Genomic DNA, 57,671 nt, shown 5'->3' with positions numbered 1-57,671 from the left:
AGGAAGCGCGGGTGAAGGAGAAACAGGAAATTGAGCGAATTTTAATAGAGCTGACAACAAAAGTGGCAGAGCATGCCGATGTGCTTTTGGCCAATGTCGATTGCCTAGCGGAGCTTGATTTCATTTTTGCTAAAGCAAAGTATGCAAAAAAAATAAGCGCAGCAAAACCGAAAATGAACCATGAAGGGTATATTCGTTTATTAAAAGCGCGCCATCCGCTCATTGACCCGAATATCGTTGTCCCAAACGATATCGAGCTTGGCAAGGAGTATACAACAATTGTCATTACAGGACCAAATACAGGAGGAAAGACGGTCACATTAAAAACGATCGGTTTATTAACTTTGATGGCGCAGGCCGGTCTTTTTGTCCCTGCTCTTGATGGCTCCGAACTGGCTGTATTTCGCTCTGTTTACGCTGATATTGGTGATGAGCAATCCATTGAGCAGAGCTTAAGTACTTTTTCCTCGCATATGGTCAACATTGTAGAGATTTTGCGGGAGGTGGACCACGAGAGCCTTGTTTTATTTGATGAGCTTGGAGCGGGAACAGATCCTCAAGAAGGAGCGGCATTGGCGATTGCTATTTTGGATGAGGTGTATGAGCGTGGAGCACGAGTGGTAGCGACCACTCATTACCCGGAATTAAAAGCTTACGGCTATAATCGCAGCGGTGTCATGAATGCGAGCGTGGAATTCGACATTGATACGCTAAGTCCAACGTACAAGCTGTTAATCGGTGTGCCGGGACGAAGCAACGCATTTGAAATATCGAAGCGGCTTGGATTAGCGGAAGCGATTATTGATCGCGCTAAGTCACAGATCAGCGTGGAAAGCAATAAAATTGAGAATATGATTGCCTCGCTTGAGCAAAGCAAAAAGCAGGCAGAGGAAGAATTACAAAAAGCGGAAGCCGTGCGTAAGGAAGCTGAACAGCTTCGCAGCGAATGGGAGAAAAAATGGGAAGACTTAAACGAACAACGCGATGAATGGATGGATGAAGCGAAACGAAAAGCAGCAGAAATTATTAGAGCTTCACAGCGGGAAGCGGATGAAGTGATCCGGGAATTGCGGCATATGCAAAAGGAAAAGCTGGCACAAATTAAGGATCATGAATTAATTGCAGCAAAAAAACGATTAGAAGAGGCGATGCCGGCAATGGATGGACGCAAAAAGATAGCGATTAAACGGACAACTCGCCAATTCCAGCCAGGAGATGAGGTCAAAGCGATCCATTTAAATCAAAAAGGATATTTGCTCGAAAAAGTTTCTGACGATGAATGGCAAGTGCAGCTTGGTATTTTAAAAATGAAGCTGAAGGAAAAAGATCTCGAATATATCGGGAATGCCAAACAAGCTGAAACGAAGCCGATAGCAACAGTAAAAGGAAAGGAGTACCATGTTGGTTTAGAGCTTGATCTGCGCGGCGAACGATATGAGGATGCGATTGTTCGCGTTGAAAAATACATTGATGATGCTCTGCTGGCTGGATACCCACGTGTATCGATTATTCACGGAAAAGGAACAGGTGCGCTGCGCAAAGGAGTACAAGAGTTTTTGAAAAAGCATCGTTCTGTGAAAAGCATTCGCTTCGGAGAAGCCACGGAGGGCGGTACAGGCGTCACCATTGTCGAATTGAAATAGTGAGGGGAGAAGTCCATGAACTCCTTTTGGGAAAATGAAATCGTGAAGATTGCTGCAAATTTTAGTGTGGCTGTTTTATGTATGGTAGTTTTTTTAGCCATATTTGAATTAGTGACAAAATATAAAAATTGGGACGAAATAAAAAATGGGAATGTGGCCGTGGCTATGGCGACAGGCGGAAAAATTTTTGGCATCGCTAACATTTTCCGATATGCCATCAACCATCACGAATCCCTTTTATCGGTGATTGGCTGGGGTGTTTACGGATTTATTTTGCTGCTAGTGGCTTACTTTATTTATGAATTTTTAACGCCGAAATTTAACATTGATGAAGAAATTTCTAAAGATAATCGGGCAGTTGGACTGATTTCGATGATCATTTCCATTGGCTTATCATTTGTGATTGGGGAAAGCATTCGCTAGAACGGGGAGTTAATCAGATGGAAACATTGGCAAAGGTATTGTTTGTATTATGTGGCGTATTTCTTGTGATCGGTGTTATATATTGGCTCTTTTTTATATGAGAAGCGTCTACATCAAGTAGGCGCTTTATTTTTTCTAATGAACGACTTGTGATGTCAGATACGAAATTGGCTTGTCGCCTGCTTATACAGCGATAAAGGCTGACGCAGCACATGATCAGCTAGCACTGCGGGGGTCCTCCATTATGTTGAGATGAAGACGATTCTGTAACACAGGCTATTTTTTTAATGTAATTTTTTAAAAAATGTAATAAAATGAAAATAAATCGTCAGAATTATCAAAAATGGAGGAGATACGATGGAAAAACCTTGGCTTGCCCACTATCCCCCGCAAATCCCGCATCATCTGGATTATCCGCAGAAAACGTTGACTGATTATTTGCGAGAAACAGCAGCTCAGTTTGGACAAAAAGAGGCAATTGATTTTTTAGGAAAACGATTAACGTTTCACGATATTTATGAGCAGTCACTGAAGCTGGCGCGCTACCTCCTTGAGATTGGCTTGGCAAAAGGAGACAGGGTGGCGATCATGTTGCCTAATTGTCCGCAGGCCGTAATTAGTTATTATGGAGTTTTATTGGCTGGTGGAATTGTCGTTCAAACGAATCCTCTTTATATGGAAAGAGAACTGGAATATCAGCTTAAAGATAGTGAAGCAAGCATCATCATCACATTGGACATTTTATATCCGAAAGTAATGAAGGTGAAGGGAGCGACGCCATTAAAGCATGTGATTGTCACAAGGCTTCAGGAATATTTGCCGCTTGTCAAAAAAATCCTCTATCCATTCGTTCAAAAAAAGCAAAAGCAGCCCCTTGTCCGCATTGAAGAGCGAGACCACCAACATCTATGGGAAACGATCATGGCGACGTTCCAAAAGGAAGAAATTCATATGGAGATTGATCCGATGGAGGATGTAGCCTTGCTGCAATATACAGGCGGCACCACAGGGTTTCCTAAAGCAGCGATGCTGACCCATCACAACTTAATCGCTAACACAATTATGTGCGTTCACTGGATGTATCGCTGTCCGAAAGGAGAAGAAACCATTTTAGGAGTGTTGCCGTTTTTTCACGTGTATGGAATGACAACCATTATGAATTTATCGATTATGCAAGCTTATAAGATGATTTTGCTGCCGAAATTCGATATTAAGACGACATTAAAAACGATTGAAAAGAAAAGACCGACGTTGTTCCCAGGGGCCCCAACGATGTATATTGCCTTATTAAATGACCCCGATTTATCAAAATATGATTTATCATCCATTAAAGCGTGCATTAGCGGATCGGCTTCTCTTCCAGTGGAAGTGCAAGAAAAGTTTGAAGCGCTTACAGGTGGGAAAGTGATTGAAGGATATGGCTTAACGGAAGCTTCGCCAGTTACTCATGCCAACTTTTTATGGGATGGGGAGCGAGTGAAAGGAAGCATCGGTGTCCCGTGGCCTGATACAGAAGCAAAAATCATTTCTTTAGAAACGGGCGAGGAAGCGGATATGAACGAGATTGGCGAGCTTGTGGTCCGCGGGCCACAAGTGATGAAAGGCTATTGGAACCAGCCGTTTGAAACAGAGAGCGCACTGCGCGATGGGTGGCTTTATACAGGTGACATTGGCTACATGAATGAAAAAGGATATTTCTTCATTGTGGATCGCAAGAAAGATATGATTATTGCGAGTGGATATAATATTTATCCGCGAGAAGTAGAAGAAGTTTTGTATGAGCATCCGAAGGTTCGCGAAGCGGTTGTGGTCGGAGTTCCGCATGAATATCGCGGAGAAACCGTTAAAGCGTTTGTTGTTTTGAAAGAAGGGATGAATTGCACGGAGGAAGAATTGAATGAATTTATGAGAAGCAAGCTAGCATCCTATAAAGTACCGCGCATTTATGAATTTCGCAAAGAACTGCCAAAGACGGCGGTCGGAAAGATTTTACGCCGCGCATTAATTGAAGAAGAAACAAAAAAAGGAGAGGCAAAGCTTGGATAATTTTTTTTCTTGACAAATAGATGAGATAATTTTTAAAATTAAAACATGAATGATTATTCATTCATGTTTGAAGAAGGGGAATGACGATTGAAACGTAACAGTCCAAAATTTATGCAAATTATTGAAGCGGCAGTCATTGTAATTGCCGAAAACGGCTATCACCATGCACAAGTCTCGAAAATCGCTAAGCAAGCAGGTGTAGCCGATGGAACCATCTATCTCTACTTTAAAAATAAAGAAGATATTCTTGTGTCACTTTTTCAAGAAAAAATGGGTTCGTTTATTGAAAAAATTCAAAAAGAAATTGAAGGAATTTCGAGTGCTTCAGAGAAGTTATATATGTTAGTTAAAAAACATTTTGAGCTTCTGTCAGCTGATCATCACTTGGCGATTGTAACCCAGCTTGAATTGCGTCAATCAAGCAAAGAATTGCGCACTCGTATTAATGAAGTGCTGAAAGGTTATTTGCGGGTAGTGGAACAAATCATTAATGAAGGAATAGAGTCTGGCGAGTTTCGCAGTGACTTGGATGTCCGCTTAGCAAGGCAGATGATTTTTGGAACAATTGACGAAACGGTGACAACGTGGGTGATGAATGAACAGAAGTATGACTTGGCCGCTTTGGCCAAACCGGTTCATGAGCTGCTAATAAGAGGCTGTTCAGCCTCTTGATTTTTGTAAAGGGGAGAGGAAAATATGGAGTTTTTGAAGGTCAATACGGAGGAATTAGTTGCAACTATCACTTTTTCTCGTCCTCCTGCGAACGCATTGTCGTCCGCCGTTTTGAAAGAGCTTTCAAAACTGCTGGATCAGTTGAAGGACGATGAACGCGTTCGTGTGATTTTACTTCACGGAGAAGGTAGATTTTTTTCAGCTGGTGCTGATATTAAAGAATTTACAACCATTGGTGCAAGGGAGCAGGCAACGGAGTTGGCGCGTGCCGGACAGCAGGTAATGGAGAAGCTTGAACAGTTTCCAAAGCCAGTTATTGCCGCTATTCATGGTGCTGCTCTTGGTGGCGGATTGGAACTGGCGATGGGTTGCCATATTCGTATTGTGGCTGAAAATGCAAAGCTTGGATTGCCAGAGCTCCAGCTTGGTCTTATTCCGGGATTTGCAGGAACACAGCGCTTAACACGCTATGTAGGGATTGGAAAGGCGGCTGAAATGATGTGGACGGCTGAACCGATCACGGGAGTGGAAGCTGTTCAGTGGGGATTAGCGAATAAAGCTGTACCAGAAGAACAGCTGTTGCAGGAAGCGTCGGCATTAGCCAATAAAATCGCACAAAAGAGCCCTGTATCGATAAGCGCGACGCTTGAACTGCTTAATGCGGCAAAATCGCAGCCTTTTCATGAAGCAGTACAGCTTGAAGCGGAGTTGTTCGGCAAGGTATTTGTATCCGAAGATGGAAAAGAAGGTGTGCAAGCGTTCATTGAAAAGCGCCCGCCGCAATTCCAAGGAAAGTGAAAACGCTCTTTATTGCCTTTAATTTACAGAATATTTAAAAGTGAACAAATGTTTGATAAACACACAGGGAGGGCTTTCCATGAATATTTTTGTTTTAATGAAACGCACATTTGATACAGAAGAAAAAATTGTCATTCAAAATGGCCAAGTCAATGAAGATGGAGCAGAATTCATCATCAATCCATATGATGAGTATGCGATTGAGGAAGCGATCCAAGTGCGCGATAAGTTCGGAGGAGAGATTACTGTCGTGGCGGTCGGCAATGAAGAAGCTGAAAAAGAATTGCGAACCGCTCTTGCTATGGGATGCGATAAAGCGGTCTTGATCAATACAGAAGACGATGTTGAAGAAAGCGATCAATATACAACCGCGAAAATTATTGCGGAATTTTTAAAAGATAAGCAGCCGGATTTGATTCTCGCGGGCAATGTTGCCATTGACGGAGGATCAGGGCAAGTAGGTCCACGCGTAGCAGAAATGCTTGGCATTCCTTATGTAACCACCATTACAAAGCTTGAGATCGACGGTGGAAAAGCGACGGTTGTCCGCGATGTAGAAGGCGATGAGGAAGTCATCGAAGCCTCGCTTCCGTTATTAGTGACAGCACAACAAGGGCTTAACGAGCCTCGCTATCCTTCGTTGCCGGGAATCATGAAAGCGAAAAAGAAACCGCTTGATGAATTAGAATTAGATGATCTTGATCTCGAAGAAGAGGATGTAGAGCCAAAAACAAAAACAGTGGAAATTTTCTTGCCGCCGAAAAAAGAAGCGGGGAAAATTCTTCAAGGAGAATTAGAGGAGCAAGTGAAGGAGCTTGTAACGCTTTTGCGCACAGAAGCGAAAGTAATTTAACCGCTTTCCAAAAGAAGTCTCCATCTTCAAGGAACGTGAAGGGCGACAGGCCAGCGAGTAGGTGGGGAGATGAATTTCGATTGGCAATCGCCAACGGATAGGATGCTCTATCGTTCGAACGGACTCCTTCGGAACGAAGGGAAGCGAAAGGGTTCTTGTGTGTGGCTTACCGTTCAGCGAACACGCACAAGTCGCTTGAAGCCCCCTCCTCTAAGCGAAGCGTAGGTGGTGGGGAGATCACTTTGAACAAAACCGAATGGCATAGCAAAACAGCCTATTTTTCACATACGGGGGGATCCAATATGACTCGAAAAGTATTAGCATTAGCGGAAATTCGTGACGGATCATTAAGAAATGTATCATTTGAGGCCATTGCGGCAGCTAAAACGATTGCCCAAGGCGGAGAGGTTGTCGCTGTATTAGCAGGAGAAAGCGTCCAAGCTTATGCCAATGAACTGATTGCTTACGGCGCCGATCGTGTGGTTGTCGTGGAAAGCGATCAATTAAAAACGTACACACCAGATGGATATGGTCAAGCACTAATGGCAGCGATTGATGCCGAAAAGCCAGAGGGAATTGTATTTGGGCACACTGCTCTTGGAAAGGACTTATCGCCAAAATTAGCAACTAAGCTGAATGCTGGATTAATTTCAGATGTTGTTGCTATTGAAGAAAAAGATGGAGAACTCCTATTTACGCGTCCTATCTACTCTGGAAAAGCCTTTGAAAAGAAGACAGTGACAGATGGCCACATCTTTGTGACGATTCGTCCAAACAATATTTCAGCCCTTTCTCGCGACGATGCTCGCTCTGGCAATGTAGAGAGCCTGTCTGTTGACATTAAAGACTTGCGAACAATTGTGAAAGAGGTTGTGCGCAAAACAGCGAAAGGCGTTGACTTATCAGAAGCGAAGGTCATTGTGGCTGGCGGACGCGGAGTGAAAAGTGCGGAAGGATTTAAGCCGCTTCAAGAATTAGCTGATGTTCTTGGAGGAGCTGTGGGAGCCTCGCGGGGAGCATGCGATGCCGGATATTGCGATTATTCCTTACAAATCGGGCAGACCGGTAAAGTAGTCACTCCAGATTTATATATTGCTTGCGGAATTTCAGGGGCGATTCAGCACTTAGCTGGCATGTCCAATTCAAAAGTGATTGTTGCGATTAACAAAGATCCAGAAGCCAATATCTTTAAGGTAGCCGATTATGGAATCGTAGGGGATTTATTTGAAGTGGTGCCGTTGCTGACAGAGGAATTCAAAAAGCTAAAAGTTCACTCCTAAGTTTTAAGAAAACGGGCAAAGTTCTATCGGCTTTGCTCGTTTTTTTGTTATAATTATTGGCTGAAAGCAAATATTAGAACTGAAGCAAAAAGTTAGCACCTTCTGTTATAAAGTGATATACTTCTTACAGATGTGTAGCTGAAAAGCGATTGGATGAGAAAAAACGCCGAGTTTCGTCGCGCAACATTCACATTTATTATGAAAGTAGGAGGAATGAAATAATGGCGATTGTCAATGCGACTGATCAAACATTTACAACTGAAACAAGCACAGGGGTTACATTAGTGGACTTCTGGGCTCCATGGTGCGGACCTTGCCGCATGATTGCGCCAGTATTAGAAGAATTAGCTGAAGACTTGGGCGATAAAGTAAAAATTGTTAAAGTAAATGTTGATGAAAATCAAGAAACTGCATCTAAATATGGTGTAATGAGCATCCCGACTTTGTTGGTATTCAAGGATGGCGATGTTGTCGATAAAACAGTTGGTTTCCAACCGAAGGAAGCGCTTGCCCAACTATTAGAAAAGCATCTGTAATAGCAAACATGCTTTAAAAAGAGACTCGCTTGGCTGAGTCTCTTTTTTGACTATATAGATGCCATGGACAGGTTAATGTTCGGGTCATGCGTGGCGAAAAGGACTATTTGCTGTAAGTTTGAGCTTCCGGCTGTGAAGTTTGAGCTTCCGGCTGTGAAGGTTGACACATACCGTTCCATTCATCATATGTATACAGCACAGGGACCATAAGTGAATCAATGAAATTTCACATCACAAGTATCTACATAAAAATGTAAAAAAAGGATTGACGAGAGAATATGTTATCGCTTATAATCTTAACCAACAAATCCGATGTATTAACTAGGAATAGAGAGTGGCTGATCGGATAGACCGAAGGCTTTTGATGTAGATCATCAAAAGCTTTTTTAGTAAAAAAAATCATAGTTAATTCATCGGGATAATATGAATTAAAAGGAGGTGCGATGTATATTCAAGACTGCATGCCTGACTTTTTATTATATCATTACATAAAAGAAGGAAGTGAGGCTGGTGAGCATTCAAGTCTGGATAACAGATAAATCCTTTCAAAATGGAGTAGCCACAGTACCTGTGCTGCAAAATATTCAGTTAGATATTGAAGAAGGAGAATTTGTTACGATCATTGGTCCAAGCGGTTGCGGGAAAAGCACGCTCTTAAAGATCATAGCGGGTCTTGATGAAGATTACAAAGGAACAGTTAAGTTCAATGATCAAGAGACGGAGAGAGGATTTATCTTTCAAGAACATCGCCTATTCCCTTGGTTTACAGTAGAGGAAAATATAGCACTGAATTTACCATTAAAAGATCGTCAGATTCGCCAAAAGATAGATGAATTAGTGGACATTGTAAGATTAAAAGGATTCGAAAAAGCTTATCCAAAGGAATTGTCTGGGGGAATGGCACAAAGAGTTGCCATTGCCAGAGCGCTGTTGCGCGAGCCTAAAGTTTTATTGCTGGATGAACCTTTTAGCGCTCTTGATGCGTTTACGCGGAAGCATTTGCAGGATGTCCTCTTTGAAATATGGAAAAGCAAGCAAATTACGATGATTTTAGTCACTCATGACTTAGATGAAGCCGTTTACCTTGGGACGAAATTAGTTATTATGAATGCAAAGCCAGGGAGGATCAGTAAAACGATTCCTGTCCATTTGCCATTTCCGCGCCAGCGAGCGCATGCTTCTTTTCAGGAGATGAGACAAAAGGTTTTAGAAGAATTCGAAAAAAACGAAGCCTCTCTTTTTATAAAAAGCTAGAGATGTTAACGGGAGAAGGAGCTGATGCGATATGAAAAAAATCCATCTTTTTCTAGTACTATTAGCATTCATGATTGCAAGTACAGGATGCTCAAAGCAAGAGGTTAAGAGCGCTGGGGAATCTAAAACGAAAACGATTCGCATCGGCATTCAGCAAAGTTTAGGACCGCTATTGCTAGCAAAGGAAAAGGGATGGTTTGAAAAAGAATTTGCCAAAGACGGTGTGAAGGTGCAATGGATTGAATTCCAAAGCGGCCCCCCTCATTTTGAAGCGATGGCATCCAATAATCTCGACTTTGGAGCTGTTGGAAATTCTCCAGTTATTTCTGCTCAAGCAGCTGGAATTGATTTTAAGGAAATTAGTAAAGGATCAAATGGAGAAAAGGGAGATGCGATCCTTGTTCCCAAGGACAGCAGCATTCATGATTTAAAAGATTTAAAAGGGAAAAAAATCGCAGTGGCTAAAGGAAGTAGCGGTTTCAATTTTTTATATAAAGCGCTTGAATATGCAGGCTTAAAGGCATCTGACATTGAAATGATTCAGCTGCAGCCAGATGAAGCACAGGCCGCTTTTGAAACAAAAAAGGTAGATGCTTGGGCTATTTGGGAACCATTTATTTCATATGAAGTGATTAAAAAACAAGCAAGAGTGATTGCAGATGGCGAAGATTTGCATGCATACTCTCCGGGTTTTGTTATAGCGCGTACGAAGTTTATTGAAAAAAATCCGGATTTAACAGTCAAATTTTTAAAAGTATATGAGCAAGTCCGCCGCTGGCAAAACGAACATTTTGAGGAAGCTGTTGATCTTTATGCCAAAGCTAAGAAATTGGATAAACAAGTCGTAATACGAGCATTGCAGAACAATCCGCCACTCAACGAACCGATTACGGAGGATATTATTCAGGCACAGCAACAAACTGCAGATTTTCAATATGAACAAAAGGTTATCAAAACAAAAATTGATGTAAGCAAGGTTGTTGATAATCGCTATATTAACAAGGCATTACAAGAATTAAAGAAAGAAGGTGAGAAACAGAATGAATAAAACGACGATTGTGGCCAATCCTCCGTTGAAGAGGAGAGCTTGGAGCAAAATCCCGTTTCAAAAGGTAGAAGCGCGAAAATGGATATCACCGCTCCTCATCCCGCTAGCCATTCTCATTATTTGGCAGCTGTTCGGACAATTTGGAGAGGTTTCTAAAACGGTCTTGCCAACCCCGTTCGATATCGCAACAGCAACCTACAAGCTCATCCTCTCTGGGGAGCTAGTCATGCACTTGAAAATTAGCACCATTCGCGCACTATCCGGGTTTTTAATTGGAGCAGCCGCAGGCCTAATCGCGGGAATTGCTGTTGGCTTTTCAACAAGAACAGAAGAGGTGCTTGATCCAACGCTGCAAATGCTGCGTACGATTCCGCATTTGGCGGTAGCTCCCTTGTTTATTTTATGGTTGGGGTTTGGTGAAGCCTCCAAGGTCCTGCTTATTGCTAAAGGAGCATTTTTCCCTATTTATGTAAATACTTTTCTCGGCATAAGGGGAGTCGATGCCAAATTGTTTGATGTGGCGCGTATTTTTCACTTTAATACGTGGCAAAAAATTAAGCTGCTTATTTTTCCTTCTGCTCTTCCTAATGTTTTGCTAGGCATTCGCTTATCTTTAGGGGCAGCATGGCTTAGCCTTGTGGTTGCAGAGCTGATGGGGTCAACGGAAGGAATTGGCTATATGATGATGGATGCAAGACAATTTAGCAATACAGATATTGTATTTGTAGGGATTATCTTATTCGCACTCGCTGGAAAAGTAACCGATTCGTTTGTACGACTGTTGGAAAAATGGCTGCTTCGTTGGCAGGATACGTATAAAGGAACGATGTAAAACGAACAAGGAGGAAGATCAAATGGCAAACATTATTTTAATTTCAGGAAGTCCATCCAAGCAATCAAAAACGGCCAAAGTGGCGAATTATTTGCAAAAACAACTCCAAGAACGCAATCACGATGCTCAATGCATTCACGTTCGCGATTTGCCGGCAGAGGATTTATTACACGCTAAATTTACTAGTGAAGCGATAAGACATACACATGAACTAATTGAAAGAGCTGACGCCATCATTGTCTTAAGCCCTGTCTACAAAGGGAGCTATACAGGAATTTTAAAAGCGTTTCTCGACTTATTACCAGAGAAGGCTTTTGCAAACAAAATCATTGCCCCGGTGGTTACGGGAGGAACAATCGCTCATTTGTTATCGATTGAATATTCCTTAAAGCCGATTTTCTCTATTTTAGGGGCGCGGGAGATTTTGCATGGAGTCTTTATATTAGATCAGGCGATTGAGAAGGATGAAAGAGGAGAAATCACCTTTCAAGGAGACGCAAAGCAGCGGCTAGAGGATCTGATTCACTCAATCTCCATAGAAAAAGCATCGGTTTAACTTTTAAATGGGAAAAGGGGGAAAAAGAATGGAACTATTATGGTTTATTCCTTCTCATGGGGATGGTCGCTATCTTGGAACGACTAAAGGTGGGCGTGAAGCAGAATATACGTACTTTCGGCAAATTGCTCAAGCAGCGGATCGCCTTGGTTATAAGGGGGTATTGATTCCGACGGGAAAGTCATGCGAAGATCCATGGCTGCTTGCAGCAGCATTGGCAGCGGAAACTCGGCAGCTTCGATTTCTTGTAGCCGTTCGGCCAGGCTTGATGACACCTACTCTTGCTGCAAGAATGGCCTCCACGCTTGATCGTTTGTCTGAAGGGCGCTTGCTAATTAATGTGGTAGCTGGAGGAGATCCGGTAGAGCTTGCAGGGGATGGAGTATTTTTAAGCCATGATGAGCGATATGAGGCGACAGATGAATTTTTAACGATTTGGCGCCAGCTGTTAAGCGGAGAAGAGGTAACATTTTCAGGGAATCATTTGAAGGTAGAGGGGGCAAAACTGCTATTTCCGCCTGTAAATAAACCTCATCCGCCGATTTATTTCGGAGGTTCATCATCAGCCGGCCAGCATGTAGCTGCCAAGCATAGTAATGTCTATTTGACATGGGGGGAGCCGCCGAAACAAGTGGAACAGAAAATTGCGAGTGTGAAAAAATTAGCGGAACAGCACGGAAGAAATATCGAATTTGGCATTCGCCTTCATGTCATTGTGCGTGAAACGGAAAAAGAGGCGTGGGAAGCAGCGGATCGCTTGATTCAATATGTAGATGAAAAAACCATTCAAGAAGCACAGCGGGTATTTTCTCGCTATGATTCGATCGGTCAGCAAAGAATGAAGCAGCTGCATAACGGCCGGAGAGAGTCGTTGGAAATTAGCCCGAATTTATGGGCCGGAATTGGTCTTGTAAGAGGCGGGGCGGGAACAGCTTTAGTAGGGGATCCGCAAACGGTAGCCAATCGTTTATTAGAATACCATCAATTAGGGATTAAACATTTCATTCTATCAGGTTATCCTCATCTTGAGGAGGCCTATCGCGTAGCGGAATTACTATTTCCTCTTTTACCACTCCATCACAGTAAACAAAAACAAGCAGTCGTTCAAGGAGAAGTGATTGGAAACGAATTTTTCCCATCCTTTATTAAAGTTTAAATAGGAAAAGGAGCCTGCTTTTTATCAACAGGCTCTTTTCTGTTTGGATAAAATCAATCTAAGAGATGTGATGGTGATTATTGACATTGATTATTATTCTCTCTATAATCGATTTGCAATGAAGCTTCATTTTTGAATCACAATCTGTTTGGAGATAAGGACGCTTTTGCTGTTAGAAACGGAATATCGTGTCTTTGCTTTCTTGTTGTGGTACGATGAATGGGGAAAAGTGTAGTGGGGTGAAGTCATTGAATGTTTTAGTAACAGGAGGAGCTGGCTTTATTGGCAGTCACCTCGTAAAAAAACTCCTTTCTCTCGGACATCGTGTTGCGGTGATTGATAATTTCCATCCTTATTATTCTCCAGAACGAAAGCGGAGGCAATTTCAGGTTTTGACAAGCGGATACGATGTGCATCTATATGACGTAGATTTGCTTGACGAGAAACGGACTGAATCCATTTTTAAGCAATATCAACCCGATTGTGTTTATCATTTAGCGGCTTTGCCTGGCGTTCCAAAGTCTTTGCTACAGCCGCTTGATTATGTTGATTATGATATTAAAGGGACGATTAATGTTTTGACTGCTTCAGGACGCTCAGGGGCCAAGCATGTTTTGTTCGCTTCTTCTTCCTCAGTATACGGTAATCAAGAGAGAGTACCACTCAAGGAAGAGATGGCGACAGGAAACGTTATTTCTCCCTATGCTGCTGCAAAATATGGCGCAGAATCATTTTGTCATGCTTATGCTCATTTATTTGGCTATCGGCTTACCATTTTTCGTTATTTTACAGTCTATGGTCCTTGGGGACGACCGGATATGGCGATCAGCCGATTTATTCATCTGCTTTCTCGCGGGGAAGAAATTGTGGTGTATGGAACGAGGACGGCGCGCGATTATACTTTTATTGATGACATTGTCGACGGGATGGTTTTAGCTTTGCGGCGCAGCGGACCAAACGATGTGTTTAATTTAGGTTCGGGACGGCCGGTTACAATGGAGCAATTGTTAAAGAAGCTGCGGATTTATTTTCCAAAAATGAGAGTAAACTATGCATCAGAACGAATGGGGGATGTGAAAGAAACATGGGCCGATATTACAAAAGCGCAGCAGGCTTTCGATTATCGACCAACGGTTCCATTTGAAAAAGGATTGGAAAAAACGATTGAGTGGGCGAGAGAATATGAGGCGTAAATACAAGATATATGGGTCATACGAACGATAGGATTTATACTTATGTTTGTGATTATAAGAATGGCGCTATGATATGTTTACTATTTCCGAAGGCGATGAACCAGATGCATTTGTTGATGGAAGGGGAGGGGACTCAAATGAAAAAAGCCTCGAAGTTTGAAAAAATTGCAGCCCGTTGTTGGAATTTATTAAATGAAGGAAAGCCATTTACCCCTATTTTTGTCATTGGTACAATGCTGCTTTATCATAGTATTGATATCGGACAAGGGGAGCATATAAAGCCGCTTTTGCTTGGTTTGCTGCTTGTGCTTCCGCTTTTTGTGATGTATTACCGATATGATTATCCGTTATTTTTGCGGAATTATTTATGGATTCCATACATCGTGTTTTTGCTTGTGTGGCCATTTACCGATGTGAAGCTATTATTGTTAGCTGTCGGGCTCTACTTCTTTTTTACCGTCTTTTTTTGGGGAACGCTCTATTATCATTTGCGAATTGGTACAACCTGGTGGAATTTTACTCGATTTTGGAAGCTTGTATTAAAAAATAGTGATTCGACGAGCGGTAATGCCCAAGAACAGCTTCCGAAATTTTTATTGCTATTGTCCCTTTGGCAATACAGCTATGAGCAGATCAGCATGGATTGGAAAATGATTTCATATGAAGTTCTCGGGCTTTATTACGCTTTTGTTTTTTTATTTTCTTTTATTCTCCATAAATATTTATTTGATTGGAAGCCGAAAGTAATTCCTACCTACACGAATAATGTAGAAGAACCGAAGCGTGCACTCAATGAAAAAGTAATTGTGATCGTCATTGACGGAATGCGGAAAGACCGCTTTGAGCAAGCTGAAGCGCCATTTTTAAAAGCATTGCGCAAGAACGGAACGGAGTTTAAGCAAATGGAGACTGTTTATCCAGCTCGTACGGTCGTTTGTTTTACTTCCATGTTTACGGGCACATATCCATTTGAGCATGGCATTCAATCAAATATGGTATGGAAGCTGGGCATAAAAGTAGAAAGCATTTTTGATTCGCTTAGAAAAGTTGGCAAAAAAGGCAGATTGTTAGGAATTGCCCATCTTGTTGATTCGTTTGGCGCCGATGTTGAAACGGTAACCGCGGTGATGAAGAATGATGTTGCGGATCGAAACATTATAGAACGCGCCAAGTTCATCATGAAGGAGCAAGACCCTGATTTATTAATTATTCAGTTGATTGCAACAGATCAAACAGGGCACAGCCGCGGTGTATTTTACGATGAATATGCTCAAAAAATCGCCGAGGCCGATGCTCTGATTCAAGAATATGTCGAATGGCTCGAAAAAGAGGGAAAATTACAAAACGCCACATTCATTATTTGCTCTGACCACGGTCAATCAGACGGAATTGGGGGACATGGTCATCTTGATGAAGGTGAACGATATGTTCCTTTTTTTATGTATGGACCAACTATAGAAAGCGGAAAACAAGTAGAAGAAAAGCATAGTCTTGTGTCGCTTGCCCCAACGATCGCTTATTTATTGGGAGCACCCTATCCGAGCCATAGCCGTGGACCTGTTCTGATTGAAGCGATACGAAAGAAGGGAAATCATGAAAAAGCAGAAAGTAATCGTATTTCTACCGGCGCATAATGAGGAAGCTGCTATTGCTGAGGTGATACAAAAAGTACCACGTCATTTCCATCCGCTTGTAGAAGTGAGCATATTAGTGATTGATGATGGGTCAACCGATCAAACAGTAGCGGTGGCTAAAGAAGCAGGAGCGGACTATATATACAAAATGGGGCGCAATTGCGGGCTTGGCGCGGCCGTCAGAAAAGGATTGCAAGAATGCCTGCGCCTTGGTGCTGATATTAGCGTAATGATTGATGCGGATAACGAGTATCCAGCGGAGCAAATTCCGGAATTACTGGCTCCTATTTTTAAAGGGGAGGCAGATTATACGATGGGATCGCGTTTTCTTGGTGAAATTCGCGGAATGAAATGGCATCGCCGCATCGGCAATTATTTTTTCACATGTCTGCAATCTTTGCTCCTACGAACATGGATTTATGACGGCCAGTCGGGTATGCGCGCTTTTTCACGTCAAGCAATGGAGCATGCGCATATTATTCATGACTATAATTATGCCCAAGTATTGACCCTTCATTTAGTTCGCAAAGGGTTTCGGATGAAAGAAGTGCCCATCCGTTATAAAGCAAGGACAACGGGCCGTTCGTTTATTAAGTTTTGGGCCTATATGTCAGCGGTTTTTCCGGCAATATGGAAAGAAATGAAGCGCCCTGTAAAAAAAGTCGACATCGACTTTACAGCCCATCGATTGCCCGATATGGTTAAAAAGCAATGCTCCTAGCGGGACAGAGCGCGGAATGGATAAACGCGCTTTTCTAAGAAAGGGAGGCTTCGCTCTTTTCAGTAATAAGATAGATTTCTCTCAATCGCAGCTCCGTATGACAAACGCGGCATGGTCGGCTGCCGAAAAGCGGGTGATGGGCTCTGTCGTCTATCTAAAATGCAGCTGAAAGATTGAACGAGCTCCATGGTAGGAAGGCAGGTCCACAGGCTTGCCTTTTTGTCACGCATTCGCGTGATGAAGATTGGAACAGCAAGACCTATTCGTGGGTTGGCCAAGCATTGTTGTTCGGATGCCCGACGGTGGAAAAAGCTCTAAGCTTTATATCGAGGTAAACCTATCAATATCAAGTTGCATGAATGCATACAGTGCATGATTGACAGGAATCGTGATAATCATTATCATTGAATATGTGGGAGGAGATCATTGGATGAAGGCGATGCGCTTATTTTTTTGTTTGTTATTGATATTCATTCTCAATTACATTCCGAACCATGTTTTGGCTTATTCATACGGTGATCCAAATCAAGAAAAAATAGCAGAGGCTTATAAACAAATGGCTGAAAAGCTGAATCAGGAGCCGCCAAACTTTTCTGAAGCCAAAACGATTTTTGAAACGGTGAAGGAAGAAATTGAGATGCATATGGGGGAGGAGCCAGTGGAAACGGTGCTGGCTGATATTAAGAAAAAAGATAAAGAAGCGACTATAAAAGATATGAAGAAAGTTCTTGTTTTAAATATTGCCCGCCGTCTTGAAAATATTGAGGAGAATTTTGACCAGTACGAAACAAGTAAACGATTATTAGCGAAAGCGTTTGCTACATATGAAGCCCTTTCTCCCGCTGTTCAATCGCAAGACGCTGAGCTTGATCAACGGTTGCGGGACGAGTTTAATAAAGCGCTGCAATCATTAGGAAATCCGGGATTGTTTGGCGTCGGTCAAAAACAATCGAATGTTGAGCAATTTAAAAAAAGCGAACAAACGATTTTGAGCTCGCTGCAAAAGCAGTTTGCATTGAAAAGCTTAAAAGTTGGGCATTTTTCAGAGAACGCCACTGAAAAAAAGGAAACGGCATCAAGTCAAAACGAATGGACAGATTTATCGAAGGTAAAAAACTGGCTTCCGCTTCTTGTATTAGTGGCGGCTATTGTTGCGGTTGTCATCTATGCCGTGCGCCGGAAACGAAACTGACCGTTTAGAAAGGAGAGCTGCTGATGGAGGTTCAAGCGCTGTTAATTACGTTTCGTGAAGTATTAGAGGCCCTGCTTATCGTCGGAATTATTACCTCTTATTTAAAGAGAGTGAATCATACGAAATATACGAAATATGTATGGCTGGGGGCCGGCTTGGCGGTGCTGGCAAGCGCTGGAGTGGCTCTTCTTTTTCAGGTCGTTTTTACCGGGTTTGCGGCAATGGGCAGCGAAATGTATTTAAAAGTTTCGATTATGCTTGTTTCGACCATCTTATTGACACAAATGGTGTTTTGGATGGCTGAGCATAGCCGCGACATGAAAAGAAATATGGAAGGAAAGATGGATCGCTTTATTACTACAGGAAATGTCATTGGGATGGTGATCCATTCGTTTTTAGTGGTGCTCCGTGAGGGGGTTGAAACGGTCTTTTTCTTTGCAGCCATCACAGGAGGAAATATCAGTGCCGCTATGCAAGGCTGGGGAGCCATTACTGGTGTGCTGCTTGCTGCGCTAGTAAGCTATTTCTTCTTTAAAGGAACGATGCGCATTCCGCTCAAAACCTTTTTTAAAGTCACAGGAGCTTTTATTCTATTGATTGCAGCCGGTCTGCTCGTTCAAGCGATTTCAATGCTGCAAGATTTAAATATTATTGGTAGCGTGATGCCTCATGTATATGATTTAACATGGCTGCTGCCTGAACATCCTATTGATTATGAGCACTATATTCGTGATCACGGGGTGCATCCGCTGCTTTCAGGGAACATCGGCGTCTTTTTAAAAGCGTTATTTGGCTATTCAGCGATGCCTTCTCTTGAAGAAATCGTTGCTTATATTGGTTATTTTGTCGTCATTTCTTTGCTCATTAATAGTCGACACGCAAAAAAGGGGGAACCAACAAGCGCTGATTCGCAAACGCTTGAACCCAAAACGAAGCAAATTATGTAAAAAGTACAGGACATAAAGGTCTTGTACTTTTTCATTTGTGAAGGTGAATGAGATGAAAAAATATTTTCTGGGAAATCATCGATATATGTCATATTTTGGTTTTTTAGCACTGGTTTTGCTGTTTGGAATTGAAATCTACTATGCAAGTCCATATGCTGCATCGTGGGACCAAGTGGATTTTGCCTTTGCTTTAGACCGCTATGATTTATTAGCGATGCAACCTCATTTTCCTGGCTATCCTTATTTTGTTTTGGGAGGAATGCTCGTTCATTCGTTTGTCGCTAATCCGGCAAAAGCTTTATCCGTTTTTAATGTGATGATGCTCGCGTCAGCTTCAGTGCCTATTTTTTTGCTGGCAACACAATATAGTTCAAAAGAAAAAGCATGGATTGTTACAGTGCTAGTGCAATCAGCTAGCTATGTCGTATTGATTTGTCTTCAGCCGATGTCGGACGGAGCGGCATTAGCGGTTTTATGGTGGTATCTATGGGCGATTGAGCGGGCCAAAACTAGGCTTTCTTGGCACGCTCAACTATTGTCTTTGTTTGTATTTAGTTTGCTGTTAGGCATCCGGCTTTCATACGCTCCTTTTGCCCTTGCTTTCGCTTTTGTATGGTATGAAGATTGGCGAAAATATCGAAGAATCTCCCGTTTATTGCTCTTTATTTGTTTTGCCGCCATTTTTCAATCCATTTGGATCATAGGGGTTGCTATGACAGAAGGAGGCTTGATGAGCTTTATTAAACTGGCTTTTTCGTTTACGAATGGGCATTTTCAGGAATGGGGAGGAACGGCCGCAACGGATCAGCAGTCGCTTTGGGAGCGAACAAGCTATTTTTTATTTCATAATATGGTTTGGATTGGTCTCTCTAGTCGTACTTTCGTCTTGTTGACAATATATATCGCGTTATTCGTTTGGGCGTTTTACTCTGTCCGACGCTTCTCTTTTCCGCGCTGGCTGCTTATTTGCATTTTTATGTATGGGATTTGGGCTTTGTTTGCTCAAAATATTGAGAAGCCGCGCCATGCTCTTCCCATTGTTCACTTTTTACTTTTTTATGGATGGCTTCGTTTTTTGGACAGAGGGATGCCGGCGTATAAGAAGCTGTTTGCTCTCGCTGTTCTTGTGATCCAGCTTGTTGTTGGCACATGGAACTTGCGTGAGCAAGCCTTACACTTGCCAGCCACCTATCAATTAGCATATGATTTACAACAGAGGAAGGAACGGTTTGTTTTGTACACATGGGAAGAAGCGAGGGTGCTCGAATACCTTCGTGTTACCTTTCCGTATGAACAAGCCTTGCATTTTTCATTTTTTTTACAACATCAAACGAACTATCCACATGCTAAAATTTATATAACGGATCATGTAGTGAAGGGATTCCAGTCACAAGGTGTATCGCTGACCGGACATTTGCGGAAAATCAAAACGTATGATTCAAGTAAGCTGGCGGATCCGGTATACGGCAAAATTACACTTTATGAATGGAAAGACTAAGCATTGGAGTGATTATGATGCATGATCACTTAAAAGAGAAGCTATCGGTTTTGCCAGAGCAGCCCGGCTGCTATTTAATGAAAGATAAAAATGGCACAGTGATTTATGTAGGAAAAGCGAAAGTATTAAAAAACCGTGTTCGTTCTTATTTTACTGGAACGCATGATGGAAAGACGCTGCGCCTTGTGAATGAAATAGCGGATTTTGAATATATTGTGACCTCATCAAATATTGAAGCGCTTATTTTAGAAATGAATTTAATCAAAAAATACGATCCAAAATATAATGTCATGCTCAAAGATGATAAAAGCTATCCATTTATTAAAATTACAGCTGAGGAGCATCCACGTCTCATTATTACAAGAAAGGTAAAAAAAGATCGCGGCAAATATTTTGGACCGTATCCGAACGTGCAGGCTGCAAATGAGACTAAAAAATTGCTCGATCGCATGTATCCGCTTCGCAAGTGCGCGTCCCTGCCGAACCGCGCCTGTCTTTATTATCATATGGGACAATGTCTCGCTCCGTGTATCTATTCGGTTTCGGAACAACAAAATAAAGAAATAGTGGAACAGATTGTCCGTTTTTTAAACGGGGGACACCAAGACATAAAAAAAGAATTGGTTGAAAAAATGAACAAAGCAGCAGAAGCCCTTGAATTTGAACGAGCTAAAGAATACCGTGATCAAATTGCGCATATTGAAGCGATGATGGAAAAACAGAAAATGACGATGAAGGATTTTGTTAACAGAGATGTGTTCGGCTACTCCTATGACAAAGGATGGATGTGCGTCCAAGTCTTTTTTATTCGTCAAGGAAAGCTAATCGAGCGGGATGTTTCGATCTTTCCGCTGCATCAAGATCCCGATGAAGAGCTGCTCACATTTTTAGGACAATTTTACTCCAAGGAGAATCATTTTAAGCCAAAAGAAGTAATCCTGCCGCTTGAGGTTGACGGAAGCTTGGCTGAGCAGTTGCTCCAGGTGCCTGTTATTCAGCCGAAAAGAGGAAAGAAAAAAGAGCTGGTCGATCTTGCGAGTAAAAATGCAGCGATCGCTTTAAAAGAGAAGTTTTATCTTATTGAACGCGATGAAGAACGAACGGTTAAAGCGGTTGAAAACTTAGGAGTTGCGTTGAACATTCCAACACCGCATCGAATCGAAGCGTTTGATAATTCTAATATCCATGGGGCTGATCCGGTTTCGGCGATGGTGGTGTTTATCGACGGCAAGCCTGAGAAAAAAGAATATCGCAAATATAAAATTAAAACTGTGAAGGGGCCAGATGATTATGAATCAATGCGCGAGGTTGTACGGCGGCGATATAGCCGTGCTTTAAAGGAACGCCTTCCTCTTCCGGATTTGATTTTAATTGATGGAGGAAAGGGACATCTGGCGGCTGTTCGCGATGTGTTAGAAAATGAGTTGGGCTTGGAAATTCCGCTTGCCGGTCTTGTAAAAGACGACAAGCATCGCACATCGGAATTAATCATGGGAGATCCACCACAAATCGTGCCATTGTCGCGAAACAGCCAAGAATTTTATTTGCTGCAGCGCATTCAGGATGAAGTCCATCGTTTTGCTATTACGTTTCATCGCCAGACGCGAGGAAAATCGTTATTTCAGTCCGCGCTTGACCACATTCCGGGAGTTGGAGAAAAGCGAAAAAAAGCGCTTCTTAAGCATTTTGGCTCTTTAAAAAATATAAAAGAAGCGACGATTGAGGAGCTGCAAAAAGCGGCGATTCCTCGCGCAGTTGCTGAAAAAATTTATGAAAAGCTGCGAGAATAGTATTGTCAATTGGAGAAAAAGCTGATACAATCACCTTAATTGCATATTTATACACTTCTAAGCACAGAAGTGAAGATAGAGGCGCGAACTTCAAGAGTAGGCATTTGGAGGAAAATGGGTTCCAAAGAAAAATGCCGAAAGGGGAGGCTCGCCGAAGTGGGGGAAGTCTCATTGCTTTTCCTGCTGGTCCTGCGTTTAAGAAATGTAGGACTGTCAAGATGACCCATCTTGGAGAGCTATCTCACTGTGTGGAGCGAATTCGTTTCTTTTCTTATTTCGTTATGCACAGCAATGAGAAGCCTCTCATTGCTGTTTTTTATTTGTTTCTATACCGGTATGGATGCTGAAATCAACATTTTAAGAACAAGGGATGAGAAAAATGGGAATGATTGTGCAAAAATTTGGCGGAACGTCTGTAGGATCTATTGAACGTATTCAGCATGTCGCTGATCGAGTAATGAGCGAGGTGCAAAAAGGACATCAAGTGGTCGTTGTCGTTTCAGCGATGGGAAAGACGACGAATCAGCTTGTGGATTTAGCCAAACAGCTAACGTCCCAACCTAGCAAGCGGGAGCTGGATATGCTTCTTTCGACAGGGGAGCAAGTGAGTATTGCCCTATTAGCGATGGCTTTGCAAGAAAAGGGGTATGCAGCTGTTTCTTTAACGGGCTGGCAAGCTGGAATCAAGACAGAGACTGTTCATGGCAATGCCCGCATTATAGATATCGACACAACGAGAATTCATCAATATTTGCAAGCAGGACAAATCGTCATTGTGGCTGGTTTTCAAGGAGTGACGGAAAAGGGAGATATCACGACTCTTGGTCGCGGCGGTTCTGACACGACAGCTGTAGCTTTAGCGGCCGCTCTACAAGCGGATAAGTGCGATATTTATACAGATGTGACAGGAGTGTTTACTACCGATCCGCGCTATGTAAAAGCAGCGAAAAAGCTAGAGGAAATTTCCTATGATGAGATGCTAGAGCTGGCCAATCTTGGAGCAGGAGTGCTTCATCCGCGGGCTGTAGAGTTTGCTAAAAATTATCAAGTATTGCTGGAAGTTCGTTCGAGTATGGAGGAAGAGAGCGGAACAACGGTAAAGGAGGATGTTTCAATGGAACAGCATTTAATTGTCAGAGGGATTGCTTTTGAAGATCAAGTAACAAAAGTGACGGTCCAAGGGCTCCCGCACGAGTTGCCTATGTTGCCAACCGTTTTTACAGCGTTAGCGAATCGCGGGATTAATGTCGATATTATTATTCAAAATACAACCAATAGCGGAGCAGCAGCTGTGTCGTTTTCCATTCGCACAGAGGATTTGCCTGAGACTTTGCAAGTGTTGGAATCATTCAAGGGAGCAAAGATAGAATATGAAAGCCAACTGGCCAAAGTATCGATTGTCGGCTCAGGAATGATCTCTAATCCAGGTGTAGCTGCACAAATGTTTCAAGTGTTAGCGGATAAAGGGATTGAAATAAAAATGGTCAGCACGTCCGAAATCAAAATTTCAACCGTCGTGTCTCAAGAAAATATGGTTGCAGCAGTAGAAGCGTTGCATACGGCGTTTCAATTGGATGAAAAAGCCGCCGTGCGTTCATAACCAGACAAGACCGTACTGCTGGAAATCATGGCAAGCGTTTTGAGAGCGAAGGTGCATTCAATCGTGCTGTGCCGACTGTTTTGACTAAAAAAGCAAGCAAATGCTTGCTTGCCTCAAGTGGTAGACAAAGTCAAAATCGACTTTGTCTACCACCATTTTATACGATTCTTCTATCATAGTGGTAGTTCTACATCAAACTGGCTTGAAGGCGCTTGGCAGACAAGAAACGCCAGCCGAGTGAAGACGCGAAGCGAACCCAAACGTTCATGAGCGACGAATGAGGCCCGTGACGCAGGATGAAGCGTTTGTTAACAGTCTAAGGCAAGCAAATACGTATACTTGCCTTTGTTCTTGTCGTGCATCGATAGGCTAATACAATTGAAAAGGTGCAGAAAATCTGTCTATTCAGCAATTTCGTGTTTACGGTCCCATTTCACAGTAAAAGTCACTTTTTGATCACGCTTTTTTTGCTGCTCATATGCTTCCGAGACGAAGCGTTTTTGCTGTTCAATCTGCTGTGCGAGAAAGCCGGCCTCAAGCTGAAATGAACAGTGAGCATTCATGGCGATCCGAGCGGATACCGCGGGCCCTGTCAGCTCGATTTCTAATTCATCTTGGCGTTCTTTGATGACAGCGAGCGTACCCCATCCTGCTTTTTCAAAAAATAAAATGATGTCATCGAATGTTTCTAAGGGGTAGCAGCGCGCTAAATGCTTTCCCGCCCAATATAAAATGCTGTCGGTTTCTTTGCCAAGCAAATCGGGAAGAAGGACTTCTCGAATTAGATGATATCCAAATAAAGGAATTTCAACGTGCTGTAATGCTTCATAGTGTTCCTGAAATGAATGTGTTTTCACATAATTCCCCTCTTTCTATCAAACATTATAGCCGAACAATGAGAAGAAATCAGTATTTTTCTTTCGATTTTTGCACAAATATTGTTTTAATTTTCAAACGATTGAACATTTTATGAACTCGTTTTCTTGACGCTACTACATTGTGGGAGTACAATGGATGTGACGCGTGATTAATGGAAATGGAAGCATTTACAGTTCTATTAATCATTTAGTTAGTGTGGATGGGGAGTGCATAAATCTTTTATTATCACTATTTAAAAAGGGGGTATACTATATGGCAGGAAATCGAGAATTTTTTTACCGCCGACTCCATTCATTACTAGGGGTTATTCCGGTTGGAATTTTCCTAGTCCAGCATTTAGTAGTGAACCACTTTGCGACTAAAGGTCCAGAATCATTTAACCGGGCAGCATCATTTATGGAACATTTACCGTTCCGCTATTTTTTAGAAATATTTATCATTTTTTTGCCTTTGCTGTTTCATGCTATTTATGGACTTTATATCGCTTTTACCGCTCAAAACAATGTGGGCAGATTTGGATATTTCCGAAATTGGATGTTCATGCTTCAACGGCTGACAGGAATCATTACGCTCATTTTTGTCACGTGGCACGTATGGCAAACACGTGTACAAGCTGCTTTTGGAGCTGATGTGAACTACGACATGATGGCCAACATTGTTGACAATCCTTTTATGCTTGCTTTTTATATTGTCGGTATTTTGTCAACGGTGTTCCATTTTTCGAATGGGCTATGGTCTTTCTGTGTAAGCTGGGGATTAACAGTTACTCCTCGTTCACAGCAAATTTTTACTTACGTGACGATGATCATCTTTGTAGCGCTTTCAATCGTTGGCATTCGTGCCATTTTAGCATTCGCTTAATCCACGACTAGCAATTTTTTAGGGAGTGAGTAACGATGAAAAAAGGAAAAATCATAGTAGTTGGCGGCGGTTTAGCCGGACTAATGGCCACCATTAAAATCGCAGAAGCGGGTGTGCCAGTGGAATTGTTTTCGCTTGTGCCAGTAAAGCGGTCTCACTCTGTTTGTGCTCAAGGTGGGATTAACGGTGCGGTGAATACAAAGGGTGAAGGAGATTCCCCGTGGGAACACTTCGACGATACGGTATATGGTGGTGACTTTTTGGCAAACCAACCACCAGTCAAAGCAATGTGTGAAGCAGCACCAGGCATTATTTATTTATTAGATCGTATGGGTGTTATGTTTAACCGTACACCTGAGGGATTGCTAGATTTCCGGCGCTTTGGTGGAACGCAGCATCACCGTACTGCATTTGCGGGGGCGACAACGGGTCAGCAGCTGCTTTATGCGCTTGATGAGCAAGTGCGCCGCCATGAAGTCGCTGGCTTGGTTACGAAGTATGAAGGCTGGGAGTTCCTTGGTGCGGTACTAGATGATGAGCAAATTTGCCGTGGGATTGTTGCGCAAAACTTAACGACGATGGAAATCCAATCATTTGCTGCTGATGCTGTGATTATGGCAACGGGTGGCCCAGGCATCATTTTCGGAAAATCCACCAACTCGATTATTAATACAGGTTCAGCTGCATCGATTGTTTACCAGCAAGGTGCCTATTATGCGAATGGAGAATTTATTCAAATCCATCCAACGGCGATCCCGGGTGATGATAAATTACGGCTTATGAGTGAATCGGCGCGCGGTGAAGGCGGTCGAGTCTGGACATATAAAGATGGTAAACCATGGTATTTCTTAGAGGAAAAATATCCAGCATACGGAAATCTAGTTCCGCGTGATATTGCGACTCGTGAAATATTCCATGTTTGTGTTGATTTGAAGCTTGGCATCAACGGCGAAAATATGGTGTACCTCGATCTTTCTCATAAAGATCCTAAGGAGCTCGATATTAAATTAGGTGGCATTATTGAGATTTATGAGAAATTCATGGGAGAAGATCCGCGTAAGGTGCCGATGAAAATCTTCCCAGCTGTGCACTACTCCATGGGGGGATTATGGGTTGACTATGATCAAATGACGAATATTAAAGGATTGTTTGCTGCTGGAGAGTGCGACTATTCTATGCATGGCGCCAACCGCTTGGGAGCTAACTCGCTCTTATCGGCGATTTATGGCGGAATGGTTGCAGGTCCGAAGGCCGTTGAATATATTAAGGGATTGGACAAGTCATCTGATGCGCTTCCTTCTTCTTTATATGAGCGATATGTAAAACAAGAAGAAGAACGTTGGAACAATATTTTATCGATGAATGGAACAGAAAATGCTTATGTGCTTCATAAAGAGCTTGGCGAATGGATGACCGATAATGTGACGATTGTTCGGTATAACGATAAACTTTTAAGAACGGATGAAAAAATTCAAGAGCTTATGGAGCGTTATAAAAATATTAATATTAGCGATACAGCTAAATGGAGTAATCAGGCGGCTTCATTTACTCGCCAGCTTCATAACATGCTTCAATTAGCGCGTGTGATTACACTTGGTGCATACAATCGAAACGAAAGCCGCGGCGCTCATTACAAACCGGAGTTTCCAGAGCGCAATGATGAAGAGTGGCTAAAAACAACAATGGCTCGCTTTACTCCAGATGGTCCAGCGTTCCATTATGAAGATGTGGATACATCACTAATTAAGCCTCGTAAACGTGACTATTCGAAAAAGAAAGAGGATGTGAAATCATGAGCGAGAAAAAAACGATTCGTCTCATTGTAACGCGACAAGATCGTCCGGATTCTGCGCCATACGAAGAGGAATTTGAGATTCCATACCGTCCCAATATGAACGTTATTTCCGCTCTCATGGAAATTCGCCGCAATCCGGTAAATGCTAAGGGAGAAAAAACAACTCCAGTCACATGGGATATGAACTGTTTAGAAGAAGTGTGCGGAGCTTGCTCCATGGTCATTAACGGAAAGCCGCGCCAATCCTGTACAGCTCTTATCGATAAGCTGGAGCAGCCAATCCGTTTAGAACCGATGCGTACATTCCCGGTTGTGCGCGACTTGCAAGTCGATCGCAGCCGGATGTTTGATTCCTTGAAAAAGGTAAAAGCATGGATTCCGATTGATGGAACCTATGATTTAGGTGCTGGTCCGCGCATGCCAGAACGAAAACGTCAATGGGCATATGAGCTTTCTAAATGCATGACTTGCGGCGTGTGCTTGGAAGCTTGCCCGAATGTGAACAGCAAATCAAACTTTATCGGTCCTGCACCCCTTTCACAAGTGCGTTTATTTAACGCTCATCCAACTGGTGCCATGCATAAAGAGGAACGTCTTAAAGCCATTATGGGGGATGGAGGGCTAGCGAACTGCGGTAACTCGCAAAACTGCGTGCAGTCTTGCCCGAAAGGCATTCCGCTCACCACCTCCATTGCAGCGTTAAACCGCGCTACAACTGTTCAAGCGTTTCGCAGCTTTTTCGGAAGCGACGAAGTGTAATAAAAATCCTCTTCATGGAGTTTTCCATGAAGAGGATTTTTTTTGAGAAAAAAGAGATTAAAAGAAAAAGCTGATTCTATAAACGGTTTGAAGATACTTGTCAATTGCTTAGGTTACGTCAACATATGGCCAAGTACCGAATAATAGGACACATCTATTTGTTAATAAGCGGTATTGTTCGCTTGCTCAATCATCGAAATCAGCTCAGCACTCGCTCATTTAGAGGGATGTTGACGCATCAAATGATGTCCATACAGGCTGCTGTTTCATCGCATTTTCTATAAATACCTATTTTTCTAGAAGTAATGTGAATTTTTGTCACCGTCACCCGTTATTCCACATACTATATGGTGAATAAATACCCATCCGGTAGTTCAGGTCTGGCTAAAGCAAGGAGGGTTATCTTAATTGAAGGACAAATCATTTCACTCAAAGCCATTGCTTACGAAAAGAGAAAGAGAAGTATTTGAATTATTAGTTCAAGATAAAACAACAAAAGAGATTGCTAGTGAGCTGTTTATTAGCGAAAAAACGGTTCGCAACCATATCTCAAACGCCATGCAAAAGCTTGGGGTAAAGGGGCGCTCCCAAGCGGTGATTGAGTTGCTTAGAATGGGAGAACTTGAACTATAGGTAACACCGGCTACCCTTAGCAACGAGGGAGCCGGTTTATTATTGTTGGCAAATTTTTTATTGATTATACGGAAAAGTGTAGTAAAATGTATATGGCTTGTTTTGCTTGCAATTTTATCAAGAAATATGAACAATATAAATGTGCATAAATCTTATAGGGGAGATTGTATGCCAGTTGAAATGGATGAAAAGGCTATTGCTGAGCTAGAAAAATCGCTCCGTTATATTGCGGCGATTTTAAAACGAAAAGGAAGAGAAGTTTTAGTTCGATATCCAATTACAAGACAGCAATTTATTGCCTTGCAGCTGCTTTTCGAAGAAGGAGATATGACCATCGGCGAGCTATCGAATAAAATGGAGCTAGCCTGCAGCACAACAACCGATTTAATTGATCGAATGGAAAAAAACAAGCTAGTAACAAGAGTGAAAGATCAAAAGGATCGCAGAGTGGTGCGCATTCATCTCCTTCATGAAGGCGAACGCATTATTCGAGAAGTCATCAAAAAACGTCAGCATGATTTGGCGTTAGTGCTGGAAAATTTTTCAGCAGAGGAAGTTGCTCTTTTAGAAGAAAGCTTAAAAAAATTGCATCAAGAAATGAAAAAAGAATGAGGCGAATCACTTGGAAAGATCAATAGGAGTTATCGATTCAGGAGTTGGAGGACTAACGGTCGCAAAGGAAATTATGCGGCAGTTGCCAAAAGAACGAATTATTTATCTAGGAGATACAGCAAGGTGTCCATACGGTCCTCGACCGGAAGAGGAAATTCGTCGATTCACTTGGGAAATGACGAATTATTTGCTGCAATATGATATTAAAATGCTTGTCATTGCATGTAACACGGCGACAGCCGTTGTGCTTGAAGAAATTCGCAACGAATTGAATATCCCGGTGTTAGGAGTGGTGCATCCGGGGGCGCGTGCAGCGTTAAAAATGACAAAGAACGAGCAAATCGGTGTGATCGGCACAATAGGAACAGTGAAAAGCCGCGCATATGAAAAGGCGTTGAAGTCCATTAATCACCGTGTTCATGTAGAAAGCTTGGCTTGTCCAAAATTTGTTCCACTTGTTGAAAGCGGGATTTTCGAAGGAGAAGAAGCGAAGCAGATTGTGGCTGAATCGCTTAAGCCTTTGAAATCAAGCGGAATCGATGTATTGATTTTAGGATGCACGCACTATCCGCTGTTAAGTCCGCTTATTCACGAATATATGGGGAAAAAAGTGAAGCTGATTTGTTCGGGCGATGAGACGGCTCGTGAAGTGAGCACGATTTTACATCATAGCGAGTTGTTGCAGACAGGAGAAAAAATAGCCGATCACCTCTTTTTGACAACTGGTCCGAAGGAAATGTTCCAAAAAATTGCATCACGATTGTTTGGACAGCCTGTTGATAATATCCAAACGATTGAATTATAAAAAAATCCTTCAGCGGTAAGCTGAAGGATTTTTTTATTCTATTTTTTTAAGCGGCTCGTATACATAATAGTACAAACCACTGTTAGGAGGGACTATGTGATGTTGAATCGGCGAACGTATAAACTTGCTGCACCGGTTATAGCTTCCATGATTTTGTTAAGCGGATGCGGATTATTTGGAAAGGATCAAGCAGTAAAAGAAATTGATCCACCGCAGGATGTCAGCTACTTGAAAAACGGGGAGTCGCTGCAACAGCCAAAAGAGAAAGCGAACGGAACGGCAAAAGAATCACAGGCAACAGAAACAGTCAAACGCGAGCTTTATTTAATTGATAAAAATGGTTTCGTTGTGCCTCAGACCCTTTCATTGCCTAAAACAGATGCCGTTGCGAAACAGGCCCTTGAGTATTTAGTACAAGGAGGACCTATAGAAGATATGCTGCCGAATGGGTTTCGAGCAGTATTGCCAGCTGACACCCGCGTATTAAGCGTTAATTTGCAAAAAGATGGAACGATTGTAGCTGATTTTTCGCCAGAATTTGCTCATTATAAGGCAGAAGATGAAAAGAAAATTTTGCAAGCTATTACATGGACATTAACGCAATTTGATAATGTTAAAAAGGTGAAAATACGTATTAATGGACACGATCAAACAGTTATGCCGGTGGATGGAACACCGATTCAAGATGGGGTCAGCCGCGAAGATGGCATCAATATCGATACAAGCAATGTTGTCGATATTACGAACACTCGCCCGATCGTCGTCTATTTTGTAGAGCAGCAAGGGGAGCAGACATACTACGTGCCAGTGACACGACGCATCTCCAACGAGCAAAAGGATGATATTGCCGCAGCCGTTAATGAATTGATCAAAGGTCCGAAATATGGCAGCGGACTGGTCAGTGACTTCCAGCCAGATGTTCAGCTTATTGACAAGCCAGTTTATAAAGATGGCAAAGTGACGCTAAACTTTAACGACGCGATTTATGGAAGCAATAAAAAACATGTGATTTCTGAAGCTGTGCTGAACTCTCTTGTTCTATCATTAACAGAACAAAAAGGAATTGAAAGTGTGTCCATCACAGTGAATGGAAAAGCTGATCTTGTTAAAGAAGATGGAAAAGCACTTTCAGAACCAGTAACAAGACCAGAAAATGTGAACACCGGTAGTTTTTAATGTTATAATATGGTATAAAAAGAGGTAGGTCATATACTACCTCTTTACTATTTTATTTTTGGTACTTTTAAGGGGGCTTTTTTCATGAGAGGCGATGGAAGAGAAAGCTTGCAACTTCGACCAGTACATATTGAAACAAACTTTATTAAACATGCGGAGGGCTCTGTGTTAATTGCTGTCGGCGATACAAAGGTGATTTGTACAGCCAGCATCGATGATAAGGTTCCGCCGTTTATGAGAGGCGGCGGAAAAGGATGGATTACAGCGGAATATGCGATGCTGCCGCGAGCAACTGAACAGCGCAATATTCGAGAATCCAGCAAGGGAAAATTATCGGGCAGAACAATGGAAATTCAACGTCTGATTGGCAGAGCGCTTCGTTCGGTTGTCGATTTAGACAAAATGGGGGAAAAAACGATTTGGATTGACTGTGACGTGATCCAGGCCGATGGAGGAACAAGAACAGCCGCAATAACAGGCGCCTTTGTTGCGATGGTGCTCGCTTTTGCGAAATTACTTGAAGAAAATAAAGTGGCTGAATTTCCTGTGCGTGATTTTCTTGCGGCGACATCTGTGGGGATTGATCCGCAGCATGGTATCATTCTTGACTTGAACTATGCGGAGGATTCGCAGGCCAATGTTGATATGAACGTCGTGATGACCGGTTCCGGGCGTTTCGTAGAAATTCAAGGAACGGGAGAGGAAGCGACATTTTCTCGAGCCGAGCTCCAAGAGATGCTAGAAGCAGCGGAATTAGGAATTCGCCAATTAATTGAGATTCAGAAGAACGTGCTAGGAACACTAGCAGAAAAAATTCAATATGATGCAGAGGAACGTGTGAAGAAATGATAAAACAAGTGATTATTGCAACAAAAAACACTGGAAAAGCAAGAGAATTTGAAGCATTATTCAATGAAAAAGGAATGCAGGTTAAAACGTTATTAGATTTTCCTAATTGTCCAGATGTCGAGGAAACGGGAGATACATTTGCAGAAAACGCGCGATTAAAAGCTGAAGCAATGGCCGCGTACTTTCAGCAAATGGTGATTGCTGACGATTCGGGCCTGTCCATTGATGCTCTCGACGGCAGGCCTGGTGTTTACTCGGCGCGTTATGCCGGCGAAGAAAAAGATGATCAAGCGAATATAGCAAAAGTATTAAAAGAATTAAAAGGAGTTCCATTTGAACAGAGAACAGCGCGTTTTCATTGCACATTGGCGATTGCGATTCCTGGAAGGCCGACGGCGATTGTCGAAGGAACATGTGAAGGCTATATCGCAGAAGAGCCAAAAGGTGAGAACGGATTTGGCTATGATCCGATTTTTTATGTTCCTGAAAAAAATAAAACAATGGCCGAATTGCCAAAGGAAGTAAAAAATAAAATAAGCCACCGCGCTGATGCGCTGGCTAAATTAAATGAAAAATGGGATACCATCATAAGCGGGGAGTAACAAAATGAGAGTGCTCATTGTCAGTGACAGTCATGGAATGACGAAAGAGCTAACAGAGATCAAACAGCGCCACGCTAACCAAGTGGATGCGTTCATTCATTGCGGGGATTCTGAATTGCCGAGCGACTGTGCCGAATTGCAAGAATTTCGTTCGGTTGCTGGCAATTGTGATTTCGACAAAGGCTTTCCAAAAGAAAGAAGCGAAGAAATTCACGGCGTGCGATTTTTTATTACGCATGGTCATCTATATAATGTCAAAATGACGCTGATGAATCTTTATTACCGCGCTCAAGAAGCGAATGCTCAAGTGGTCTGCTTTGGCCATTCGCATATTGCTGGAGCGGAGATGGTCAACAATCTTTTGTTTATTAATCCGGGAAGCCTTCTTTTGCCGAGGATGCGAAAGGAGAAAACATATGCATTGCTTGAAATTAAGAATGGACAAGCAACCGTTCAATTTTATGACGTGAACGGTCAAGAAGTGCCTTCCTTGGCTCAATCATTCATTCTTTGAGCGGGAAACCATTCCCGCTCTTTTTTATATTATTGACTTTATCCACTCCCTTTCGTATAATAAAAAATGGCTTTAAGAGTCGCCAAATCGGCACCTTGTTTGTTGTGTGGATTGGCTTTCTAGGGCTGAATAAGGTGAAAGAAAAGACGAGGCGAACAGAGAACATGCGGGCGCTGCTATGGTAGCAAAGCAGACGCAAATTGTAGACTTATTAATTTCATATACGATGTCCCAGTAGCTCAGTTGGATAGAGCAGCGGCCTTCTAAGCCGTCGGTCGGGAGTTCGAGTCTCTCCTGGGACGCTAAGAAAAAGCCTTTGCATATGCAAGGGCTTTTTCTTAATTTGCCGGCCTATCACGCTTGAATGGTGGCTATGGAATCTTGTAAATAATAAAACGCTCAGCCTCCTCTGTAAGTATAGCTTATGAGTAAGCCTCTGAAACATAAGTAGAAGGTGTCTAGCCTCTCCCACCGTTGTTTTTTAGAAAATCCACATGTATGTATCCCATGATCGAAGACTGTGAAAATAGGACTTAAGGAATGGACAGAAAACTGTTTCTGCACTTCAATAACAAAATTGGAATATTATCCTCTTACTCCATAAAAAAGAACTAAAAACCCGTTTTTGCCATGAATTTTAAAAAAATTTTCCTTCTTTCTATTGCTTGGTACAATCATAATGTAAGCGTATTCAAATATTCGAACGAATCTAAATATTCAAAAAATAGTATTGACTCTTCCTTATTTTGCCCTTATTATAATTTTCAAATAAATTAATCGAATAAAAAAATAAGACGCTTACAAGATGGCGCACTTACCAAGGGAAGAGGGGAAAAACATTGAGTGAACAATGGATTTTTTTAAACGGCGAGTTTGTTACGAAAGAAAATGCAAAGGTTTCCGTATACGACCATGGTTTTCTGTACGGGGATGGCGTGTTTGAGGGAATACGCGTCTATAGCGGAAACGTCTTTCGCCTCCAAGAACATATTGATCGTTTGTATAACTCGGCCAAATCCATTTTATTAACTATTCCTTACACAAAAGAAGAACTAACGGATTTAATTGTTCAATCGGTTCAAAAAAACCAATTTCAAGATGCATATATTCGAGTGGTTGTTTCGCGGGGGGTCGGAGATTTAGGTCTTGATCCGTATAAATGTCAAAATCCGCAAGTCGTCATTATCGTGGAGCCGTTGGCTATCTTTCCAAAACATTTATATGAAACGGGAATCGAAGTGGTGACAGTGGCGACAAGAAGAAATCGCCCAGATGTGCTAAGTCCAAAAGTAAAATCATTGAACTATTTAAATAACGTTCTCGTTCGAATTGAAGCTCATTTAGCCAATGTCAGCGAAGCGTTAATGTTAAACGATCAAGGCTATGTAGCTGAAGGATCAGCGGATAATGTGTTTATTGTGAAAAATGGTGTTTTGTATACACCGCCGGGATATGTAGGCGCTCTTGAAGGAATTACAAGAGAGGCGATTATCGATATGGCTAGAGAGCTTGGCTATGTCGTTAAAGAAGAACCGTTCACTCGCCATGATGTTTATACTGCTGATGAAGTATTTTTAACAGGAACGGCGGCGGAAGTGATTGCCGTTGTAAAAGTGGATGGCCGGACCATCGGTGAAGGGGTTCCGGGAGTTCATACGAAAAGGCTGCTTGAAGCCTTTAGACAAAAGGTAGTAGCTGAAGGTGTCAAAGTATATCACACAAATGTGAATGCGGGTTAATTGTAAATGAACCATGACAATTAAACGACATGAAAGCGTTGAAGAGGATAAGTAGTCAACGGAAAAAAGCATCTACAGAGAGCCGGGGGAGCTGAAAACCGGTGATGCTGCCGCTTGATGAACTCACCTCTGAGCGCCAGCTTGAACGCTTTGGCTAGTAGAGTTGGACGGGTGGAATCAAAAGCGCTCCACTCGTTATTAAAAAGAGCGTCTGAACATTTCAGATGCTCATGAGGTGGTCAGTTGACCATGAAAAAGGGTGGTACCGCGGAAAGAAAGCCTTTTCGCCCCTTTGACCTAGAACAAGTAGGTCATGATGGGGTGAAGAGGCTTTTTCATTGCTTTTATAAAAATTGAGGAGGAAGGATGAAGCATGGCAAACATGAAAGTCGAGGAGAAAAGGAAGCAAAAAATGAGAATAAGCGGAGCATTCATGCTGATAGAGGCATTAAAAGCAGAGAAAGTAGAAGTGATCTTTGGGTATCCAGGAGGAGCGGTATTGCCGATTTACGACAAATTGTATGATTCAGGCATTTTCCATGTTTTAACGCGCCACGAACAAGGAGCCATTCATGCAGCAGAAGGCTATGCCCGCATTTCTGGAAAACCAGGGGTTGTCATTGCGACGTCCGGTCCTGGAGCAACAAACATTGTGACAGGCTTAACAGATGCGATGATGGATTCGTTGCCGTTGGTTGTTTTTACTGGCCAAGTAGCGTCAGGAGTCATCGGTTCTGATGCCTTTCAAGAAGCGGATGTCGTTGGAATTACCATGCCGATCACGAAGCACAGCTACCAAGTTCGCCATGTCCAGGAGCTTCCGAAGATTATTAAAGAAGCATTTCATATTGCGACAACAGGGCGGCCAGGACCAGTACTGATTGATATTCCAAAGGATATGACGACCCAAGAAGGAGAATTTGATTATGAACAGCCTGTTCGTCTTCCTGGATATCAGCCAACCGTTTATCCTAACCATTTGCAAATTCGCAAGCTGGTTGAAGCAGTGAGCCAAGCCAAACGTCCAGTCATTTTAGCGGGAGCGGGCGTATTGCATGCCAATGCATCTCAAGAGCTGCAGCAATATGCGGAGCAGCAAAAAATCCCCGTCATCCATACGTTGTTGGGACTCGGAGGCTTTCCGGCAGACCATCCACTTTTTCTGGGCATGGCGGGGATGCACGGAACGTATACAGCGAATATGGCCTTATACGAATGCGATTTATTAATCAATATTGGCGCCCGTTTTGATGATCGTGTGACTGGAAATTTAAACTGTTTTGCTCCGAAAGCAACGGTGGCGCACATTGATATCGATCCAGCGGAAATCGGCAAAAATGTGCCAACGAAAATCCCGATTGTGAGCGACGCGAAAGAGGCACTAAAAGAGATGATTCTTCAAGAAGGAAGGCCGGCTGATACAGATGAATGGCTTGCACAGTTAGCAGAATGGAAAAAAGGATTTCCGCTCGTTTATAAAAATGAGCCTGGAACGATGAAGCCGCAGAAGTTAATTGAGATGATTTATGAGCTCACAGATGGAGAAGCCATTGTGACCACGGATGTAGGGCAGCATCAAATGTGGACTGCGCAGTATTACAAGTTCAAACAGCCAAACCGTTGGGTTACTTCAGGAGGGCTCGGCACGATGGGGTTTGGGCTTCCGGCGGCGATTGGGGCACAGTTAGCCGATCGGCAAGCGACTGTCGTTTCGATTGTCGGCGATGGCGGATTTCAAATGACGTTGCAAGAGCTATCGGTTATTCAAGAATTGAAGCTGCCGATTAAAGTGGTGATTGTGAACAATCAATCGCTCGGCATGGTGCGGCAGTGGCAGCAGCTCTTTTACGAAAAGCGATACTCACACTCGCTCATTCCGAACCAGCCGGATTTTGTCAAACTGGCCGAGGCTTACAATATAAAGGGATTGCGGGCGAAAACAGAAGCGGAAGCTGTCCGCGTATTACAGCAAGCTTTTTCCCTTCACGAACCAGTATTGCTCGATATTCACGTAGCGGCTGATGAAAATGTATATCCAATGGTGGCGCCAGGAAAGGGCCTGCATGAAATGGTGGGGGTGAAATTGTGCGAAGAATCATTACAATGACGGTTCATAATCGTCCAGGCGTGCTCAACCGGATTACGGGTTTATTTACAAAACGCCATTACAATATCGAAAGCATTACAGTCGGACACACAGAAACAGAAGGAATCTCCCGCATGACATTTGTTGTCAATGTGGAGGACGAACGTACAGCGGAACAAATTACGAAACAATTAAACAAGCAAATCGATGTGTTGAAGGTCCATGATATTACGGATCAAGCGATCGTAGCAAGAGAGCTGGCGCTTATTAAAGTAGCGGTCAATCCAGCCGCGCGTCAGGAAATTTATACCCTTATCGAGCCGTTCCGCGCTGCGATTGTCGATGTGGGCAAGGAGAGCCTCGTCATTCAAGTAACGGGGGAGCCAGAGAAAGTAGAGGCGCTTATTGATTTATTAAAGTCTTACGGAATTAAAGAAGTCGCCAGAACTGGTACAACCGCATTTACACGCGGCTCGCAAAAAGCAGCCGCTTCCTATAAAACTGCATTTATCATTTGAAAAAGGAGAGGGATTTAAAATGGAAAAAGTTTACTATAATGGGGATGCAAACGAACAATATTTACAATCGAAAAAAGTAGCGATTATTGGATATGGTTCTCAAGGGCATGCACATGCACAAAATCTTCGCGACAGCGGGATAGAAGTTGTTGTCGGTCTTCGTCCGGGACGATCATGGAATCAAGCGGAGCAGGATGGTTTTCAAGTCCGCACGGTGCGGGAAGCAACACGAGAAGCCGATGCGATTATGATTTTGCTTCCAGATGAGAAACAGCCGTCTGTATATAAAGAAGAAATTGAGCCAGAATTGCAGCCAGGCAATGCTCTCGTATTTGCTCATGGGTTTAACATTCATTTCAATCAAATTGTTCCGCCGCAGGATGTGGATGTTTTCTTAGTGGCTCCAAAAGGTCCTGGACATTTAGTGCGCCGCACATATACAGAAGGAGCTGGAGTGCCAGCGTTGATTGCTGTGTATCAGGATGTCACAGGGGAAGCGAAGGAAACAGCGCTCGCCTATGCGAAAGCGATCGGAGCGGCACGAGCAGGAGTGTTGGAGACGACTTTCAAAGAAGAGACGGAAACAGATCTGTTCGGCGAACAAGCGGTATTATGCGGCGGATTGACATCGCTTGTGAAGGCTGGATTTGAAACGCTTGTCGAAGCAGGATATCAGCCAGAAGTGGCCTACTTTGAATGTCTTCACGAGATGAAGCTGATCGTTGACCTTATGTATGAGGGAGGACTTGCATGGATGCGCCACTCCATTTCCGACACCGCGCAATGGGGAGATTTTATTTCTGGGCCGCGCATCATTAATGATTCAGTGAAAGCCGAAATGAAAAAGGTGCTTGAAGATATTCAAACAGGGAAATTTGCTAAAGGCTGGATTTTGGAAAATCAAGCGAATCGCCCAGAATTCAATGCGATCAATAGAAGGGAAAATGAGCATCTAATCGAAACAGTCGGGCGCGAGTTGAGAAGCATGATGCCGTTTGTGAAAGCGAAACAGAAAGAAGTGGTGGTCACCAGTGCGAAAAATTAATATTTTTGACACAACCTTGCGTGATGGGGAGCAGTCAGCCGGCGTAAATTTAAATTTACAGGAAAAGCTAGAAATCGCTCGACAATTGGAAAGGCTTAAGGTGGATATTATTGAAGCAGGTTTTCCTGCCGCCTCCAAAGGGGATTTTCAATCGGTTAAACAAATTGCGGAAACGATTAAACATAGTTCTGTGACCGGGCTTTCTCGCTCGGTCCAGAGCGATATTGACACAGCATGGGAGGCATTAAAAGGAGGGGCAGAGCCGCGTTTGCACTTGTTTATTGCCACTTCACCGATTCATATGGCTCATAAACTGAGAATGACGCCGGAACAAGTCATTGAAGCAGCGGTTTCCTCTGTCAAGTATGCTAAACGTTACTTTCCGATTGTGCAATGGTCTGCAGAAGATGCTTGTCGAAGCGAGCTTCCTTTCCTAGCGGAAATTGTGGCCAAAGTCATTGAAGCGGGAGCGAGTGTGATCAACATTCCTGATACGGTAGGATACATCACGCCAAAAGAATATGGGGAGATCTTCGATTTTTTAAGAAAAAATGTTCCGAATATTGAAAAAATATCGTTGTCAGCTCATTGCCACGATGATTTAGGGATGGCTGTAGCGAACTCACTTGCTGCGATTGAGCACGGCGCCACGCAGATCGAAGGAACCATTAATGGCATCGGTGAACGGGCGGGGAATGCGGCATTAGAGGAAATCGCGGTTGCCCTTTATATCCGCAAAGATTATTACAAGGCAGAAACCGGCCTCAATCTTCAAGAAATTAAGCGAACAAGCAATTTAGTGAGCAAACTGACAGGAATGACGCTTCCAGCGAATAAAGCGATTGTCGGAAAAAATGCTTTTGCGCATGAATCTGGCATTCACCAAGATGGGGTGCTAAAAGAAAAGACGACGTATGAAATTATTTCTCCAGAGCTTGTTGGGGTTCAATCGAACTCGATGGTGTTAGGAAAGCATTCGGGCCGCCATGCGTTGCGTAATCGTGTCGTGGAGCTCGGCTACACGCTGTCAGAAGCGGAAATTAATAAGCTGTTTGTCCGCTTTAAAGAGTTGGCCGACAAGAAAAAAGATATTACCGATGATGATTTAGTTGCTTTAATCTTTGAAGAAAAATTTGATCTTTTTAAAGAGTTTTATCAGTTGTCCTCCATTCAAGTCCAATATGGAACAAATCAAATTCCGACAGCTGTCGTCGTATTGATGGATGGGCAAGGCAATGAAATTCAAGAGGCAGCAACAGGAGCCGGGAGTGTAGAATCTTTGTACAACACATTAGAGCGTTGCTTCAAAACAGAGGTCAAGTTGTTGGATTATCGGATTGAATCCGTCAGCGGCGGAAGAGATGCTCTTGCTCAGGTATTCGTAAAAGTGCGCGTCAACGAAATGGAAACAAGCGGGCGCGGGACTGCCCAAGACGTGCTCGAAGCATCCGCGAAAGCTTATATTAACGCGGTGAACAGGGTGTTTATGATTGAAAAAATGAGGGAAGAAAATCAAAAAGTAGTCATTAAAAATTAATCAAATAATATGGAGGGGTTCACTATGGGAACATATCGGATTGCTGTATTGCCAGGAGACGGAGTGGGAAAAGAAGTCACGTCAGGAGCTGTAGAAGTATTACAGGCAATCGCTTCTCGGTTTCACCATCAATTCATTTTTAAATACGGACTTATCGGTGGAGAAGCGATTGATCGGAAAGGAACGCCGCTTCCAGATGAAACGCTTCATATGTGCCGTCAAAGCGATGCCGTTCTTCTTGGGGCGGTTGGCGGTCCAAAGTGGGATAAAAACCCTCCACATTTGCGCCCGGAAAAAGGGTTGCTGGCCATTCGCAAAGAAATGAACTTATTTGCTAATTTGCGCCCGGTAAAGGTGTATCCAAGCTTAGCCGACTCATCCCCGTTAAAAGCGCATATCATTCGCGAAGCGGATTTGCTTATTGTAAGAGAGCTAACAGGTGGTCTATATTTTGGCAAGCCAAGCGGCCGACGTGTAGAGAATGGAGAAGAGGCAGCCATTGATACCCTTCTTTATAAGCGAGAAGAGATTAAACGAATTTTAAAAACAGCGTTTGAATTAGCAAGAAAAAGAAGAAAAAAAGTCACATCTGTCGATAAAGCAAATGTGCTCGAATCAAGCAGAATGTGGCGTGAGATTGCCGAAGAGGTCGCTTGCGATTATCCTGATGTAGAGTTAGAGCACATGCTCGTGGACAATGCGGCGATGCAGTTGATTCGAAATCCAAAGCAATTTGATGTATTAGTGACGGAAAATATGTTTGGTGACATTTTAAGCGATGAAGCTTCCATGCTAACCGGATCGTTAGGGATGCTCCCATCCGCTAGCTTGTCAACAACAGGTCCTAGCTTATATGAGCCGATTCACGGGTCAGCGCCTGATCTTGCTGGACAAAACAAAGCGAATCCGATTGCTACTATTTTATCGGCGGCGATGATGCTTCGTTTATCATTTGGTCTCAACAAAGAAGCTGACGCTATCGAAAAGGCGGTTCAGCAAGTATTAACGTCAGGCTATCGAACAGTAGATGTAGCGAAAAAAGGACAGCATGTCGTTTCTACCAAAGACATGGTGGATGAAATTCGAGCGACCATTTTAGATGATGAAGCCATTTTTAATATTATGGCGGTATATGCCTAATGAACGGCGCTAAAGATGAATGGGCCCGATAGAATCGAAAGAGAATAGGGGATCAACAAGAACGCCAACGGACATATCTTTTTGTCCGTCAGGCGTTCAGCATTTTCATAGATAGCGATAAACGGAGTTGGCTAAGAACAGTTTTATTCCTTAGAGAGGGGGATCGTATGAAACCAAAAACAATTATTGAAAAAGTATGGGAACATCATGTGGTTTATCGGGAAGCGGGGAAGCCGGATTTATTATATATTGATTTACATTTAGTGCATGAAGTTACCTCACCCCAAGCATTTGAAGGATTGAGACAGAAAGGGAGAAAAGTACGCCGCCCTGATTTGACTTTTGCGACGATGGATCATAACGTTCCCACTGTTAACCGCTTTGTCATTGAAGATGAGATTGCGAGAAATCAAATTGCCGCCTTGGAAAAAAATTGCCGTGAATTTTCGATTCCACTGGCTGATTTGCATAGTTCTGAGCAAGGAATCGTTCATGTCATCGGTCCGGAGCTAGGGTTGACCCAGCCGGGAAAAACGATTGTATGCGGCGATAGCCATACGTCGACACACGGGGCATTTGGAGCGCTTGCATTTGGAATTGGAACAAGTGAAGTAGAGCATGTTCTCGCGACACAAACCCTATGGCAGCAACGGCCGAAAACGCTTGAAATACGCATTAACGGTCGCTTGTCCGATGGGGTGACAGCCAAAGATGTGATTTTAGCGATTATTCATCAATATGGGGTCGACGTAGGAACAGGGTACATTATTGAATTCACAGGAGATGTCATTCGCCAGATGTCGATGGAAGAAAGAATGACCATTTGTAATATGTCCATCGAAGCAGGGGCAAGAGCGGGATTAATTAGTCCAGATGACACGACCTTTGAGTATTTGCGGGGCCGAAAATATGCTCCAAAAGGAGAGGATTTTGAAAAAGCTGTTGAGCAATGGCAAATGCTTGCGACGGATGAGGGAGCAACCTATGATCGCACGTTAGAAATAGACGCTGCTTCGATTGCCCCCATGGTAACATGGGGAACGACACCGGGCATGAGCGCACCGATCAATGGAAAGGTTCCGTACCCAGAGGATTTTGCAGATGAAACAGAGCAAAAAGCGGTTCAGCTTGCCTTGCAATATATGGGATTGGAGTCGGGAACGCCAATCAGTGAAATGAAAATCCAGCACGTATTTATTGGCTCCTGTACGAATTCACGAATAAGCGATTTGCGGGCAGCGGCGGAAATTGTCAAAGGAAAGAGAGTAGCACCAGGCGTCAGAGCGCTTGTGGTTCCCGGTTCACAAGAAGTGAAGCGGAGAGCGGAAGAAGAGGGATTAGCGCAAATTTTTATCGAGGCTGGATTTGAATGGCGCGATTCTGGCTGCAGCATGTGCTTAGGGATGAATCCGGACATTGTTCCGGAAGGAGAGCATTGTGCTTCAACATCCAATCGAAATTTTGAAGGACGGCAAGGAAAAGGAGCAAGGACTCATTTAGTCAGCCCAAAAATGGCAGCCGCAGCGGCGATTTACGGCCGATTTGTCGATATTAGAAAGCTGCAAGCTGAATCGATTGGGGAAAGGAGATGAAAGAAAAGCATGCAGCCATTTACTATCCATAAAGGAAAGGTTGTCGGAATAGATCGCGCGAACATTGATACCGATCAAATTATTCCAAAACAATTTTTAAAACGAATTGAAAGAACAGGGTTTGGGAAATTTTTATTTTATGATTGGCGCTATCTCGATGGCCAGATTCTCAATCCTCATTTTGAATTAAACCAGCCTGAAAACGAAGGAGCCACCATTCTTGTGGCAAATGAAAACTTCGGCTGCGGCTCCTCCCGCGAGCATGCTCCATGGGCGTTACAGGATTATGGATTTCAAGCGGTGGTGGCTCCTTCGTTTGCCGATATTTTTTATAATAACTGCCTGAAAAATGGATTGCTGCCGATTCGTCTTGCCAAACATGACGTCGAATATCTTTTGCATAAAAGCAAGCGCGTCGATTATGAATTAACCATTTCCTTAGAGGAACAACGCATATATGACGAAAGCGGATTTAACCGTACGTTTGAAATTGATTCATATCGAAAGCAGCTATTATTAAAGGGATGGGATGAAATTGATTTGACGTTTATGTATGAATCGTATATCGAAGAATATGAAAAAAAAAACGCTGGTCATTTGAATGAGTAGAGAAGCCGACTCTGTTACAGAGTTGGCTTTTTTGTGGAATATTGGTATACTGATAACCAAATTAAAAAACGGTGAGTGAAGATGGGGAATATTATTCCATTTCCAAATTTAAGAAAAAGGCTGCTAGAGAAGGGTCTAGAAGCATTGAAAGAAGAAAAATATCAGGATGCGCTTTATTTTCTTACTGAGGCTCAAAAATTAGGAACGAAGGAGTCTGAAGTAGAGCTGAGCATCATTCTCTGCCTGTTTGAAATGGGAGAATGGGAGGAAGCCAAGCAAAGATGCCAGCATTTGCTTTGGAAGAAGCAAGAGGTGACGGATATAGAGCTTCTTCAGCTTTATTTATCCATTTTAATTCATTTAGAGCAATATGCAGAGGCTGATGAAATGCTTGAGACAGCTCTGCAAGATAAAAAGCTCCATCCACATGAACGAGAGCAGCTGCTTCAATTATTGCGCTTTAGCCGAAAAATGAGATCATCTTTTTCCGCCAGTTCTAATGAAGAGATTGAGCAGCTGCTTCAATCCAAGCGTATCGAAGATCAGCTCAAAGCGATCCAACGGCTAGAAAACGAACATATCGTTCCGTTGCTCCCGATGTTAAAGCAATATTTAGCAAATGAAGACAATCATCCGATGGCCAAAACGATGTTGCTGCGCTTGCTTACGGCCAAAAAGGTGAGCGAGGAACTAGTCATTCATAAATTCGGAAAAATCATGACGATCATTCCCGAACAGCTAAACGAGGCGATAGAAACACAATTTGCAACCGATATATTGCAAAAGCTAGAACGAACATTAGGAAGCGATAGTCCGAGCTTATATGAGACGGCTTCGCATATTTGGATGCGCTATATTTACACGCTGTATCCTTTTGCCCCTTTGCCGGTTTCTGAGGAGACGTGGATTGCGGCTTTGCATTTGTCAGCCTGTCGGCTTCAAGGAATCGAAATGACAATAACCGAAATCGCAGAACGTTATCATGTTTGTGAACAAGAAGTGACACAACTATGTGAAAAACTTTATGAAATAGAAGAAATTTCTTTCATTTAATCTATCGTTTATATTGAAACCTTATGATTGTATGTTATAATATAATGGTTGTATTACGTATATCTTTACATCTGTTGCTTACATACATGCTTATTTGATGGTGCTGACTTAGATGATTTTGTGTTGGAGGGAAAAGTATGGTAGCAAAATGGGAAAAATTAGAGGGGAACGAAGGCGTTCTTACTATTGAAGTAGATGCAGAAAAAGTAAACGAAGGATTAGATGCTGCATTTAAAAAAGTAGTGAAAAATGTGAGCATTCCAGGATTCCGCAAAGGCAAAGTTCCGCGTTCTCTATTTGAGAAGCGTTTTGGTGTTGAAGCGTTATATCAAGATGCTCTTGATATTTTATTACCTGAGGCTTATGCGAACGCAGTAGAAGAAACAGGAATTGAGCCTGTTGACTATCCGCATATTGATGTTGAACAAATTGAAAAAGGAAAAAGCTTAATTTTTAAAGCAAAAGTAACAGTAAAGCCGGAAGTGAAGTTAGGAGAATATAAAGGGCTTCAAGTAGAAAAGCAAGATGATACAGTGACAGAGGAAGATGTTGAAAATGAATTAAAACGTCTTCAAGAAAACTATGCTGAGCTTGTGGTAAAAGAAGAAGGAAAAGTAGAAGACGGCGATACAGTGGTCATTGATTTTGAAGGATTTGTAAATGGAGAGCCGTTTGAAGGTGGAAAGGCTGAAAACTATTCACTTGTCATCGGTTCTGGCACATTCATTCCTGGTTTTGAAGACCAGTTAATCGGATTGGAAGCAGGAGCGGAAAAAGAAATCGAAGTGACGTTCCCTGAAGAGTATCATGCCGAAGAACTGGCTGGAAAACCAGCAGTCTTCAAAATCAAGGTGCATGAAGTGAAAACGAAGCAATTGCCAGCGTTAGATGATGAATTTGCTAAAGATGTCGATGAGGAAGTAGAAACGCTAGAGCAATTGAAAGAGAAAACACGCAACAGATTAGAGGAAACAAAAAAGAACGAAGCAGAAGCAGCGCTTCGTGACGCAGTGGTCGAAAAGGCAGCAGAAAATGCAGAAATCGACATCCCTGAAGCGATGATTAAAACAGAAACAGATCGCATGTTACGCGAATTTGATCAACGCCTGCAAATGCAAGGATTAAATCTCAACCTTTACTATCAATTCTCTGGACAAGATGAAGCAGCGCTTCGCGAACAAATGAAAGAGGACGCAGAAAAGCGCGTACGCATTTCTTTAACGTTAGAAGCGATTGCGAAAGCTGAAAACATTGAAGCAACGGAAGAAGAAGTAAATGCAGAGCTTGAAAAAATGGCTGAAGCTTATAATTTGACGGTTGACAAAATTAAAGAGCTGCTAGGAAATCTTGAAGTTGTCAAGGAAGATGTGAAATTCCGCAAAGTGGTCGATTTGCTTGTGGAACATAGCACAGCTGCTCAATAAAAAAGCGAAGAAGCCTATTGCTCTCTGCGCATTCATAAGAACAAGGCGCGATGCAGTTCGTGCCTTGTTCTTTCATAAATGAATACGATATATCATAGTTGAGAATTTTCTAATTTTTCAAATATGTAATGATTTTTTATTAGCGTTTGTATAATGATTTATGATAAAATGACGAATACATAAGCTGATAATACAGAATAAATTGTGGAAAGTTAAACAAATGTAGTACATACCAGCGATGTGAATTCTAGAGCAAGGGGTGAAAGCATGTTTAAATTTAATGATGAGAAAGGGCAATTGAAATGTTCTTTCTGCGGAAAGACACAGGATCAAGTCCGCAAGCTAGTAGCAGGTCCTGGAGTATACATATGTGATGAGTGTATTGAGCTTTGCACTGAAATTGTCGAGGAAGAGCTTGGCAATGAAGAGGAATTTGAATTTAAAGATGTTCCGAAGCCAAAAGAAATTCAAGAGATTTTAGACGAGTACGTCATCGGCCAGGATCGAGCGAAAAAATCGCTGGCAGTTGCTGTTTATAATCATTATAAACGGATCAACTCCAACAGCAAGGTCGACGATGTTGAGCTATCAAAAAGCAATATTTTGATGATTGGTCCGACTGGAAGCGGGAAAACATTGCTTGCTCAGACGTTAGCGCGCATCTTAAATGTGCCGTTTGCTATTGCTGATGCCACCTCGTTAACAGAGGCCGGTTATGTCGGTGAAGATGTCGAAAACATTCTTCTAAAATTGATTCAAGCTGCTGACTATGATGTGGAAAAGGCGGAAAAAGGGATCATTTACATTGATGAAATTGACAAAATTGCCCGCAAATCGGAGAATCCATCCATTACGCGTGATGTATCCGGAGAAGGAGTGCAGCAAGCGCTTTTAAAAATTTTAGAAGGCACGATTGCCAGCGTTCCGCCACAAGGCGGCCGGAAGCATCCGCATCAAGAGTTTATTCAAATTGATACAACGAACATTTTATTCATTTGCGGCGGTGCGTTTGACGGAATTGAGCCGATTATTAAACGTCGTCTTGGCAAAAAAGTAATCGGATTTGGCGCAGAAACGCAGCAAAACGATGTAGATGAAAAGAATTTGCTATCAAAAGTATTGCCGGAGGACTTGCTGAAATTTGGATTAATTCCGGAATTTGTGGGACGCTTGCCTGTTATTACAAGCTTAGAACCGCTTGATGAGGCGGCGTTAATCGAAATCTTGACGAAGCCGAAAAATGCGATTGTCAAGCAATACCAAAAAATGCTTGAACTTGATAATGTGGAACTTGAATTTGAAAAAGAAGCACTTTCTGAGATTGCGAAAAAAGCGATCGAGCGAAAAACGGGTGCTCGTGGTCTTCGCTCCATCATTGAAGGAATCATGCTTGATGTAATGTTTGAGCTTCCTTCCCGCGAAGATGTGCAAAAATGTGTGATTACAGCAGAGACCGTGCGTGATGCGAAAGCGCCGAAATTAATCCGTCACGACGGTACGGTTGTGGAGCAGGAGCGCAAAACGTCTGCTTAACGGCATATGAAGCGGTTCTTGAGAGAAAACAGCTTCCAAGCTTGTAGCCAAAGTCAAAAGGACTTTGGCTACAAGCGCTTGAATACCATCCACCGAGAAGTCCCCCCCTCTCTAAGCGAAGTGGAAGAGAGGAGAGGTTCATGCAACCGTTTATTTCGCGTTTTCTTGCCTCAGGCAGTCGAAAATGCTTGTGGCAGATGAATCGAGCCGAGCGAAAACGCAGATTGAACCAAGATGTTCATCAGCGCGGATGAGCGAGGACGGTGACGCAGGATCGAAGCGTTTGTGAACAGTCTGAAGCTGTCTTGAGAGAAGGCAGCTTCTTTTTTGTTTATTCCTGCTTCCAGGAGGAGATACTATACGTACTACATACTTATTGGAGCAGGAGGATTTAAGCTAATGAACTGGACAAACATCGCTTTATTTGTGCAACTATTTTTTGGGGTCATTATCGGTCTCTACTTTTGGAATTTGCTCAAAAATCAACGTACCCAGAAGGTTTCGATTGATAAAGAATCGCGAAAAGAAATGGAGCAGCTTCGAAAGCTCCGTTCAATTTCTTTAACAGAACCGCTTGCTGAAAAGGTGAGACCAAAGCATTTCAGCGATATTGTCGGACAAGAGGATGGCATTAAGGCATTGAAAGCGGCATTGTGCGGGCCCAATCCCCAGCATGTCATCATTTACGGGCCTCCGGGAGTTGGAAAAACAGCGGCTGCTCGCCTTGTATTAGAAGAAGCGAAAAAAAATCCGGTTTCGCCGTTTAAAAAAAATGCGGTATTTGTGGAACTAGATGCGACCACCGCTCGATTTGATGAACGAGGCATTGCCGATCCGCTTATCGGCTCTGTCCACGATCCGATTTATCAAGGGGCGGGGGCGATGGGACAAGCTGGCATTCCGCAGCCAAAGCAGGGAGCTGTTACACACGCGCATGGAGGAATTCTTTTTATTGATGAAATTGGTGAGCTGCATCCTATTCAGATGAATAAACTGCTTAAAGTGCTTGAGGATCGAAAAGTGTTTTTCGAAAGCGCCTATTATAGTGAAGAAAACCCACAAATCCCGACTCATATTCACGACATTTTCCAAAATGGTCTTCCTGCCGATTTTCGTCTTGTCGGGGCAACGACGAGGACGCCAAATGAAATTCCTCCGGCCATTCGTTCTCGTTGCCTTGAAGTATTTTTCCGTGAGCTTGATCAAGAGGAAGTGGCGCTCATTGCTCGGAAGGCGGCGGAGAAGATTCACTTGAATGTTTCAGAAAACGGCATCCGCCTTTTGGCAACGCATGCGCGAAATGGTCGCGAAGCGGTTAATTTAATGCAAATTGCCGCAGGGATTGCTATTTCTGAAAAACGCGATACGATTCTCGATAAAGATATCGAATGGGTCATTCATTCGAGCCAGCTTTCGCCAAGGTATGAAAAGAAAATTCACGAAACCTCAACGGTCGGCTTCGTCAATGGTCTAGCCGTGTACGGGCCGAATACCGGGGCGTTGTTGGAGATTGAAGTGACCGCCCTGCCGACAAAAGAAAAGGGAACACTCAATATTACAGGGATTGTGGAAGAAGAAAGCATCGGCAGCGGAGAAAAATCGATTCGTCGAAAAAGTATGGCACGCGGCTCGATTGAAAACGTGATTACGGCATTAAGGGCGATGGGGGTCCCAGCCGATCGCTATGATATCCACGTAAATTTCCCAGGCGGTATTCCGGTTGATGGTCCATCCGCAGGAATTGCAATGGCAGTAGGCATTTATTCCGCCATTTATCGTCTGCCGGTAGATCCGACGATCGCCATGACGGGAGAAATTAGCATTCATGGCCATGTTAAGCCCGTGGGGGGAATTTTTCCGAAAGTAAAGGCGGCCAAACAAGCAGGAGCGAAAAAAGTGATCATTCCATTTGAAAACATGCAATCCATGCTCAATGAAATCAACGGTATTGAAATCATCCCTGTCCGCCGTTTAGAAAACGTCCTCTCTGTTTTATTCGGACAGGAAAGAGATGGCTCGATTCCAGCTGCTGCCGATCAATCTGAGACGAAGTTCGTGTAGTGAAATGACGGCTTTGGCGCGCTGTATGTTCGCTGCGTCAAAGTCGGCTTTTCTTTGTTGAAAGAAATTCGCCGCGAAAATCTGATCGATCTTATCACGGTTCATGATTCGGCATTCGATCCATGAGCGAATGGTCTCCCAACAAGAATCGATGCTCGTTCAAACGCAAAATTTGCTGCTTTCGGCGGTCGGACCGTCATATACGGAGGAATGTTGGCGCATCCAATGAGAGTTCTATCGTTACGTTGCTTAAATAAACAAGCGCAAGATCCACCCGGTTCTATATCGAGAAAGAATAGCGTTAGTCTATTATAGGGAAAGCGGAGCCTTGCACATGTAGCTCTGGATTATGCACCGATCGGACGCTTAAAACAATGAATCGTTTAGTCTGAAAAAGGTATGGCTCGAAGCTTGGTTACACGCTTGTGCGGTTTATCTGCGACGGTCGGAAGAATTTGTTTTCCTTTCTCCATAAAATCAAGTTGTTCCATCTTTGGGGTGCGCTTGTAGATAGGAGAAATAGGGAGCATGAATTTTATAGATGAATCCATGTACTTCTGATTTTACAAACATATGATGGTGCTATACAATAGACGAATAGAAAGTGAAGTGTGGAGGTGTTTGCCGTGGCGAAAAAGAAAGAGACCATCGTTCCCCTCCTTCCATTGCGGGGATTGCTCGTATTCCCGACGATGGTGTTGCATCTTGATGTCGGCCGAGAAAAGTCGGTTCAAGCGTTGGAAAAGGCAATGGTCGAGGATCATATCGTTTTGCTTACATCACAAAAGGATGTTTCGATTGATGAACCGAGTGTGGACGAGCTATATGAGATGGGAACGCTGGCGCGTGTGAAGCAGCTGTTAAAGCTTCCGAACGGAACGTTCAGAGTATTAGTGGAAGGGATTTGCCGGGCGAAAATCATAGCAACGGTTCATGAAGAGCCTTGCTTTATCGTCAAGGCCGAAAAATTTGTTGATCCCGAAGTGAAAGATTTAGAAGACGAAGCTCTTAAACGGACCATGCTTGAATATTTTGAGCAATACATAAATTTATCGAAAAAACTCTCTGCTGATATTTTTGCTTCTGTAGCTGACATTGATGAACCAGGGCGGATGGCTGATATTATTGCTTCACATTTGCCGCTGAAGCTTGAAGGAAAACAAGAAATCTTAGAAACAGTAGATATTAAGGAACGAGTTCATAAAATTATTCAAGTGCTTCACAACGAAAAAGAAGTGCTGCAGCTGGAGAAAAAAATTAGTATGCGTGTGAAGCAGTCGATGGAACGGACCCAAAAGGAATACTATTTGCGCGAGCAAATGAAGGCCATTCAAAAAGAGCTTGGCGAAAAGGAAGGAAAAACAGGAGAGGTTGAAACACTTAAAGAAAAAATCGAAGCGGCTGGAATGCCGGATCATGTAAAGGAAACAGCCTTAAAAGAGCTGGACCGTTATGAGAAGGTCCCGTCTACTTCAGCGGAAAGCTCGGTAATCCGCAACTATCTTGATTGGCTCCTTGCCCTTCCGTGGAAAAAACAAACGGAGGATATTCATAACATTAAGCGAGCGGAAGCGATTCTGCATGAAGAGCATTACGGGTTGGACAAGGTGAAAGAACGGGTGCTCGAATATTTATCTGTACAGCAATTGACCCAATCACTAAAAGGTCCGATTCTTTGTTTAGCTGGTCCGCCGGGAGTCGGAAAAACATCGCTTGCTCGTTCTATCGCTAAATCGCTGAACCGTCATTTTGTTCGCATCTCGTTAGGAGGAGTGCGCGATGAATCGGAAATTCGCGGACATCGCCGCACATACGTGGGAGCGATGCCGGGACGAATTATTCAAGGAATGAAAAAAGCGGGCACCATTAATCCCGTTTTTCTGCTTGATGAAATTGATAAAATGTCGAGTGACTTCCGCGGCGATCCATCAGCAGCGCTTCTGGAGGTCCTTGACCCAGAACAAAACCATACATTCAGCGACCACTATATTGAAGAGCCGTATGATTTATCAAAAGTCATGTTTATTGCAACAGCTAACAATCTTGCTACCATTCCGCAGCCGCTATTGGATCGTATGGAAATTATTACGATACCTGGTTATACAGAGGTTGAGAAGCTTCATATCGCGCGGCAGCATTTGCTTCCAAAGCAACTGAAGGAACATGGCTTGAAAAAAGCGAGCTTGCAAATGCGCGATGAAGCCATTTTACACATCATTCGCTATTATACGCGCGAAGCCGGCGTGCGCGAGCTAGAACGTCAGCTGGCCGCCATTTGCCGAAAAGCGGCCCGCTTCATTGTATCTGAAGAAAAGAAACGAGTAGTATTGACGGAAAAGAACCTTGAAGAGTTTTTAGGAAAGCGGAAGTATCGTTACGGCCAGGCGGAGCTGCAAGATCAAATTGGAGTAGCAACAGGGCTTGCCTATACGCCATTTGGCGGAGATACGTTATCCATTGAAGTTTCCGTCACTCCTGGAAAAGGAAAATTAGTGCTGACAGGAAAACTGGGTGACGTCATGAAAGAATCGGCGCAGGCCGCCTTCAGCTATATCCGTTCTCGTGCTGAAGAGCTTGGAGTCAGTCCGGATTTTCATGAGAAAAATGATATTCATATTCATGTTCCCGAAGGAGCGATTCCAAAAGACGGGCCTTCAGCGGGAATTACCATTGCCACGGCTTTGATTTCTGCTTTGACAGGACGGCCCGTCAGCCGTTTTGTCGGGATGACGGGTGAAATTACTTTGCGTGGCCGTGTGTTGCCGATCGGCGGATTAAAAGAGAAAACATTAAGCGCCCACCGCGCGGGATTGAAAACCATTATTTTGCCAAAAGAGAATGAAAAAGACTTAGAGGATATTCCAAATATCGTGAAAAAAGATTTGGAATTTATCCTTGTCTCTCACTTAGACGAAGTATTACAACATGCATTAGTAGGGGATAAGCTATGAAGGTAACAGCAGCTGAAATTACGATAAGCGCAGTCAAGCCGGAGCAATATCCGGCTGGCATGCTTCCAGAGTTTGCATTGGCAGGGCGTTCGAATGTTGGAAAATCGTCCTTTATCAATAAAATGATTAACCGTAAAAATTTGGCGCGTACTTCTTCGAAACCCGGAAAGACGCAGACGCTGAATTTCTATCTTATTAATGAAGCGTTTTATTTTGTCGATGTTCCAGGCTATGGATTTGCTAAAGTCTCAAAGCAGGAAAGGCAAGCTTGGGGAAAAATGATGGAAACGTACTTTACAACAAGAGAGCAGCTCAAAGCCGTGATATTAGTGATCGATTTGCGTCATCCACCAACGAAGGATGATGTGATGATGTACGAATTTTTAAAATATCATCAGCTCCCAACCATTGTGGTTGCGACGAAGGCCGATAAAGTGCCAAAAGGAAAATGGCCGAAGCACCAAAAAGTCGTTCGGGAAACATTAAAAATGGCGAAAGAGGATGAAGTGATTCTTTTCTCAGCAGAAACCGGGCAAGGAAAAGAAGAAGCGTGGTCCGCTTTATTGCGCAGAATGTAATGAAGTCCAAATACAAGAAGGTAGACGAAATCCTTTTACTTCGTCTACCTTCTTTTTTAAGCATCATCCATTCTTCCGGTTTTTTCGGTTCGAATCAGGGCGAAGACAGCTTCTTATGCCGGGTACCGCATGAATTATTTCTTTTTAACAAATAATATGTATAAACCAAAAAGAATCAGCAACAACGGCCAAAATCTCCAAATCGAAGAAATGCTTGTTTGAAAAAGGAGAAAAAAATCGCTAAACCGATCAGAAAACAGCATAAAACAAGCTAAAATAAAAAAAAGCAAGCTTTGGACAAATCCGGTTTTCATTTTTCGAGCACTGAGGAAAAAAGCCAGTGAAATAATCAAAAACAAGACGCCGATATGCTTCGGCCAGATTGGCAACAGCTGAGAAAGAAGAAAATGAAGACCAAAGCCTAATAGCACCGTACCGGGAAAGATGTGCTGATATTCACGGGCATAATATGCTTGTCCAAGCAAAGCCATTCCAAAAATAACAAGCAAAGCCGGCCAGCCTTGAAACACTTTTAAAAACGCAAGCTGCAACTGTCCTCCTAAAAAATAGATTCCTAAGCCAACCAGCACAATCCCGGAAAAAATTCCGTGTTTTTTCATCCGTCTCTCCTCATTTCTATATATGATGATGCAACTTGATGATGTTCACATCTGCAGCGATAGGGAGTTTAGGCCGTTTTCTACAGTCGGGTGGTTGAGCTACGCCGCTTCACAGAAGGATGAATGGAAGCTGAAAGCGGCATGGCTCCCACCTTCGTCACAAAGATGCGTGATAAAAAAGCAAGCCTGTGACCTTTTATAGATCGCGTTCGTTCCATCCTGAAGTTGTATAGTCTTAAAATCTGGAACATATCGTTCATCCCAAAGCAGAGCCCCATTTCCTCGACGGTAGGCGGTGAACAAGAGCTAAACAATATCCGCTCCTAGATCAATGAATTTGTTTAGAAACGATACTGTTCGGTCGTCCGACCGGTGCAATGAGCCCCTTACTGGCGCTTATGCTGTTTTTCGGCGCGCGTACGCTTTGGGTTGCGAAGCCGCCATTTTATTTGCGAGCGGCACTTATACAATAAACGTAGCTTGATGAATGCCGCTTTTTTTGTTAAGGTACATATGGGAGAAACATGATCTCGGATCAGTCAAACATCTGGTGTGATTCTGTATAAAAGTTTATCATAGACTTTCAAATTGTGTTCAAATTTTTTTTCGGTATCCTGTCCATATACATGCTATAATATATGGAGATGTCATGTACTTTCGTTGAGGGGGTATAGGAAAAGTGCATATTCTTGTCGTTGGCATAAATTATAAAACGGCCCCTGTAGAAATTCGTGAAAAGCTTGCATTTAGCGAATCGGAATTGGTTGAAGCGATGAAGCTTTTGCAGCAGCAAAAGGGCATTTTAGAAAACGTCATCATTTCGACGTGCAATCGCACAGAAATTTATGCTGTTGTCGACCAAGTGCATACTGGGCGCTATTATATAAAAACGTTTTTAGCAAACTGGTTTCAGCTTGAAAAGGAAATATTGACGCCATATTTGACGATTTTGGAGCATGAAGCGGCGATCGAGCATCTATTTCGTGTCGTCTGCGGCTTAGATTCGATGATTTTAGGCGAGACGCAAATACTGGGACAAGTGCGTGCTAGCTTTTTGCTTGCTCAAGAGGAACACACGATTGGCACGATTTTTAAACAGCTATTTAAGCAAGCCATTACGCTCGCCAAACGTGCCCATTCTGAGACAGAAATCGGTTCAAATGCCGTGTCTGTAAGCTATGCGGCCGTAGAATTAGCGAAAAAGATTTTTGGAGATTTATCGACTAAGCGCGTTCTGATTATTGGAGCCGGAAAAATGGGGGAACTGGCTCTGCAAAATCTTTATGGAAGCGGCGTGCAGCAAGTGACGGTTATTAACCGCACATTTGAAAAGGCCAAGCATTTAGCTGAGAAATTTTCAGGGAATGCGAAGCCGCTTTCTGAGCTGCAGTGCGCCTTGATTGATGCCGACATTTTAATCAGCTCCACAGGCGCAAAAGGTTATGTCATTACGAAGGAAGTGATGACGCATGTAGAAAGAATGCGGAAAGGCCGTCCGCTTTTTATGGTGGATATCGCTGTGCCGCGCGACTTGGATCCGGCGCTTTCGGAGCTTGACAGCGTCTTCTTGTACGATATTGATGATTTAGAGGGAATTGTTCAAGCGAATTTGGCGGAACGCAAAAAAGCAGCAGAACAAATTGAAATGATGATTGAAGCTGAATTGGTGGAATTTCAGCATTGGCTCCATACATTGGGCGTTGTGCCGGTGATTGCCGCGCTTCGCGAAAAAGCATTGGCCATTCAAGAGGAAACGATGCAAAGCATCGAACGGAAGCTGCCGCATTTGTCGGAGCGTGACCGGAAAGTGTTAAATAAGCATACGAAAAGCATTATCAATCAATTGTTGCGCGACCCGATTTTGCGTGCCAAGGAATTAGCGGCTGAACCGAACGCAGAAGAGGCGCTTCAGCTGTTTGCGAAAATTTTTAATATTGAAGATGCCTTGCAAGTGCCCAAACCATCTCGCGATCCTCGCGTAGATGCTGAACGCTCGGTTGTACCATCTCTACAGCCATAAGAGAGGAATTTTGCGAATGCTAGAGATGAATGTGACAAGGTTGTACGAAATGTCCGTACTTTTGTACGCATTATCTGTGTCTTTATATTTTATAGATTTTTTGCATCATAACCGGAAGGCAAACCGCACGGCCTTCTGGTTACTTTCTATTGTCTGGGTTTTTCAAACCGCCTTTTTCTTGCTGCGCATCGTCGAAACGAAGCGTTTTCCGATTTTGACGATGTCGGAAGGCCTTTATTTTTATGCGTGGGTGTTGATCACGCTGTCGCTTGTTATCAACCGTTTGCTGCGTGTGGATTTTATCGTGTTTTTTACAAACGTACTCGCCTTTTTTATGTTGGCGCTGCATACGTTTGCGCCTGCTCATTATCAATCGGAAGCGACGGCGGAAAAGCTTATTTCTGAATTGCTGATTATTCATATTACGATGGCCATTCTCGCTTATGTGGCGTTTTCTCTATCGTTTGTTTTTTCTGTTTTATACATGATTCAGTATCATTTATTAAAGCAGAAAAAATGGGGGAAACGCTTGTTGAGAATGACGGACTTAACCAAATTGGAGGAAATGTCCCATATTTTAAATTTAATCGGATTGCCCATGTTGCTTCTTGGACTTATTTTAGGGCTCATTTGGGCTTATATTAAAATTGAACATTTTCACTGGTATGATGCAAAAGTGCTTGGTTCATTTTTGGTGCTTGCAGTGTACAGCTTTTATTTTTACAAGAGAATTGTTCAAGGAATTCGCGGCAAAACGATCGCATTGTGGAATATCGGATCATTTTTCTTTTTACTGATCAACTTTTTCTTATTTGGTAGCTTATCGAAGTTCCATCTTTGGTATTCATAATGGAGGAAGAACATATGCGGAAAATTATTGTCGGTTCGCGCCGCAGCAAGCTTGCTTTAACGCAAACAAACTGGGTCATTTTACAGCTGAAGGAGCTTGGTGCGCCGTTCGAATTTGAAGTTAGGGAAATGGTAACAAAGGGCGATCAAATTTTACATGTGACGTTGTCCAAGGTTGGTGGAAAAGGACTATTTGTGAAAGAAATTGAACAAGCCATGCTGAATAAGGAGATTGATATGGCCGTTCATAGCATGAAAGATATGCCGGCTATCTTGCCGCATGGACTAACCATTGGCAGCGTTCCGAAGCGGGAAAATCCTCGCGATGTCATGATTAGCAAACAGCGGCTTTCATTTGCAGAGCTTCCAAGCGGAGCGGTGGTTGGAACGAGCAGTCTGCGCCGTTCTGCTCAACTGTTGGCAAGGCGCCCTGACATTCAAATAAAATGGATTCGCGGCAATATTGATACAAGGCTAGCCAAATTACAAACAGATGAATATGATGCCATCATTTTGGCTGCGGCAGGCCTTTTGCGGATGGGATGGGCTGAGGAGGTTGTGACGGAATATTTATCGACGGATATTTGCCTTCCGGCTGTCGGCCAAGGAGCGCTAGGGATTGAATGCCGTGAAGACGATGAAGAGCTGCTAGAATGGCTGCAAAAATTAAATGATCGTGAAACGGAACGCGCTGTTCTTGCAGAACGCGCCTTTTTGCGGGAAATGGAAGGAGGCTGCCAAGTTCCGATTGCCGGATACGGTTATGTGAACAAGCGAGATGAAGTCGTGTTTACAGGTCTTGTTGCTTCTCCTGATGGAAAAGAAGTCTATAAAGATATGGCTGTCGGAACCGACCCGGAGGAAGTAGGAAGAAAAACAGCCGAGGTGCTTGCGGAATTTGGAGCCAAAGCATTGATTGATCGGCTGAAAGAGGAGTTAGATCAATCATGAAAACACTTCCTTTGCAAGGGAAAAGCATCCTTGTCACAAGAGGGAAGGAGCAGGCAAATGAATTTTCAGCCAAGCTGAGAAAAGCGGGAGCTTGTCCGATAGAAATTCCGTTAATTTCTATTTCAGCTGTAACGGAACGGGAGCATGTAGAGAAATGTCTTAGCCGTTTATCAAGCTATCGTTGGCTTGTGTTTACAAGCGCAAACGG

The 57,671-nt window shown here is 43.0% G+C and carries 51 protein-coding genes, 1 tRNA gene, 1 riboswitch and 1 other annotated feature (2 of these 54 cut by a window edge); of the genes, 50 read left to right on the top strand and 2 right to left on the bottom strand.

Annotation, left to right across the window (positions count from 1 at the left end):
• From AT864_RS03135 to AT864_RS03030, 21 genes are all read left to right on the top strand, one after another.
• Positions 1–1,643 carry the 3' portion of an endonuclease MutS2 gene (locus AT864_RS03135; RefSeq protein WP_156450484.1) on the top strand. The gene continues 712 nt to the left of window position 1, outside the view, so 1,643 of the gene's 2,355 nt are visible here — the last part of the coding sequence; the start codon falls outside the window, past its left edge; it ends in the stop codon at positions 1,641–1,643.
• Between the two features lie 15 nt (positions 1,644–1,658).
• Complete coding sequence (locus AT864_RS03130) at positions 1,659–2,066, top strand: DUF350 domain-containing protein (protein WP_044742983.1); 408 nt, start codon at positions 1,659–1,661, stop codon at positions 2,064–2,066.
• A gap of 357 nt (positions 2,067–2,423) precedes the next feature.
• Positions 2,424–4,112 carry an AMP-binding protein gene (locus AT864_RS03125; RefSeq protein ID WP_066146352.1) on the top strand — a complete coding sequence of 563 codons (1,689 nt, stop codon included), beginning with the start codon at positions 2,424–2,426 and terminating at the stop codon, positions 4,110–4,112.
• A gap of 87 nt (positions 4,113–4,199) precedes the next feature.
• Positions 4,200–4,784, top strand: a complete 585-nt coding sequence (locus AT864_RS03120) for a TetR/AcrR family transcriptional regulator (protein WP_066146349.1) — start codon at positions 4,200–4,202, stop codon at positions 4,782–4,784.
• Between the two features lie 24 nt (positions 4,785–4,808).
• Entirely contained in the window at positions 4,809–5,582 is a 774-nt protein-coding gene (locus AT864_RS03115; RefSeq protein ID WP_066146346.1) for an enoyl-CoA hydratase, read from the top strand.
• Between the two features lie 79 nt (positions 5,583–5,661).
• Positions 5,662–6,435 carry an electron transfer flavoprotein subunit beta/FixA family protein gene (locus AT864_RS03110; RefSeq protein ID WP_066146343.1) on the top strand — a complete coding sequence of 258 codons (774 nt, stop codon included), beginning with the start codon at positions 5,662–5,664 and terminating at the stop codon, positions 6,433–6,435.
• A gap of 302 nt (positions 6,436–6,737) precedes the next feature.
• Positions 6,738–7,715, top strand: a complete 978-nt coding sequence (locus tag AT864_RS03105) for an electron transfer flavoprotein subunit alpha/FixB family protein (protein ID WP_066146340.1) — start codon at positions 6,738–6,740, stop codon at positions 7,713–7,715.
• A gap of 221 nt (positions 7,716–7,936) precedes the next feature.
• Entirely contained in the window at positions 7,937–8,251 is a 315-nt protein-coding gene (gene trxA, locus AT864_RS03100) for a thioredoxin (protein WP_044742977.1), read from the top strand.
• A 510-nt stretch (positions 8,252–8,761) separates the two neighbouring features.
• Entirely contained in the window at positions 8,762–9,505 is a 744-nt protein-coding gene (locus AT864_RS03095) for an ABC transporter ATP-binding protein (protein ID WP_066146337.1), read from the top strand.
• Positions 9,506–9,575: 70 nt separating this feature from the next.
• The gene (locus AT864_RS03090) at positions 9,576–10,553 is read left to right on the top strand and encodes an aliphatic sulfonate ABC transporter substrate-binding protein (RefSeq protein WP_369815482.1); all 978 of its coding nucleotides are present in this window, start codon (positions 9,576–9,578) and stop codon (positions 10,551–10,553) included.
• Positions 10,546–11,385, top strand: coding sequence for an ABC transporter permease (locus AT864_RS03085; RefSeq protein WP_066146330.1), 840 nt, complete (start codon positions 10,546–10,548; stop codon positions 11,383–11,385). The genes AT864_RS03090 and AT864_RS03085 overlap by 8 nt, the downstream gene beginning before the upstream one ends.
• Positions 11,386–11,407: 22 nt before the next feature.
• Positions 11,408–11,941: an NADPH-dependent FMN reductase gene (ssuE, locus tag AT864_RS03080; RefSeq protein WP_066146328.1), complete on the top strand. Its 534-nt coding sequence runs from the start codon at positions 11,408–11,410 to the stop codon at positions 11,939–11,941.
• A gap of 28 nt (positions 11,942–11,969) precedes the next feature.
• Entirely contained in the window at positions 11,970–13,097 is a 1,128-nt protein-coding gene (ssuD, locus tag AT864_RS03075) for an FMNH2-dependent alkanesulfonate monooxygenase (protein WP_066146323.1), read from the top strand.
• Positions 13,098–13,345: 248 nt separating this feature from the next.
• Positions 13,346–14,290: an NAD-dependent epimerase/dehydratase family protein gene (locus tag AT864_RS03070; protein ID WP_066146321.1), complete on the top strand. Its 945-nt coding sequence runs from the start codon at positions 13,346–13,348 to the stop codon at positions 14,288–14,290.
• A 137-nt stretch (positions 14,291–14,427) separates the two neighbouring features.
• Positions 14,428–15,924 carry an alkaline phosphatase family protein gene (locus tag AT864_RS03065; protein WP_066146318.1) on the top strand — a complete coding sequence of 499 codons (1,497 nt, stop codon included), beginning with the start codon at positions 14,428–14,430 and terminating at the stop codon, positions 15,922–15,924.
• Positions 15,884–16,645 (top strand): glycosyltransferase family 2 protein, encoded by a 762-nt coding sequence (locus AT864_RS03060; RefSeq protein WP_066146315.1) that lies wholly within the window; start codon positions 15,884–15,886, stop codon positions 16,643–16,645. The genes AT864_RS03065 and AT864_RS03060 overlap by 41 nt, the downstream gene beginning before the upstream one ends.
• Positions 16,646–17,075: 430 nt before the next feature.
• Entirely contained in the window at positions 17,076–17,837 is a 762-nt protein-coding gene (locus tag AT864_RS03055) for a hypothetical protein (protein ID WP_066146312.1), read from the top strand.
• A gap of 23 nt (positions 17,838–17,860) precedes the next feature.
• Entirely contained in the window at positions 17,861–18,784 is a 924-nt protein-coding gene (locus tag AT864_RS03050) for an FTR1 family protein (RefSeq protein WP_044742972.1), read from the top strand.
• Positions 18,785–18,836: 52 nt separating this feature from the next.
• Positions 18,837–20,282, top strand: a complete 1,446-nt coding sequence (locus AT864_RS03045) for a nucleoporin-interacting protein (protein ID WP_082741626.1) — start codon at positions 18,837–18,839, stop codon at positions 20,280–20,282.
• Between the two features lie 17 nt (positions 20,283–20,299).
• The gene (gene uvrC / locus AT864_RS03040) at positions 20,300–22,072 is read left to right on the top strand and encodes an excinuclease ABC subunit UvrC (RefSeq protein ID WP_044742971.1); all 1,773 of its coding nucleotides are present in this window, start codon (positions 20,300–20,302) and stop codon (positions 22,070–22,072) included.
• A 68-nt stretch (positions 22,073–22,140) separates the two neighbouring features.
• Positions 22,141–22,319, top strand: a riboswitch (Lysine riboswitch).
• Between the two features lie 132 nt (positions 22,320–22,451).
• Entirely contained in the window at positions 22,452–23,672 is a 1,221-nt protein-coding gene (locus tag AT864_RS03030; RefSeq protein ID WP_066146307.1) for an aspartate kinase, read from the top strand.
• Positions 23,673–24,073: 401 nt separating this feature from the next.
• On the opposite strand, the gene AT864_RS03025 is transcribed toward AT864_RS03030, so the two are convergent.
• On the bottom strand, positions 24,074–24,529 hold the full coding sequence (locus tag AT864_RS03025; protein WP_044742968.1) for a YslB family protein: 456 nt from the start codon (positions 24,527–24,529) through the stop codon (positions 24,074–24,076).
• Between the two features lie 274 nt (positions 24,530–24,803).
• Between AT864_RS03025 and AT864_RS03020 the strand changes: the two genes are divergently transcribed.
• From AT864_RS03020 to yihA, 25 genes are all read left to right on the top strand, one after another.
• Positions 24,804–25,412, top strand: a complete 609-nt coding sequence (locus AT864_RS03020; protein ID WP_044742967.1) for a succinate dehydrogenase cytochrome b558 subunit — start codon at positions 24,804–24,806, stop codon at positions 25,410–25,412.
• 35 nt (positions 25,413–25,447) lie between these two features.
• A complete protein-coding gene (gene sdhA, locus AT864_RS03015) occupies positions 25,448–27,208 on the top strand; it encodes a succinate dehydrogenase flavoprotein subunit (RefSeq protein ID WP_044742966.1) in 1,761 nt (586 codons plus the stop codon).
• Positions 27,205–27,966: a succinate dehydrogenase iron-sulfur subunit gene (sdhB, locus tag AT864_RS03010; RefSeq protein WP_066146305.1), complete on the top strand. Its 762-nt coding sequence runs from the start codon at positions 27,205–27,207 to the stop codon at positions 27,964–27,966. The genes sdhA and sdhB overlap by 4 nt, the downstream gene beginning before the upstream one ends.
• 408 nt (positions 27,967–28,374) lie before the next feature.
• Positions 28,375–28,599 (top strand): spore germination transcription factor GerE, encoded by a 225-nt coding sequence (gene gerE, locus AT864_RS03005; protein ID WP_044742964.1) that lies wholly within the window; start codon positions 28,375–28,377, stop codon positions 28,597–28,599.
• Positions 28,600–28,767: 168 nt separating this feature from the next.
• A complete protein-coding gene (locus AT864_RS03000) occupies positions 28,768–29,211 on the top strand; it encodes a MarR family winged helix-turn-helix transcriptional regulator (RefSeq protein ID WP_066146302.1) in 444 nt (147 codons plus the stop codon).
• A 10-nt stretch (positions 29,212–29,221) separates the two neighbouring features.
• Complete coding sequence (gene racE, locus AT864_RS02995; RefSeq protein ID WP_066146297.1) at positions 29,222–30,016, top strand: glutamate racemase; 795 nt, start codon at positions 29,222–29,224, stop codon at positions 30,014–30,016.
• 99 nt (positions 30,017–30,115) lie between these two features.
• Positions 30,116–31,192 (top strand): GerMN domain-containing protein, encoded by a 1,077-nt coding sequence (locus AT864_RS02990; protein WP_066146294.1) that lies wholly within the window; start codon positions 30,116–30,118, stop codon positions 31,190–31,192.
• Between the two features lie 84 nt (positions 31,193–31,276).
• Positions 31,277–32,041: a ribonuclease PH gene (gene rph / locus AT864_RS02985; RefSeq protein WP_066146291.1), complete on the top strand. Its 765-nt coding sequence runs from the start codon at positions 31,277–31,279 to the stop codon at positions 32,039–32,041.
• Positions 32,041–32,643 (top strand): XTP/dITP diphosphatase, encoded by a 603-nt coding sequence (locus tag AT864_RS02980; protein WP_066146567.1) that lies wholly within the window; start codon positions 32,041–32,043, stop codon positions 32,641–32,643. Before rph ends, AT864_RS02980 begins: the two co-directional genes overlap by 1 nt.
• Positions 32,644–32,647: 4 nt before the next feature.
• The gene (locus AT864_RS02975; RefSeq protein WP_044742959.1) at positions 32,648–33,157 is read left to right on the top strand and encodes a metallophosphoesterase family protein; all 510 of its coding nucleotides are present in this window, start codon (positions 32,648–32,650) and stop codon (positions 33,155–33,157) included.
• Positions 33,158–33,385: 228 nt separating this feature from the next.
• Positions 33,386–33,459 (top strand) — tRNA-Arg (locus tag AT864_RS02970).
• A gap of 537 nt (positions 33,460–33,996) precedes the next feature.
• Complete coding sequence (ilvE, locus tag AT864_RS02965) at positions 33,997–34,896, top strand: branched-chain-amino-acid transaminase (protein ID WP_044742958.1); 900 nt, start codon at positions 33,997–33,999, stop codon at positions 34,894–34,896.
• A 29-nt stretch (positions 34,897–34,925) separates the two neighbouring features.
• Positions 34,926–35,191: a binding site (T-box leader), on the top strand.
• Positions 35,192–35,269: 78 nt separating this feature from the next.
• A complete protein-coding gene (gene ilvB, locus AT864_RS02960; RefSeq protein WP_066146288.1) occupies positions 35,270–37,003 on the top strand; it encodes an acetolactate synthase large subunit in 1,734 nt (577 codons plus the stop codon).
• Entirely contained in the window at positions 36,982–37,500 is a 519-nt protein-coding gene (gene ilvN / locus AT864_RS02955) for an acetolactate synthase small subunit (protein ID WP_066146285.1), read from the top strand. The genes ilvB and ilvN overlap by 22 nt, the downstream gene beginning before the upstream one ends.
• A gap of 19 nt (positions 37,501–37,519) precedes the next feature.
• Positions 37,520–38,545: a ketol-acid reductoisomerase gene (gene ilvC, locus AT864_RS02950; protein WP_066146282.1), complete on the top strand. Its 1,026-nt coding sequence runs from the start codon at positions 37,520–37,522 to the stop codon at positions 38,543–38,545.
• The gene (locus AT864_RS02945; protein WP_066146280.1) at positions 38,532–40,082 is read left to right on the top strand and encodes a 2-isopropylmalate synthase; all 1,551 of its coding nucleotides are present in this window, start codon (positions 38,532–38,534) and stop codon (positions 40,080–40,082) included. Before ilvC ends, AT864_RS02945 begins: the two co-directional genes overlap by 14 nt.
• 24 nt (positions 40,083–40,106) lie before the next feature.
• Positions 40,107–41,222, top strand: coding sequence for a 3-isopropylmalate dehydrogenase (gene leuB / locus AT864_RS02940; protein WP_066146278.1), 1,116 nt, complete (start codon positions 40,107–40,109; stop codon positions 41,220–41,222).
• Positions 41,223–41,389: 167 nt separating this feature from the next.
• Entirely contained in the window at positions 41,390–42,814 is a 1,425-nt protein-coding gene (leuC, locus tag AT864_RS02935) for a 3-isopropylmalate dehydratase large subunit (RefSeq protein ID WP_066146275.1), read from the top strand.
• A gap of 9 nt (positions 42,815–42,823) precedes the next feature.
• Positions 42,824–43,423 carry a 3-isopropylmalate dehydratase small subunit gene (gene leuD, locus AT864_RS02930; protein ID WP_066146272.1) on the top strand — a complete coding sequence of 200 codons (600 nt, stop codon included), beginning with the start codon at positions 42,824–42,826 and terminating at the stop codon, positions 43,421–43,423.
• A gap of 81 nt (positions 43,424–43,504) precedes the next feature.
• Entirely contained in the window at positions 43,505–44,476 is a 972-nt protein-coding gene (locus AT864_RS02925) for a hypothetical protein (protein ID WP_066146269.1), read from the top strand.
• Between the two features lie 137 nt (positions 44,477–44,613).
• Complete coding sequence (tig, locus tag AT864_RS02920) at positions 44,614–45,900, top strand: trigger factor (RefSeq protein WP_066146266.1); 1,287 nt, start codon at positions 44,614–44,616, stop codon at positions 45,898–45,900.
• Between the two features lie 267 nt (positions 45,901–46,167).
• Positions 46,168–47,433 (top strand): ATP-dependent protease ATP-binding subunit ClpX, encoded by a 1,266-nt coding sequence (gene clpX / locus AT864_RS02915; RefSeq protein ID WP_044742948.1) that lies wholly within the window; start codon positions 46,168–46,170, stop codon positions 47,431–47,433.
• Positions 47,434–47,832: 399 nt separating this feature from the next.
• Positions 47,833–49,494 carry an ATP-dependent protease LonB gene (gene lonB / locus AT864_RS02910; RefSeq protein ID WP_044742947.1) on the top strand — a complete coding sequence of 554 codons (1,662 nt, stop codon included), beginning with the start codon at positions 47,833–47,835 and terminating at the stop codon, positions 49,492–49,494.
• A 626-nt stretch (positions 49,495–50,120) separates the two neighbouring features.
• Complete coding sequence (gene lon / locus AT864_RS02905; RefSeq protein WP_066146263.1) at positions 50,121–52,445, top strand: endopeptidase La; 2,325 nt, start codon at positions 50,121–50,123, stop codon at positions 52,443–52,445.
• Entirely contained in the window at positions 52,442–53,023 is a 582-nt protein-coding gene (gene yihA / locus AT864_RS02900; RefSeq protein ID WP_066146260.1) for a ribosome biogenesis GTP-binding protein YihA/YsxC, read from the top strand. The genes lon and yihA overlap by 4 nt, the downstream gene beginning before the upstream one ends.
• Positions 53,024–53,157: 134 nt before the next feature.
• Here the strand turns inward: yihA and AT864_RS02895 are convergent, their stop codons facing one another.
• On the bottom strand, positions 53,158–53,643 hold the full coding sequence (locus AT864_RS02895; RefSeq protein ID WP_066146257.1) for a LiaI-LiaF-like domain-containing protein: 486 nt from the start codon (positions 53,641–53,643) through the stop codon (positions 53,158–53,160).
• A 679-nt stretch (positions 53,644–54,322) separates the two neighbouring features.
• On the opposite strand from AT864_RS02895, the gene hemA reads away from it, so the two are divergent.
• The 4 genes in view from hemA to AT864_RS02875 are tightly spaced (at most 16 nt apart) and all read left to right on the top strand, a layout consistent with a single transcriptional unit that may run on beyond the window.
• A complete protein-coding gene (gene hemA, locus AT864_RS02890; protein WP_066146254.1) occupies positions 54,323–55,663 on the top strand; it encodes a glutamyl-tRNA reductase in 1,341 nt (446 codons plus the stop codon).
• Positions 55,664–55,679: 16 nt separating this feature from the next.
• Positions 55,680–56,513, top strand: coding sequence for an inner membrane protein YpjD (locus AT864_RS02885; RefSeq protein ID WP_044742941.1), 834 nt, complete (start codon positions 55,680–55,682; stop codon positions 56,511–56,513).
• 14 nt (positions 56,514–56,527) lie between these two features.
• Positions 56,528–57,463: a hydroxymethylbilane synthase gene (gene hemC, locus AT864_RS02880; RefSeq protein ID WP_066146251.1), complete on the top strand. Its 936-nt coding sequence runs from the start codon at positions 56,528–56,530 to the stop codon at positions 57,461–57,463.
• Positions 57,460–57,671, top strand: the 5' portion of a protein-coding gene (locus AT864_RS02875) for a uroporphyrinogen-III synthase (protein ID WP_066146248.1). 556 nt of this gene lie beyond the right edge of the window; only the first 212 of its 768 coding nucleotides appear in the window; it begins with the start codon at positions 57,460–57,462; the stop codon falls past the right edge of the window. Before hemC ends, AT864_RS02875 begins: the two co-directional genes overlap by 4 nt.

The organism is Anoxybacillus sp. P3H1B (assembly GCF_001560855.1).
GTDB lineage: Bacteria > Bacillota > Bacilli > Bacillales > Anoxybacillaceae > Anoxybacteroides > Anoxybacteroides rupiense.
The sequence above is the reverse complement of the archived record's forward strand: the minus strand, read 5'-3'. Positions and strand labels throughout refer to the sequence as shown.

Coding starts and splice junctions, on each gene's coding strand:
- AT864_RS03060 (WP_066146315.1), top strand. CDS start 15,884: ATGAAAAAGCAGAAAGTAATCGTATTTCTACCGGCGCATAATGAGGAA.
- rph (WP_066146291.1), top strand. CDS start 31,277: ATGAGAGGCGATGGAAGAGAAAGCTTGCAACTTCGACCAGTACATATT.
- leuC (WP_066146275.1), top strand. CDS start 41,390: ATGAAACCAAAAACAATTATTGAAAAAGTATGGGAACATCATGTGGTT.
- AT864_RS02975 (WP_044742959.1), top strand. CDS start 32,648: ATGAGAGTGCTCATTGTCAGTGACAGTCATGGAATGACGAAAGAGCTA.
- AT864_RS03105 (WP_066146340.1), top strand. CDS start 6,738: ATGACTCGAAAAGTATTAGCATTAGCGGAAATTCGTGACGGATCATTA.
- ssuE (WP_066146328.1), top strand. CDS start 11,408: ATGGCAAACATTATTTTAATTTCAGGAAGTCCATCCAAGCAATCAAAA.
- ilvB (WP_066146288.1), top strand. CDS start 35,270: ATGGCAAACATGAAAGTCGAGGAGAAAAGGAAGCAAAAAATGAGAATA.
- clpX (WP_044742948.1), top strand. CDS start 46,168: ATGTTTAAATTTAATGATGAGAAAGGGCAATTGAAATGTTCTTTCTGC.
- yihA (WP_066146260.1), top strand. CDS start 52,442: ATGAAGGTAACAGCAGCTGAAATTACGATAAGCGCAGTCAAGCCGGAG.
- AT864_RS03090 (WP_369815482.1), top strand. CDS start 9,576: ATGATTGCAAGTACAGGATGCTCAAAGCAAGAGGTTAAGAGCGCTGGG.
- sdhA (WP_044742966.1), top strand. CDS start 25,448: ATGAAAAAAGGAAAAATCATAGTAGTTGGCGGCGGTTTAGCCGGACTA.
- sdhB (WP_066146305.1), top strand. CDS start 27,205: ATGAGCGAGAAAAAAACGATTCGTCTCATTGTAACGCGACAAGATCGT.
- tig (WP_066146266.1), top strand. CDS start 44,614: ATGGTAGCAAAATGGGAAAAATTAGAGGGGAACGAAGGCGTTCTTACT.
- AT864_RS03085 (WP_066146330.1), top strand. CDS start 10,546: ATGAATAAAACGACGATTGTGGCCAATCCTCCGTTGAAGAGGAGAGCT.
- ssuD (WP_066146323.1), top strand. CDS start 11,970: ATGGAACTATTATGGTTTATTCCTTCTCATGGGGATGGTCGCTATCTT.
- AT864_RS03045 (WP_082741626.1), top strand. CDS start 18,837: ATGAAAAAATATTTTCTGGGAAATCATCGATATATGTCATATTTTGGT.
- leuD (WP_066146272.1), top strand. CDS start 42,824: ATGCAGCCATTTACTATCCATAAAGGAAAGGTTGTCGGAATAGATCGC.
- AT864_RS03065 (WP_066146318.1), top strand. CDS start 14,428: ATGAAAAAAGCCTCGAAGTTTGAAAAAATTGCAGCCCGTTGTTGGAAT.
- AT864_RS03000 (WP_066146302.1), top strand. CDS start 28,768: ATGCCAGTTGAAATGGATGAAAAGGCTATTGCTGAGCTAGAAAAATCG.
- lonB (WP_044742947.1), top strand. CDS start 47,833: ATGAACTGGACAAACATCGCTTTATTTGTGCAACTATTTTTTGGGGTC.
- AT864_RS03020 (WP_044742967.1), top strand. CDS start 24,804: ATGGCAGGAAATCGAGAATTTTTTTACCGCCGACTCCATTCATTACTA.
- hemC (WP_066146251.1), top strand. CDS start 56,528: ATGCGGAAAATTATTGTCGGTTCGCGCCGCAGCAAGCTTGCTTTAACG.
- AT864_RS02925 (WP_066146269.1), top strand. CDS start 43,505: ATGGGGAATATTATTCCATTTCCAAATTTAAGAAAAAGGCTGCTAGAG.
- AT864_RS03110 (WP_066146343.1), top strand. CDS start 5,662: ATGAATATTTTTGTTTTAATGAAACGCACATTTGATACAGAAGAAAAA.
- uvrC (WP_044742971.1), top strand. CDS start 20,300: ATGCATGATCACTTAAAAGAGAAGCTATCGGTTTTGCCAGAGCAGCCC.
- leuB (WP_066146278.1), top strand. CDS start 40,107: ATGGGAACATATCGGATTGCTGTATTGCCAGGAGACGGAGTGGGAAAA.
- AT864_RS02895 (WP_066146257.1), bottom strand. CDS start 53,643: ATGAAAAAACACGGAATTTTTTCCGGGATTGTGCTGGTTGGCTTAGGA.
- AT864_RS03055 (WP_066146312.1), top strand. CDS start 17,076: ATGAAGGCGATGCGCTTATTTTTTTGTTTGTTATTGATATTCATTCTC.
- ilvC (WP_066146282.1), top strand. CDS start 37,520: ATGGAAAAAGTTTACTATAATGGGGATGCAAACGAACAATATTTACAA.
- AT864_RS02990 (WP_066146294.1), top strand. CDS start 30,116: ATGTTGAATCGGCGAACGTATAAACTTGCTGCACCGGTTATAGCTTCC.
- AT864_RS03130 (WP_044742983.1), top strand. CDS start 1,659: ATGAACTCCTTTTGGGAAAATGAAATCGTGAAGATTGCTGCAAATTTT.
- AT864_RS03030 (WP_066146307.1), top strand. CDS start 22,452: ATGGGAATGATTGTGCAAAAATTTGGCGGAACGTCTGTAGGATCTATT.
- AT864_RS03115 (WP_066146346.1), top strand. CDS start 4,809: ATGGAGTTTTTGAAGGTCAATACGGAGGAATTAGTTGCAACTATCACT.
- AT864_RS03125 (WP_066146352.1), top strand. CDS start 2,424: ATGGAAAAACCTTGGCTTGCCCACTATCCCCCGCAAATCCCGCATCAT.
- trxA (WP_044742977.1), top strand. CDS start 7,937: ATGGCGATTGTCAATGCGACTGATCAAACATTTACAACTGAAACAAGC.
- AT864_RS02885 (WP_044742941.1), top strand. CDS start 55,680: ATGCTAGAGATGAATGTGACAAGGTTGTACGAAATGTCCGTACTTTTG.
- AT864_RS03050 (WP_044742972.1), top strand. CDS start 17,861: ATGGAGGTTCAAGCGCTGTTAATTACGTTTCGTGAAGTATTAGAGGCC.